Origin of the sequence: Colwellia sp. PAMC 21821 (genome assembly GCF_002077175.1) — a bacterium.
Lineage (GTDB): Bacteria > Pseudomonadota > Gammaproteobacteria > Enterobacterales > Alteromonadaceae > Cognaticolwellia.
Window position 1 is genome coordinate 4,671,390 of sequence record NZ_CP014943.1, and the last position, 57,671, is coordinate 4,729,060.

Below are 57,671 nucleotides of genomic sequence, written 5' to 3' on the forward strand. Positions count from 1 at the left end.
ACTGGACACCAACCGATAATTGGGACTTCCGATTAGCCGGTGCATGGATGGATAGCGAAATAACTGAAGAAATTGAAGAAGGCGATGGCACTTTAGGTAACAAATTACCAATGGCGCCTGACCTGAGTGGATCAATCGTGACTTCTTATTATCATTACCTAGATACCGGCATTGTGACCTTAATGGCTAAATGGGTATACCAAAGTGAAATTTATGGTGGCCCGGGTAACTATGAAACGGCTAAAGTTGATAGTTGGAACGAACTTGGTTTACGTGCAATGTTCGAAAGCAACGACGATTGGTCAGTAAGCCTATATATCGATAACGTTACTGATGCAGAATATTTTGAACGCGGTTGGGAAAATGCTGATGCCAATAATGAAAATGGCTTTGGTTTATTAAATACCTACGTATGGCCAGCAAAACCTCGCACCGTTGGTGTTAGCTTTGATATGACCTTTTAATTCCCTACGTATACTTCCCCTGGCGCTTGCGCTAGGGGCTATTTTTCTAGGTTAAAAAATCCTTTTAACCCTTATTTTACAGAGATAATTATGTCTTTAAGTGATGCTGAAATTCTGAATGAATTTCTCAAAGACCACCCTACTATTGAAATTTTTGAAGTTATTCTTCCCGATATAAACGGTAAATTAAGAGGTAAATGGATCGAAAGAAAAAATATCAAAAAAGTCATTAAAGGTGGCCTTAAATTACCGTTAACGGCCATTGCTTTTGATATCTGGGGCCGTGATCCTAGTAGTTGGGTTTACCAAAGTGGCGACGAAGACGGTGTTTGTATTACAGACATACGTACCCTTTCAACGGTACCTTGGTTAACTAGACCCACCGCACAAATTTTGATGTCGTTGAATAACTTTGATAACACGCCTTGTGCGTACGATGTCCGAAATATTTTAAAAAATATTATGACACGCTTTGACAAACTTGGTTTATCAGCAATGCCCGCTTTTGAAATGGAGTTTAGTCTATTTGAGAATGAGGATGATGAATTAGGGCAACCCGTTCATAGCCAACTAAGTTCTTCAGGTGTTAATGCAGGTCAAACTTATGGTTTAGAGTGTATGCAAGATATGAGTGAGTTTATGCACGGTGTGCGTGACGCTGCTCAAGCGCAAAATTTACCTATTGATACTTTGATTACTGAAGCGGCGCCTTCACAATATGAAATTAATTTATATCATCAACCTGACGCCCTAGTAGCGGCTGATCAGGCCTTAATGCTTCAGCGCGCAATTAAAGGCGTAGCACAGCAATTAGATTTGCGAGCATCATTCATGGCTAAGCCATTTGCAGACTTATCGGGCAACGGCATGCATATGCATTGTAGTTTACTCGATAAAGACGGTAACAACGCATTTGACAACGGTACAGATGAAGGTAATGAATTACTGCAACATGCTATTGCCGGTTGTTTAGCAACGTTAGAAGATTGTATGTTAATTTTTGCACCGCATTTAAATTCATACCGCCGCTTTAAAGAAGGTTCACATGTGCCTATGACGCCAACTTGGGGTTATGAAAACCGTACGGTAGCGCTAAGAGTACCTGCTGGAAGCCATGAAGCTATGCGCATTGAACATAGAGTGGCTGGCGCAGACGCAAATCCATATTTAGTCGCTACAGCGATTATTGCGGGTATGTTATACGGTATTGAAAATAAACTCGCTGCGCCTGAGCCTATTACAGGAAATGCCTATACTCAGATTAAACCAAGCTTACCTAGCACATGGTTAGAATCTATTGAGCATTTTAAACAGTCAACGTTTATTAAAGAATATTTTGGAGCAGAATTCCAGCGTGTGTTCTCGACGACTAAAGAGCAAGAGCTAGAAGAGTTTACGACTAAAATAACAACACTTGAATACGAAACCTACTTGTAAAGTAGTGTTATTCTAAGCTTTATCCGCTGACTAATTACATGTAGTTAGTTAGCGGATCACCGTCTACATATTTTTCCTCACTCATTAATGAGTCAATAAATAAGTAAAACAATTCAGACTGAGAATTAATATCAAGCTTGGCATAAGCATGCTTGCGATGTAATTTTACGGTTTCTACGACAATATTTAATTCTTCTGCGACTGTTTTTGTAGTATGGCCATGAAGAATCAAGTGCACTACTTGCTGTTCTCTTTGCGTTAAAATCGAAGCACCGAAGTGATCTAATGCATGCTGCATTCTCATTCTGATATTGGTCGGATCATCATTAATATGGGTCTGTTGCCAATGACATTGGCAAACTTTTTCTATCAAAGGCAGGATGTCATCGAGCAAAGTTAATTCTTTTTTTGTAAAGTTTTGCAGTCCGCCAGTACGCCCTAAAGAGATATTGATAAAATCGTTATTTGGTAAAGAAATAAGGTAACCAACTTCATCTTTTAATCCAGAGTTACAGTACCAAGTACGGTAATATTCTGTTTGCTTAAAGCCGGAAGGCATTATTTCTTTAAAATGAAAAAATCCGCGTTTATTTTTTTGAGTAGCCATTAAATAAAAAGGATCGATTAAAAATGCACCTTTAACAAACAAGTCTATATTATGACTACCGCCCTTCATGGGGTCATCAAAATATTCTAATGTTGGTAAATCAGAATGCCGAAATAAGATTATTGTTACATCATTACTTTCAACAAGTTGCTTTAATCCTAACGCTAGTTTTTTCGAAAAGTCAGGATCAGATAAATCATCAATCCATCCCGCCGTAATATCAGCTATTTTTGCAATATAAGACATAACATTTAATACTTTTTAATTAGATACCCTATTATAAATAACATTGTCATGTTGATAATACTATAGAGTAATTGAATAAATCAGCAGTAACTCACTAATGAGAAACAACTAATTGCTTTTTTACATAAGAAAAAAGTCAAACTGGTGTAGTTTGACTTTTTTTGATGTTGGTTAGTTATACTAACAAGTCTATGTTTTTATGCCGTAGTGCTTTGCCGTGTAATCTAACGCAATAGTCAAACGCGCAATTAACAGGTCAATTTCTTCTCTATTACAAACCATAGGCGGTGCAGTAACTATTGCGTCGCCTACTGAACGCACCATCAAACCATGATTAATCGCATGAGTTTTCACCATCGCACCACCAGCACAATCAGGTGCTAAACGCTCTTTTGCTGAATTGTTTTTAGCAATTTCTAACGCAGCAACCATACCCATGCCACGTACTTCACCGACAATAGGGTGACTTTCTAAGGTACGAAGTTGTGCTTGAAAGTAAGGCATAATATCTGCGGCAGCATTTTCAATCACTTTATCATTTTTTAGAATATCGATTGTGGCGATACCCGCAGCACAAGCCGCTGGATGGCCTGAATATGTAAAACCGTGAGTAAACTCGCCGCCGTCTGCCGATAATACATCAGCGACTTTGTCGCTAACCATAACACCGCCAAGTGGCTGGTAACCATTAGTAACCGCTTTTGCAAAGGTCATTAGGTCAGGTTCAAAACCAAAAGTTTGTGAGCCGAACCAGTCGCCGGTGCGACCAAAACCACAAATAACCTCATCACTGATTAATAAAATATCACGCTCTTTACAAATACGAGAAATTTCTGGCCAGTACGTTTCAGGTGGCACAATAACACCGCCAGCACCTTGAATAGGTTCAGCGATAAACGCTGCAACATTCTCTTCACCTACTTCATCAATTTTTGCCGCTAATTCTTGAGCAACTTTAATACCGAACTCAGCTTTATCCATATCGCCGCCTTCAGTAAACCAGTTAGGTTGACCAATGTGCTCTACATAGCTTAGACCGGTGTATTGTTTATGCATGCCACTAAAGCCACCTAGCGAACCGGCAGCAATAGTAGAACCATGATAAGCACCATGACGACTAATGAAAATTTTCTTGCTTGGCTTGCCAAGTAAGTCATAGTAACGGTGTACTAAACGTATGTTGGTATCGTTTGCTTCAGAACCTGAGTTAGTGAAAAAAACATGATTAAATTGCGCAGGAGAAATATCAACCAATGCTTTCGCCATTTTTACCGTTACATCGGTCGTACACTGAAAGAAACTATTATAGAATGGTAAGCTATTTAATTGATTACTAATAGCTTCGTTAATTTTGGGTTGACTATAACCTAAGTTACAACACCAAAGTCCAGACATACCATCAATTAACTCTTTACCCGCCTCGTTATAAATATAAATATGTTCAGCTTTAGTATAAATCGCAGTATCTGTTGCTTTATATTCTTTAAAGTCAGTAAAAGGATGTAAAAAATGTGTTTTATCTAAGTTGTTTAATGCTGTATTGTTGGTACTCATTTCGAATCTCACTGTATTATAATCGTTAGAATAGTCTGGCTACACTATTGGGTTATAGCCGCTTTTGCTCCCTTCATGTCTAATAGTTTCACATAAAATCCGCACTATTGGATTACCCCTAAAGAGTTGTATGAGGAGAAAAGTTAAGGTGAACTTTAAAAAACCCGTGATTGGTATAGTCTGTGATGTAATAAAGTATGGCCTTAATGGTTTTCATGGCGTAGGCGAAAAATATATTAATGCCATTGCCCACGGAGCGAATGCAATTCCTATTCTAATTCCTGCGCAACCTGCATCTGAAGATTTAGAGTCTTTAAGTATGTTTTTTGATGCTGACTTTTTCGAACAACTTGACGGCGTATTCTTTCCTGGTAGCCCCTCAAACGTAGAGCCTCATCATTATGGTACGGAAACATCAAAAACCCCCGAAAGCCATGATAAGCAAAGAGATGGTTCTAGCTTGCCTTTAATTAAACTTGCGATTGAAAAAGGTATTCCTTTGCTGGCAGTATGTCGTGGTATGCAAGAGCTAAATGTTGCTATGGGAGGAGAGCTTCATCAGTGCTTGTTCCATCATGAAGAATTTATTGAACATCGAGAAAATAAAAATGGCACACGCGATGAACAATATGCACCAGCACATGACGTGACTTTAGCCCCTGATGGTGTCTTAGCTAATATCTTGGGTGCAACAACCCATAAAGTGAACTCACTGCATGGACAAGGTATAAAAACATTAGGGAATGGTTTAAAGGTTGAGGCTACTGCCCCTGATGGTTTAGTTGAAGCCATCAGCGGTAATGACAAGCGTAATTTTGTTGTAGGTGTGCAATGGCACCCTGAATGGAAATATCAACAAGACAAGCTATCAAACAGTTTATTTTCCGCATTTGGCGAGGCGATAAACCAAAGATTCAAAGAAAAAAATAATACATCAATGTGATAATCACACACACTTATTCGCATAAAAATAAATTTTGGAGATTTACATGAAAGACTGTCGTCAATTTTATATTAATGGTCAATGGGTCAATCCGTTGGCTAACAAAGATTTTGCTGTGATTAACCCAGCAACAGAGCAAGAGATTGCCGTTATTTCTTTAGGTACAAGCCAAGATGTTGACCTAGCCGTAGCTGCAGCGAAAGCCGCCTTTTCTACTTTTGGTTACAGCAGCGTAGAAGAGCGTATTTCACTATTAGAGTCTTTGTTAAAGCAGTACATGGATAACTATGATGCAATGGCACATGCTATTTCATTAGAAATGGGTGCGCCTATCGACTTTGCAACAAACGCACAAGCCGACTGTGGTAAAGGTCACATTGAGTCAACATTAGCAGCGCTAAAAGAATTTGAATTTTCACGTACTTTAGGCAATGCCCAAATTGTTAAAGAACCCATTGGTGTTTGTGGTTTTATTACTCCGTGGAATTGGCCAATCAATCAAATCGCTTGTAAGGTAGCTCCTGCGCTAGCCACTGGTTGTTCAATGATCCTCAAGCCAAGTGAAATTGCACCATTATCAGCGCAATTATTTACCCAAATGATACACGATGCCGGTTATCCAGCAGGTGTATATAACATGGTAAATGGCGATGGCATGGGCGTTGGCTCTGCTATTTCAGCCCATAAAGATATCGACATGGTTTCATTTACTGGTTCTACTCGTGCGGGCATCGCAATTGCAAAATCTGCAGCGGATACCGTTAAACGAGTGACACAAGAGCTTGGTGGCAAGTCACCCAATATTATTTTAGATGATGCAGATATCGATAAAGTCGTAAAAAAAGGTGTTTTGCATTGTATGAGCAACACGGGACAATCATGTAATGCACCAACGCGCATGTTGGTACCGGCGAGTAAATATCAACAAGCTATAGCCGTAGCAAAAGCAACCGTGGCTAAAGTCAAAGTCGGCAACCCTGCTGAGCATGGCAATCATATTGGTCCACTAGTCAGTGAAGGCCATTTTGAAAAAGTTCAAGCTATGATCCAAGCCGGAATTGATGAAGGCGCTACATTACTTGCTGGTGGTGTGGGCAAGCCTGAAGGCTTTGAAACAGGTTACTATACAAAACCTACTATTTTCTCTGATGTAACTAACGATATGTACATCGCGCAAGAGGAAATTTTCGGGCCAGTTTTGGTGATGATCTCTTATGCTGATGAAGCTGAAGCGATTCGTATTGCTAATGATACGCCTTATGGTTTAGCTGCCTTTATTCAATCAGGAAATCCTGAGCGAGCACAACAAGTGGCGAGAAAAATACGCGCCGGCATGATCTGTATCAATGGTGGTTCACATACTTACACGTCTCCGTTTGGAGGTTTTAAGCAGTCAGGTAATGGCCGTGAATGGGGAGAGTTTGGTTTTGATGATTTCTTGGAAATTAAATCTATCAGTAGCTAACTTCATTTAAATTGCATGGATAATATTATGACTAAAGTGGTTGTTATTACTGGCGCAAGTTCAGGTATTGGAGCCGCGGCTGCGCTAAAATTTCATCAGCAAGGTTATCATGTTGTTCTTGCTGGCCGAAATGAAGCGCGTCTTAATGCCTTAGCAAGTACCTTAGCTAACACCATTATTTGGGCCGGTGATTTAACACAAAGCACCGCTTGTGAAACGCTTATTAACTTTACGATTGCAAATTTCGGCCGATTAGACGTGTTAATAAATTGTGCCGGTATTATTCATCGCGCTACTGCAGTTGATACGACTGACACCCAATGGATAGAGACAATGGCGGTTAATTTAAATGCGCCATTTTATTTATCTAGAGCGGCAATCCCTCATATGACAAAAGCGGGTGGAACCATTCTTAATATAGCGTCTGATTGGGGCTTAAAAGGTGGAGCACTTGCTGCCGCGTATTGCGCAAGTAAAGGTGGCTTGGTACTACTGTCTAAAGCCATGGCGATAGATCATGCTAAAGATAAAATTCGCATTAATGCCATTTGCCCTGGTGATGTCGATACGCCCATGCTAAAAATAGAGTCAGCGCAACGTGGCATTGACTATAAAGCCGCGATGATCGATAACAATGCTGATAGTTTAACTGGCCGTATTACTCAGCCTGACGAAGTTGCCGCTTTATGCTTATATCTTGCTTCAGATTGTGCCGCACAAATTACGGGCACTGCCATTTCTATCGACGGGGGCAATACCGCGTAACATTGCTTTGTTGTTACTCGCTCGCCCCAGCATTATTAACACCTATGTAAGTAAACTTACTTACATAGGTGTTATATCATTTCAATAGTGTTCTGCTTGCATCTACTGAAGTGTCGATTACCAAGTGATTATCCAACACCAGCTAAATTGTAATAGTATAAATATAATGCGAACTGAGCTGTTATCGGCAAGCTTTAGGATTTTACGATAACAAATTTATCTGCTCTCTTTACGGTTAAATAAGCATGATTATATTCGCTAAAGATACAAATCGGACGACTATGCAATGAGCAATATACATTACCGTCGGCTTTAAGCTCATCGCGACTGATATCTGCACCCTGATGTGGGCACTTTGCCGATACGGTTCTATATTCTGTTTCGCCATTGGCTAAAGTTTGGCAATATATAACCACGGGCTTTTCTGTACTGGCATAAGGTAGCTTCGCCATTGCAAGTAGAACATCTGCTCGCTCTGTCGGTTTAACATCAATAACGTTAATCTCTTGTTCAGTGCGGCCGCCTGCAGGGTAATATTTATTAAGTGTGATCAAAATTTTTCCATTTAAATATACCTAATATCTATCATCTATCATTTATCATTTAATATCTAAAATCTAATATCTAATTTCTATCATTTATAGTGTTATTAGGCTTCAGGATGGGACATATCTATGTCATATAAGAATTGTGGCTGAGTGACCGTAAAACCTTGCATGTCGAGCCAGATAATCGCTTCGTTTACATTGTTAAACACACAACGTTCGTAACCATTTTCGGTATGCGGGATCATTTTTTCTAGTTGTAAACTCTTTAATGTATTTGAACTATAAACATGACAGTCTTTAATACAGCCATTTTGTTTAAACCATTCGCAGAGCTCTGTTACATGGTGCTCTATTTCTGGAATGCCGAGCTCCCAGTGTTCGAATATGGAAATTATTGCCCATTCACCGTCAATTAAAGGTGCTGCCGCGGCTTTAAATTCTTTTACATAAGCAATTACAGCTTCTTCGTTCCATGAGTCTGCAAACCATTGCATGACTAGTTTATCTGCAACCTTTATTTTCCAACGTCCATGAATGGGTAACATGAAAAATCCGTTTTATGTAAAAAGACCTATTTAATATACATCTTACAATCGCATTAAGCTATTGTCGTATCAAACTTTATAAATAATGCTGATTACTATTATTGATACCAATTGGTATTAGTTGCAAAGTAGGTAACATCTCACGATTTAATATCCAGAGATGTGTATAACATTTTTAAACAGTGTCGCTTTTTAAACAGTGACTATTTTTGGAGAAATAGCTATAGCCACATGATATTAGCTATGTTTACAGCCACTTGTTTCAATTTGCAAAACACTGGTGGTGATAGAAAATTGCTCTTTTAATACCCGTTCAACTTGAAAGCGACAAACTTCATCGTGTTTTTCTAATGTACATTGGTGTTTAAGTACAATATGTGCACCAACCACTACTTCTCCGTTGTCGCTTTTAACAATTAAGTTATGCACATTGTCTATGTGCTCGACACTTTGTAAAGCCGCTTCAATTTTCTTCAACGCTGGTAACCTAACGCCATTGAAGAACAAGCCTTTAATGCATTTATATAGCAGCTTAGAGCCAGTAAATAATACAAAAACAGAAATAAGTACACTCGACAATGAGTCAACAACCGTCCAACCGGTGGCATGAATGACAATACTGGTTACAAAGGTGACTATGGTTGAAAGTAAATCAAAAAAGGTATGTAAAAATACCGCGTAAACGTTAACACTGTCTTTACGCCCTTTGTATAAAACATATGCTGATGCGCCGTGAAATAAGAAGCCTAGCGAGGCAACAGCTGACATAACAAAGGTATTTATTTCATGTTCGTCATGGTGCTCGTGACCAAATAACCGGTCTGCACCTTGCAGTAAAATCCAACAGCTGATTAATATATATAACGTACCGTTAATTAATCCACCTGATAACTCTAGGCGACGATAACCATCACTAAAGGTTTGGCCAAATTTTATCGCTAAAGTGGAAGCAATTAAGGCAATAAATAACGAGCTATTATGAACAAACAAATGCCCTGCATCTGCATATACAGCTAAAGAATTGGCATAAAAGGCACCAACTAGCTGTAACAACATAAACACACTGGTAATAGCAAGTGCAATAAGTAGGCGGCGTTGTGATGATTTATGTGTGGTTAGAGTTGTCATGCAAAAAAGTTATTATTCTCATTAAAGGGATTAATCAAATTGATATAATTGAACGCTCGCTGCGCGTTGTCATCGAAAAAGCGCAGCCATTGTAGTCTTAATTTGACCAATTAAATAGTCACTACAACAACTGCCGTTCAACACTACTGGCTTTTAATTTAAACTAGTTATTGAACTACTGTGCCCAATAGGCTTGGTCTAAGCTATCTTCGCGTTCTGGTAATCCACGAGATAAACGCGGAGAATGTTGTACTAACACTTCATAACTGGCTCGATTGGCATATTTACTCATTTGCGATAACGACGAATACGTTAAAGCCGGTTGCTCATGTTTGCTCGAATTAGCAACCGTGTTTTTGTGATAAACATTGGCACTTAAATCATGCAATATCGCCGCAAGTGCGGCATCGCCAGCACCATTGGTATTTTTAATACTTTCAGGCCCGCCCATGTATGGCGCAGAATGGGTATAAATTCGTGTAGGTTCTTTGCAGTCGTTTAGGAGCATTGGGCGAGAATATTCATAACGATTAAATTCGTGAATTTCGCCAGATAATAATGGGTATTCACTCTCACGTTTGAACGCTTCATCAACATAACCGGCCATGTATAAGCCATCTTTGCCGGCAGTGCATATGACCATATCAACCCAATCAAGGCATTTATTCGCCGCGAGCAGTGGGTCTTCAATACCCGTAATAGCTAAAGCTTCTTCTTCATTCATGGTGAGAATGTTGACATACTTTTGCACGAAATCACGCCAGAATTCAGGTTCTTCTTCTATTAAAAACTTAGTACCTAAAGTTAAAACAACCGGAACACCTGCAGCATTGGCGCATTTTACCGCTTTAACAGCAGCTTCTGTCATGGTATCGCCAGGTTGAGTGCGCATAAGATACGAGCTGATCACAAGCGCCGATGCGCCAGCGATTAATGACTCGTCAATAGAGTCAGGATGTAAACGGTTAATTAAGCCTGCATTTATACCAAAGGTACGTTCGCCCGTATCGTCAATTAAGGTAAAACAACGACCAATGGGACCATCAACCGGTTGTAGATAGTTTAAATCAACGCGTGAAGAGGTATTACTAATGAATCGATACGCGTAGTCTCCTACATGAATATTTTTCGACATAACACCGAGTAAAACTGAACGGTCATCTGCGAGTACTGAGTAATTATGCATGGTATTGCCAATTGTACCGCCGGCAAACTCATAATTAATTAAAGATTCATCTTTCAAGCGCTGATAAAGACGCTGTGTAACTTCGTCTGATATAACTTGTGACATACCTCGGTGTAGATCAAATTCGTCTAAAAACGCTTGATCCACTTTAGCTTCAATATCGACCAGCACCTGATCAATACCCACAATGTAGTTTTGCGTGGCATTAGAGCTAGGATTTACTTGGTTTGTTAACGGGTTTTTATTATCGACAGGAAAATAATGTCTATGTTGACGGCGTCCAGGAAACTTCATGAAGCGATACACGGTTAATGCAAAAAACGGATTATACCGCAATGCTGTTTGGTTTGACCAGAGTACATCAGCTGAAATTGCTGAGAAATGTAGATAAGTTTGGCTTATTGCCATTAAATAAAGTTAAACACACCAACTACGGCAACGTATTACCAGTAATTGGCGCTCTAGAAATTACCTTTAGCTGCACGGCAATTTAAGTTTAGTGCATTACATAACTATCATAAGACGCCATTTCTCGCTGCATTCTTTTTTGTTCCTTAAAGGCTTCTATTTCTCGCCATTTACGCTTAGCTTGTTTGCTGTTTTTTTTCTTCTGATAGTCAAAATACTCTTCAATATCATTTAAGTTTTCTTCTTGCCTATTTTTAGTTTCCATCACAAATACTCCTATTGATAATTTTCTTTAAATTAATCAATTTATATGACAGTAATTGTAATGAAAGATGACAATTTTAATATCTGTAACAGATATTGGTTTCTAACGATGCTTTCTGTTTTAAATACCGCATTGAAAGCAATAACAAAAATATTCAATTAAATTCATTCTATAGGGTATTTAATAGTAAATTTTTGAGTTAGTGATGTTTTTTATACTACTTAACAGCCTATTTAGAAAGATAAACGGCTCTTAGGGAAGTGTTGTTTAAGTATCCCGAAGACTTTGACTTTCAAACGCTACAACATTCTGACAAGGTAAAATTTATTTTGATTTTTATTTTAAGCTCTTTAATTACCGACAAGTTCGCAGTGTTATTAATTAATCCCTTGTAATTATGCTTAAATAAACAATATAGTGATGTATAACAAAAAAATTCTAGCTACTTGGAGATAATAAATGTCGGATAATAAAAAATATCGTTTGGTAACTCGGAGCGATTTCGATGGCTTAGTTTGTGCCATTTTACTCAAGCATATTAACTTAGTTGACGACATACTCTTTGTGCATCCAAAAGATATGCAAGACGGTATTATTGCTGTAGGTCCAGATGACATTTCGACTAACTTACCTTTTGTTGACGGTGTGCATATCGCTTTTGACCATCATCACAGTGAAACAATTCGTAATAAAAAACGCGATAATCATGTAATAGACCCTGATGCTCCTTCAGCTGCACGTGTTGTATATGACTATTACGGCGGCGCTGAAACTTTTCCAGCAAGTTGGAAAGACATGATGGAAGCGGTCGATAAAGGTGACTCTGCGCAATTTAATATGGAAGAAGTGTTACATGCTAAAGGCTGGGAGTTACTAAACTTTATTATGGATTCTCGTACCGGTTTAGGACGTTTTAGAGAGTTTCGTATCTCTAACTATGAGCTCATGATGGATTTAATCGAGTTTGGCAAAGATCATAATATTGATGAGTTACTTGCCCTGCCCGATGTAAAAGAAAGAACTGATCTTTACTTTGAACATGAAGAAAAATTTAAAGAACAAATACAACGTTGCTCAACCGTTCACGGTAACTTAGTTGTGCTGGACTTAAGAGAAGAAGTGATTATTTATTCCGGTAATCGTTTTGTGATTTATGCCTTATTTCCACAATGTAATATTTCTATTCATATTATGTGGGGGCTTAAAAAACAAAATACTGTTTTTGCTACTGGTAAGTCTATTTTCGATCGCAGTTCAAAAACAAATGTTGGCGAATTAATGTTGAAATATAATGGCGGCGGACACAATGCGGCGGGTACATGCCAAGTGCCACATGAGCAAAACGAAGCTTGCCTTGCTGAACTAATTAAAACCATTAATGCTGATGGCTAAAATTTTTTAGCACTCACTCAGCCGCTATCAACTCAGGTATTTGAAACTCTTTAATAGGGAGCTTCAAATACTTTTTTAGGGCTTTGTCGGTTTTAATAAAGTAGGGTCAGGTACACATTAAATTTTAGTTGCCTGATCTCTTCTAAAACCAGCAACATGGTCAAGCTCTGAGCTCAACATCCCCTCTTTTACAATGACCAAAACCACCTGAATAAATTAATGTGTATCTGACCCTACTTTATATGTTTTTGCTTTTTGGTTGTTTTTTTTAGGGATTGTCAGCGAATTACGCTAATCTTCCTAATTAAGGATAAAAGATGTTTAATTCGTTAAATTAGTGAAATTCGTTGATAAGGGGTTTTCTTTGCTCTTTTGCACTTTTATAGCTGCTATCACTCTGTGTAGCCCCGTAGTAAGAGATTAAAGACTCAGAGACTCTACCACCGAGGCGCTGTGCGCTACACGGAGAAGAGATTAGTGATAGGTGATAAGGGGTTTTATTGTAAGACTTTACCCTAATGTTTTTTGCTCTTCTCGGTGTAGGACGAAGTCCCTCGGTGCCTCGGTGGTGAAATACCTTTGTTCTGTTTTAATAAAGTAGGGTCAGATACACATTAAATTTTAGTTACCTGGTATCCTCTAAAACGAGCAAGATGGTCAAGCTCTGAGCTCAACATTCCCTCTTTTAAAATTACCAAAGCCACCAAAATCAATTAACGTGTATCTGACCCCACTTTATATGCCTCCACTTTGATAACATTTTTGATTAGATCATAGCTTTGTGCAGATTTGCATTATACCTATTACGAGAAAGTAAAAAGCCTTTCAAATGAAAGGCTTTTTTGATCTTAGTAAGCTGTAATTAATTTATGAAGATAAATTTAGCAACAAATAATGCCGTTAACGCCCAAACACCATTCGATATATCTTTATATTTACCTGAGCCTAATTTAAGCACTGTATAGGTGATAAAACCAAAAGCGATACCGTTAGCAATTGAAAATGTAAACGCCATCATAACGGTGGTACTTACTGCTGGTGCATACTCGGTTAAGTCGTCCCAATCTAAGCCTCTTAAAGAGCTCATCATCAACATAGCAACGTAAATAAGGGCACCATCAACCGCGAAGCCAGGTAGCATTTGCGCTAGCGGTAAAAAGAACATGCCGACAGCAAATAACAAACCAATAGTAACGGCGGTTAAGCCTGTTCGGCCGCCAACAGCAACACCAGCGGCAGACTCTACGTAAGATGTAACCGGCGGGCAACCAAAAGCGGTACCGATAACAGAAGAAATTGAATCTGCTTTTAGCGATTTACTTAAACCAACAATTTTGCCGTTTTTATCTTGCAAATTAGCCCGTTCAGCAACCCCCATTAAGGTCCCCGCGGTATCAAAAATGTTAACAAATAAGAAAGTAACAATGACGGGGATTAACGCAACTTGAAAAGCGCCGGCAATATCCGCTTTCCAAAGTATCGGCTCAAGGGCAGAAAAGTCCGGCACGGCTAACATGCCATTATAACTTACAAAACCAGTAGCGGGTGCAAATGACTTAGCCGCTTCTGCTACAACAAAGAAGTCTGTTGGTAGTACCCAGGTCATCATAAAGGCAATTAATGTTGTTACTGCTATGCCAATTAGCACCGCGCCAAATACTTTTCGGTAACTCAAAACGGCAATCAGTAAAAAGCTTAAAAAGCCAAGTGCTGGTGCTTCTGGACCGAACTCACCAAAGCCAAAATGTGTTAGGTCAGCAAGTGCAACAATATTATCTGGATCGGCTACAACGATACCGGTGAAACGTAAGCCAATAAAACCGAGGAATAAACCAACCCCTGCCGTCATCGCAAGTCGAAGACTGAGGGGAATACTGTCAAGCATCCATTCTCGCAGTCGAGTGACACTCATAAAGACGAAAATAACCCCTGAAAGAAATACTGCGCCTAAAGCAATTTCCCAGCTATACCCCATAGAGCCAACCACAGAAAAGGTGAAGAAGGCGTTTAGCCCCATGCCAGGTGCAAGTCCTACTGGCCAGTTTGCATATAGGCCCATCATGATGGTGGCAATAGCCGCGCCTAAACAAGTCGCAAGAAATAAACCATCGAACGGCATGCCGGTTTTCGACATAATAATCGGGTTTAAAAACATAATATATGACATGGTTACAAAGGTTGTAAGACCTGCCATAAGCTCTGTTTTTACGTTGGTATTATGCGAATTTAATTTAAAGAAACGTTCTAAAAAAGTTAATTCGCTGGTATTTTTTTGGTCAGTATTACTAGTTTGATCCATAACTAGAACTCTCTTGTTGTTTTTAAATTAGGGCATTTTTTATAATGCTAAAGTTTGACCCATATGTTGTTGCAACATATTGATGAATCTTCACTCCTTTTGCTAAAAAATACATCAGAACTTTTTACGTTTTTCTGCCTTTTTTACAACGCTGGCAGTGTATAAATATTTTTTAAATTTAACTTTAGTGAGCTATTTTTTCTCTCCGCCCTGTTATATTTTTAAGGTCTACTTGTTACAGAGCAACACATCAATCCTATCCTTAAACCTAAAAACCTGTCAATAGTGTCAAGAAATTAGTTTTGCTGCAGAGTTCCCTTTACGACTAATTTAGTAAGTTTTCAGCATGAAAAAACCCATGAATGAAAAGTCACTCATGGGTTATTAGTGTTAAGTTTCGCTAAAACTTAAGCAATAGTCACGAGCATTTCTGCTGACTAATTGTTCTGTAAGCTTATTTTACGAAGATATACGGCTAAAGGTATCAACCCCTGCTTGCGCACAACCTAAGTCTTGCTCTGGGGAGCCTGAACTAACCCCAATACCACCAACAACTTCGTCTTTGTAGAAAATGGGTAGGCCACCTCCAACGATACACATACGCCCACCTAACGCGGTATGAATACCAAATAAATTGTTTTCATGTCCAGGAATACAAGCCTGATTAAATATATGTGTGCCCTTTCGGGCTGATGCGGCGGTAAACGCTTTATCTTGGGAAAGTGTAATACTGTGAATTTTCCCTCCGTCCATACGTTCAAAAGCAATTAAATTGCCTGACTCATCTACCACCGAAATACACATAGGTATGCCGAATTCCTTAGCCTTAGTTACTGCTCCATCAATAATTAATTTAGCTTCTGATTGATTTAATCTATTTATTGTTAACATAGTATTCACTCTTTAGTTTTTAAAATTTGCTCTAAATAGGAAGCACAAATACCCTATGTTATGTATTTGTTCGCCCTATTTAACGTTAATTTTTATGCGATTACATTGCAGTCAGTTATGTCAGGTTAATTCAATAATGCTAGCGCCTTTTATACCTTAGTCGCGACATAACCAAGCTCGATAGAAATTGACTTACCGGCTTTAACTAAATGTTTTACCCATTCATCTTTTCGTCTTTGAATAGGTGCAGATACAGATAAACCGGCAACAACTTCACCGTATTTGTCGTATAAAAGTACGCCAATACAGCCTACGCCTATTTCAGCTTCTTCATTGTCAAAGGCGTAACCTTTTTCAACACACGCGTGACATTCATCTACCAGTGCCTCTAACTTTGAAAAGGTTTTACGCGTATAAGTGGGTAAGTTTGTCCGTTGAGCGTAACCGCGTATGCCTTCTACGCCTTCTCTTCCTAACATCATTTTACCAACACCTGTCACGTGCAAGGGTGCTCGACTACCAATAATTTGCTGTACATGCATCATTCTGTTCGGAATTGATTTTTCAACATAAATAATCACGTCACCTTCTCGGGTGGTTAGGTTAATTGTTTCACCAAATTTATCGCGTAATTTTTCCATATAAGGAATGGCAACTTGACGAAAATCTATATCTTTACTTTGGTTACTGCTCAAACGTATTAGCCGACCACTTAACTGATACCTGCCGACGGTATCTCGATCAACAAAATGGTTATCGATTAAGGAATGTAAAATTCTAAAAGCGGTTGAGGGGGCTAAGTTAGTGTCAGCACTAAGCGCCTTAAGTGTTACGGGTAAAGAGTAGCGTGAGATGGCGTCTAATAGCATCGCAGCTCTGTCGATAACTTGAATTCGAGATTCCGGTTTATGCTTTTTCATGATTTTATTATCCATTGTATTCACTACGCTACTCGTTCAAGTTCTATATTAAATATAAAACTAAAACTACCTAAATAAATAGTCTAACAGAGTTATGTTGATTTCACATTATGAAAAATCAGAATTTCAAATAACAAACATAAACTCAAACCCTTGAATTAAAACAAATATAACTTGAATTACTCATGATAAAAAAACAATATTCCACATTGTGAAATCTATCTTGTTTGCTTGAAGTCTATATTTTCCATAAGGTGGAATTAATTAGAAATTAAACCTACCTTTATGGTTAATAGCAAAACACATAGCAAACTGTGCCAACAATTAAACACAAACTAGGTAAACACTAAACATTATTCAAACATAGTCATCGTTTAATAAATAGCGATTACCCGGTAGAAGAGGAGTTAAATTTGAACAGTTCAACACAAGATAAAATGTACATTCCAACCTATGATGATGTACTCGAAGCACATGAACGTATTAAGCCATATATTCATGAAACGCCTGTTTTAACTTCGCGGTTTTTAAATGAACTAACGGGTGCCGAGCTGTATTTCAAATGTGAAAACTTACAAAAGGCCGCCGCATTTAAAGTGCGTGGTGCATGTAACGCGGTATTTGGTTTATCAGAAGAGGCAGCAAAAATTGGTGTGGCTACGCATTCATCAGGTAACCATGCGTTATCGCTTTCTTATGCGGCCGGTCGACGCGGTATTCCCGTGACGGTTGTTATGCCAAGAACGGCCCCACAAGCGAAAAAAGACGCTGTCATTGGTTATGGTGGCACTATTATCGAGTGTGAACCTTCGACGACTTCGCGTGAAGCGGTGTTTGCCGATGTTGTGGCTAAATCGGGGGCTGATTTTGTGCATCCTTACAATGACCCGCGGGTCATTGCAGGCCAAGCAACTTGTTCAAAAGAGTTAGCCAGCCAAGTTGAAAACTTAGACATGGTGGTCGCGCCAATTGGAGGCGGCGGTATGATATCAGGCACTTGTTTAACTTTGTCGACTATTGCGCCTACGATTAAAATTTATGCAGCAGAGCCACTTAATGCTGATGATGCAGCGCGCTCATTTAAAGCCGGCCATATTATTGCTGACGATGCTCCTGATACCGTTGCTGATGGTCTTAAGGTGCCTTTAAAAGATTTAACCTGGCATTTTGTGAAAAATCACGTAACCGATATTTTAACGGCGACTGAAGATGAAATTATCGCGGCAATGAAAATTATTTGGAGCCGAATGAAGATAGTAGTAGAGCCAAGTAGTGCTGTGACTTTAGCCATTATTATTAAGCACCCAGAAGTATTCAAAGGTAAACGTATTGGGGTAATTCTTACCGGTGGTAATGTCGATTTAGACAAACTGCCATGGATGAATAAATAGATTCAGTTCGAAGACATAAAATAAATAACAACAGAAATTTGGAGATAAAAATGACAACAAGCAATTTAGAAGTAGGTTACGACGTTCCCGCAGCAATTGGTATGGCAGAAGCTGATATTCAAACCCCTTGTTTAGTGGTTGATTTAGACGCCTTAGAGCGCAACATTGTAACCATGGGTAACTATGCAAAAGAAATGGGTGTGCGTCATCGCGTACACGGTAAAATGCATAAATCTGTTGATATTGCTCTATTACAAGAAAAGCTTGGTGATAGTTGTGGTGTATGTTGCCAAAAAGTGTCTGAAGCTGAAGTGTTCGCTCGCGGCGGCATTAAAGATGTACTGGTATCAAACCAAGTGCGTGATCCAGCGAAAATTGACCGATTAGCCCGCATGCCTAAATTAGGTGCTCGTACGCTTTGTTGTGTAGATGATATTGACAATGTGGCAGAACTTGCCCTAGCCGTTAAAAAACACGGTACTGAAATTGAATGTTTAGTTGAAATTGACTGTGGTGCTGGTCGTTGTGGTGTTAGCGAAGGCCAACCGGTTGTAGATATTGCTAAAGCGATACATGCAACACCCGGTTTAAAATTTGCTGGTATTCAAGCTTACCAAGGTGCAATGCAGCACATGGAAAGCTACGAAGGACGTAAAGAGAAACTTGATATTGCTATTGGCATGGTATCGCGCACCATTGAAATGCTGAAAGCTGAAGGCCTTGAGTGTGACATTGTCGGCGGTGGCGGTACGGGGTCTTACTATTTTGAAGGTAACTCTGGCGTATTCAATGAATTACAATGTGGTTCTTATGCGTTTATGGATGCTGATTACCAACGCATTCATGATAAAGATGGCAAAAATATATCTGAATTTGAAAACGCTTTATTTATCTTAACGTCAGTCATGAGTCACACAAAAGCAGACAAAGCGATTTGTGATGCGGGTCTTAAAGCACAGTCTGTAGACAGTGGTTTACCTTACATATTTGGCCGCGATGATGTTGAATACATCAAATGTTCAGATGAACATGGCGTTATTTCAGATCCTAATGGCGCATTAAAAATTAATGAAAAATTAAAACTAGTACCGGGTCATTGTGATCCTACTTGTAACGTTCATGACTACTATGTTGGTGTACGTAACGGTAAAGTAGAAGTTTTATGGCCAGTGTCTGCACGTGGTAAAGCTTTCTAAGTTAAGCGTTAATTTTATAAAAATTTTTATATTTCTCCCTTAGCGCAAATGTTAAAAGTGTCGTTTATAGTAAGCCACCCAACCGGCGATAACGAACTCCCCCTTTTAACATTAGCCTTTGGGCGTTTTTTAAATGTTCAGTGATATAGCAACAATTTATATCATTGCCCTCTTTAGCCTTTATTCAGAGGGCCCATTATTTAAGGAAACAAACATGAGTCATTCAACCAGCAATCAAAGCAAAGGCGTTTCAGTAATATCTGAAGCGGTATGCCAAAAAATTGTGGGACGTGATAACGCTTTTACTGCTGTCGAAAGTGTTTTTGCTGCTATGGCAAAAAATACTGCCTATAATTTCCCTGTGATCCGCGAAGCCATAGGGCATGAAAATGCATTATATGGTTTTAAATCAGGCTTTGATCGCGATGGTATGGTGCTAGGTTTAAAATCTGGTGGATACTGGCCTGGTAATACAGAAAAAGGTTTAACGAATCATCAGTCAACGGTTATTTTATTTGATCCTGATACGGGGAAATTAAAATCTCTGGTTGGTGGTAACTACTTAACGGCCGTTCGTACTGCTGCATCTTCTGCAGTGTCGATCGCCCATTTAGCACGTAAAAACGCTAAAGTATTGGGTATGGTCGGTGCCGGTCACCAATCTACTTTTCAATTACGTGCAGCGCTAGAGCAACGTAATTTTGAAAAAGTTGTTGGGTGGAATTTACATGCTGACAAGCTGAGTAATCTTGCTGACGTTTGTAAAGAGCTGAACATCCCATTTGAAGCACTAAGCCGTGAAGAGCTTTGCGCGCAAGCTGACGTTATTATTACGATTACTTCAGCATTTGAGTCTTTAATCGATAAAGATTGGGTTAAACCTGGTACGCACATAGCGTGTATGGGAACCGATACTAAAGGTAAGCAAGAAGTAGATGCTGCACTTTTAGCCACTGCAACCGTATTTACGGATGAATTGGCACAATCAATTACCATAGGTGAAGCACAACATGCTATTGCTGCTGGTTTAATTAAAGAAGCCGATATTGTGCCCATTGGTGATGTTATCAATGGTGTTAAGCCCGGTAGAACAAGTGATGATGAAATTACTTTATTCGACGGTACAGGGGTTGGCTTACAAGATTTAGCCGTAGCCTCGGTTGCTGCTGAATTGGCTGAAGAGCAAGGTTTAGCAACCTATTTCTCTCTATAAGTTAAAGTTAAAGTTAAAGTTAAGGTTAAAATTAGCTTTAATTTATAGTGCAAATAGCGTCGGCGGTGATATTATCCACGCCGACAAAATTCACTAACAAACACGCTTAAGCGCTACGCAATAATATTCATACCCATTGGCAATTCTCACCAAGAAAATTTATATCGCAACTCTTTAAAGCGCTAATAAAACTAGGCCTAAACCTGCATGAAGCTCAAAATTAATCGTATCAGTAAGACTATTTTTCGTAGTTTCTCTCAAGTAATGCTGCAAAAAAACACCATAACTGGCTTATTGTTCTGTCTTGGTATTGCGATTAATTCATTGACCATGTTGTTGGGTGCATTAATTGCTGTTTTGATCAGTATTATCACCGCTAAGCTATGCCGATATAATTCAGCACTACTTAAACAAGGTGTTTATGGTTTTAATGCCGCACTAGTTGGTACGGCGGTGTGGTTCTTTTTACCGGTGAGTTTACTGTCGTTTTTGATCATTGTAATTGGCGCATGGTTAGCCACTGTGATTAGCCATATCATGCTAATTTATAGTGCAAAATTCCCTATTTTTACCGCGCCTTTTATTATCTCAACATGGTGTATTTTACTCGTGCTTGAGGTTTTAGATATAGAACCCGTGATTGAGCAGTTTTCAACGCATGACATTGCTGATTTTTATACGGTATTTCGCGGTTTAGGCCAAGTGATGTTTCAAAGTTATTGGCTTTCAGGGCTGATATTCTTTGCTGCCCTGCTGGTCAGTTCAACTAGGTTGGCCATTTGGGGAGTAATAGGCTCAGGAGTGGGCCTGCTGATTGCTCGTGCTTTAGGTTATTCTGAAGGTACTTTATTAATCGGCGGTTATGGCTTTAATGCGGCGCTTGTTGCTATTACCTTGGCACAACGATACCAGACCAAACATTACCTGATTTTTCTTGGCATACTGCTCAGTGTTTTATTTTCTCAAGCGCTAACACTACTCGCAATACCTGCATTAACAGCACCATTTGTACTTGTTAGTTGGATAATTGTCGCAATACGGTCGAAAATGACCGGCGTGTATAAACTCCCTTAGCCAATGCCACAGCCTTTAAGTATGATTTGTGTTAACGACGTAACCACAGCCTCAAAGTCATCGTCACTCATAGCTTCTTTATCAAGAGCAGCAACAACTTGCACGTTAAAGTCGGCGTAATGTTGCGTTGAACTCCATATTAAGAATAATAAATGGTGCGGATTTACAGGGTCAATTAAACCTTGTTTTACCCAGGACTCGATAACCATAACTTTACTGTTTAACCAAACTTTAAAATCATTATTTAAGTATTCGTTTAGCACAGGTGCACCATGAATTAATTCGCTAGCAAATATTCTTGAGGCGTCAGGATCATTTTTAGAGTGCATGACTTTCGCGCGTATGTAGGCGCTAAGTACTTCTTTAGGATCATTATCAATATTGAGTGTGTCGTAATCTCTATTCCACACGGCAATAATATTACTGAGTAATTGCTGATATAAGTCGGTTTTATCTTTAAAGTAGTAATGAATATTAGCTCGCGCTATATTCGCCCGCTCGGCTATACGTTTAATCGACGCGCCTTTGAAACCATAGGTTACAAACTCTTTCTTCGCAGCGTCGAAAATAATAGCTTTGTTCTTTTGTCGAATACTACCTTCTGATACTTTGTCTTTACTCACAAAAATTCCTATTAAAATAAGACCTTTAACCGCTAAATATAGTCGAAAGCCCTACTGATATTTTTCATTTTTAACGCGTGGCACCAATTAAAACAAAGCGTTTTTTAATCTGCTGGTCGCTCATTAGTTAGCATAAAATATGTTTTAAAGTATGCTGTGTATTTTTCTGCAGCCGCTTTGACGGGCTAAAGTCGGGCCTACAGGTAGCAATTTATAAAATCTTCGTTGACCATTATCTAGATTGCTTGACGGGCTGAAGCCCGACCTACATGTTTCATGGTTCTATAGAATATAAATAACGAAAAGCGAAAGATAAAAAGGCAGTTTATATAACTGCCTTTTGTGTAAACTACATTTTAAAACTGTGCCTTAAAACTGTGCCTTAAAACGGTGCCTTAAACTCGGTAGCGAAATACTATTTTAATTTCGCTAACCAAATCGCTAAGGTGGTGCGCTCTTCGTCTGTCATTTCAGTTTTATTCATAAATGGCATATCTTTAGCGTCTATTACCCGCGCTTGAATGCGAGGAGCCCACTGCTTAACTGTGTCGATATCAGAAAATACGATACCAGCCGGTGCTATGGTAAAAATATCATCTGTAGGCTTTTCTGAATGACATGAGCCGCAACGTTGCTCTATTATTTGTGTGACTTGTGCGTTGGTCACAACCTGTTGCTGTTGCGCTTCGCTGATTTCGACTGAGCGAGGTGCTATAGCAACCGCTAGTACAACCGTAGCAACTACAGAGGCGACTAATATTAGTGGTTTTTGTTTACCAAAATGGCGTAAAACAAAATACTGGCGAACGGCGGCAGTGATCAAAATAATCGCAATTAATATTAACCAATTAGCACTATGATTAAAGGTCATTGGGTAATGATTTGAAATCATAATAAAGATAATTGGCAAGGTAGTATAAGTATTATGAGTCGAGCGCACTTTCGCGTTTAAGCCATAAGCTGGATCGGGCGCTTTACCTTCTTCAACCGCTTTAACTAAGGCACGTTGTGACGGCATAATACCGAAAAATACGTTACCCGCCATAATAGTACCTATGATAGCGCCCATGTGCATGTAAGCACCACGCGCACTAAATATTTGGGTTAAACCATAAGACAAGGCTGTAGCAACAACGATTAAGATTAACCCTAAAATAATGCCATGGTTTCTTAGCTTAGTACGGACTAAAAATTCATAAATACCGACGCCTACAACAATAGAGCCAAGGCCTAATAAAATGGCTTGCATCTGCGATAAATCCGCAACGCGTTTATCAATTAAATAAGATTCGGCACCGACGTAAAACATCAATGACAGTAATAAAAACCCGGTGATCCAAGTAGTATACGCTTCCCATTTAAACCAGTGTAATGTCGCTGGCATTTTTGGTGGTGCAAGTTTATATTTGGCCACTTCGTAGAAGCCACCACCGTGAATTGCCCAAAGATCGCCGCCAATGCCTTTATCGGCTTTTTCTTGTGGTGGTGTTTCTAAATGGTTGTCTAACCAAACAAAGTAAAAAGAAGCACCTATCCAGGCAATGCCGGTAATAAGGTGAGCAAAGCGAATGACTAAATTTAGCCATTCATTAATATACGGATCCATAATATTCCTTAGTGTCCAAAGTCTTTAATTTTTAACTTTTAATTATTGTTGTTGTGACTATTTTTTAAGTCTAAGCGAGTAATTTTATACTCGCTCACCCATAATATGAGTCGCTTTAATATGGCGTTCGTCGCCTAACATGCTTAAAATAAATAGTTTTTCTGATAGTGTTTTACAATGTTGCATGCGTCTATCCATTAACGGCGTCGCATGATAATCGAGTACGATAAAGTCTGCTTCAGCGCCTTTAACAAAATTACCAATCGTGCCTTCAAGATCTAAGGCAATTGCACCACCTAAAGTGGCTAGATAAAGCGATTTAAATGGGTTGAGTTTATCGCCACGCAGTTGCTGAGTTTTATAACCTTCATTTATGGTGCTCAACATAGAGAATGTCGTGCCTGCGCCAATATCACTCCCTAAGCCAACATTGACATCAAACGATTCTGCTTGTTTAAGGTTAAATAAGCCGCTGCCTAAAAACAGGTTTGAACTAGGACAAAAAGCAATTGCCGAGCCAGTTTCTCCTAAGCGTTTACATTCACTGTCATGTAAATGAACACCATGAGCAAAGACGCTACGACGACCCAGTAATTTACTTTTATCATAAACATCTAAATAACCGTCACTGTCAGGGAAAAGTTCTTCTACCCAAGCAATTTCTGCTTTGTTTTCACTTAGATGGGTATGTAAATAAACACTTGGATTTTCGGCTAACAACTGACCTGCTTTATTAAGTTGCTCTGTTGAACAAGTAGGGGCGAATCTAGGGGTAATGGCATATTGTAAACGGTCAGTGTTATGCCATTTTTCGATTAATGCTTTACTGTCTTCATAGCCACTTTCGGCGGTGTCAGTTAAGTAGTCTGGGCAATTTTGATCCATTAACACTTTGCCACAAATCATGCGTAATTTTTTCTGCTGAGCTACGGTAAAAAATGCGTCTACTGACTCTTTATGCACCGTACCAAAGACTAAGGCTGTGGTAGTACCCGCTTCAAGTAATTGACTTAAAAAGAACTCTGCTACTTTCTTACCGTGTTCTAGATCTGAAAATTGACGTTCAAATGGAAAAGTATAGTTTTCTAACCATTCCAATAATTGTTCACCATATGACGCAATCATTTCTGTTTGCGGATAATGCACGTGGGTATCAATAAAGCCAGGCATGATTAAGCCATTTTCATAGTGAATGACTTCAACGTCTTTATCTAATGTCGCAAGCAGCGCTTGCGCTTCACCCATTTGTTCAATGAGTCCATCTTTAATAATGAGTAGGCCATCTTCGATGTACTGATAACTTTCTTGTAGAGAAACTTTGGCGGGATCAGCCAAAAAATGCAGTAACTCTCCACGATATACTTTCAACATTCTGTTTACCTATTTTATAAATATTGACGAAATATTATTGGTTAATGCCAATATTATTTTCAAATAGTGAGTAAAAAGCCAAAATGGATCTTTAATGGTAATTTTTACTCTACACTATTAAAATTTTTCTTTAAAAACTTATGTATTAACAAATACTATGGTTAATTTAGCATTCGGCTATGACTAACGAACCATCCAATTCAAGCACGTCACAGTTATCACCATCGCCGCCTCTGTCAATCACTAAGAAGTCACTTTCACTGCCTAAGGCTAAACAGAAATGATGCCAAGTACCTTTATGATAGTTAACACCTTGGTTTGAATTCGCCAAAAATATTTCTATTTTATTAACGTCAAACTCACCTGCAGGTGCCACCACAACTATATATGGGTTTTGGCCCATCGGAATAAAGGCTTGGCTACCGTGCGGGTGACGTTCCATCATTTTAATCGCGATGGGTTGAGCGAGGGGTGTCGAACGAAATATATTTACAATTGGGTGACCGGTTTTATCAGTCACATCAATTTTAGCTAAGTCATGGTAGCGCTGGGTAAAACCATCATTTATTTCTATTATTTTAGCGTCAGCATTGGCTTCAATAACATCACCAAAAGCACTGAATGCCGCACTTGTTAATGGTTTTGGCGTAATTGTTTGTCTGTTTTTAGTCATAATGAATTCCTGCTTAATTTGTTGTTAGCTACCACGGTATGTTGAATAACCAAACGCAGTTAATAACAATGGAATATGGTAATGGCTTGGGCTGCCATCTAGCTCGAACACGATATCAACATAAGGGTAAAAACCTGGTTCTTTATTTGCTAAAAAATAAGGTTTAGTGGCAAAGTGCATACGATAAACACCCGCTGCTAGTACCACCTTATCCGCTAATAAACCGGCAATGCGACCATCGGCGTTAGTCACACCTGTTGCTAATTCATTCCAACCATCACTGGTTTGAGCAAACAAGGTAATAGGTAAATTTTGTGCCGGTAAACCGCGTGTGGTATCAAGCACATGAGTCGTTATTTGGCTCATATTAGTTTTTCTAAACGTAAGTGAAATATTTTTCGTTGCTCTTCTGCCGCATTAGCCAGTTCAGTCGCTTTATCGTTAGGTAAACGTGCTTGCAATAATGCCACCATTTGCGCAGCACTTTTGCCGGTTGCACAGACGATAAAAATAAAACCAAATTTTTCGAGATAATCGGCGTTCCCTTGCGCTAATGATTCAATCACTTGTTCTGTTGCTTCACTGACTGAACTTTGTTCACCACTTGCAAGCTCTTTAGTATTGGCATATTTCGCTCTAAGGGTGTCAACGTTACCAATTTGTGGATGACCTTCAAACGCTTCTAAATAGTCTGCTTCGGCTAGACCTTGCCACGCTGTATCAGCTTTCGTTTCTAAATCTTTTTTATCAGCAAAAGGGCGAGCCTTAACCATGCCAGATACCCACGCTGCTGAGGTACAGCACTGCATAAAAGTGTGTGTGGCTTCGTCGACGGTTAAGTCATTTAATTGTGCTAAATTCATAATATTTCCTATTAATTATTTTGTTGCTTAAATATTCAAGTGCAATAATTGACTACGTCACTATCCACCCGTTTTACTGTTCTCATTAGCAGTGCTTTCAATACCCTGCTTTACAGTGATAATTTGTTGAGGATAACTATAATACTCTCTTTATTTGGAGATTCTAACGTAAAGATATTTCACATTGTAAAACGTAATTAATAACATTTTCTAAAATAACAAGGTGTTGATACGTTGTCATAAAATGAAATAAAACTTACAAACGTTAGTCGGCGCTAAGTAATTGCTTTAATTCTTGCCAATGAATGCCCTGTTGCGACTTAGGGCGAGCTTTACTAACAGAATTTGCATCGACACTTTGCTGATTTTCTTGTGCTAATTGATCATTTATTGCCGCTAATTTTACTTGCTGAGCTTGGTAAATATTAATAATTTCGGCTGACACTGAAACCGCAACTTCCATCGGTAATTTACCGCCAACGTCTGCTAAGCCAATGGGACAATTCATTCGAGCCACTTGTTTTTGATCAATATCTCGGTGTTTATAGCGTTGTTGAAAGCGACGCCATTTGGTGTTTGACGCAATTAAGCCTAAATAATGAAAGTCTGCCCGCTTTAATATGGCTTGTGATATTTCAAAATCCATTTGATGATTATGTGTCATAACAATGAAGTAGCTATTAGCTGGCATGCTAGCCACTTCAAGTTCAGGTGATTCACTGACCACTTTAACGACATTATCATAAGATGAAAGGTTCGATGGAAACTGCGCTTCTCGGCTATCGACCCACGTAACTTTGCAGGGTAATTGCGCTAAAATAGGCACCAATGCCTTACCAACATGCCCGGCACCGAACAACATAATATTAACGCCTGTAGCGGCAAAACATTCAAATAACACCGACGTGTTGCCTCCACAACATTGACCTAAATTACTGCCCAGTTGAAAGTGCTCAATATGTTGGCAACTTTCACCTGAATTTAGCATTTTTTTAGCGTATTTAATCGCTTTGTGTTCAAGGTGACCACCGCCAATAGTGTCAAAAATATCATCATGACTGATCACCATTTTTGTACCACTATTTCTAGGCGTAGAGCCAGAAACACCAACCAAGGTCACTAATACATAGGCTTGACCTTGTTTGCTTAACTTATAGCTAGCACTACTCCAGTTAGTTGTCATAATTTGCTCGCAATGCTCACGCGTTATCTTTCATGGCTTCTACAGCCCAAAGTACGCGTTCAGGTGTAGCCGGTGTGTCCAAAACAGGACTTAATTTGTAGTCGGATACACTTGAAATGGCATCTTTAAGTGCCGACCAAACCGATATACCTAACATAAATGGCGGTTCACCAACGGCTTTTGAGTTATAAATAGTTTGCTCACGGTTAGGATCGTCAGGGACTAAATCAACTCTAAAATCGCTGGGCGTATCGCTAATGGCTGGAATTTTATAGGTCGCAGGGTTATTCGATAATAATCGCCCTTGCTCGTTCCAAACCAACTCTTCGGTAGTTAGCCACCCCATTCCTTGAATAAATGCGCCTTCAATTTGGCCGATATCAATGGCCGGATTCAATGAATGCCCCACGTCATGCAATATATCGGCACGTAATAATTTATATTCACCGGTTAAGGTATCAATTAATACTTCTGATACTGCAGCACCGGTTGAGTAATAGAAAAACGGTCGACCTTTACCTGTAGCGCGATCAAAATGTATTTTCGGTGTTTTATAAAAACCGGTCGAAGAAAGTGACACGCGTCCCATGTAGGCTTGTTGAACAAACTCGGCGAATGAAAACTTCTCTTTTCCTACAATTACTTGGCTTTCTTTAAAGCTAACTTCAGCTTGGTTAACGTTATATTTTTCACAGGCAAACTCAATCAACCGCGCTTTAATGGTTTTAGCCGCCGCTTGTGCCGCTTTACCGTTTAAGTCTGTGCCCGAAGACGCTGCTGTTGGCGACGTATTCGGTACTTTATCGGTTCGAGTAGCAGAAACGCCAACGGTATCAACATCGACTTGAAATTCTTCAGCAACAATTTGCGCCACTTTGGTATATAAACCTTGGCCCATTTCAGTGCCGCCATGGTTTAAATGAATAGTACCATCGGTATAAATGTGCACTAAGGCACCCGCTTGGTTTAAATGCTGAACAGTAAACGAAATACCAAATTTTACTGGCGTTAAAGCAATGCCCTTTTTCAGTAAGGTATTTTCAATATTAAACTGGCTAATGCTTGCTCTGCGCGCTTGATAGTCTGAGCTTTGCTCTAATGACGTGATCAATTCCGCCATTTTATTATGTTCAACCGTTTGATGATAATGGGTGACGTTGCGATCATCTTTACCGTATAAATTGATTTTACGAATTTCTAACGGGTCTTTACCTAGGTAGCGAGCAATATCGTCCATCACCATTTCGATGGTCATCATACCTTGTGGGCCGCCAAAACCACGATAAGCGGTGTGGGAAACAGTATTTAATTTGCAGCGATTACCCGTGACTGTTGCTTGATCTAAAAAGTAAGCGTTGTCAGAATGAAACATGGCTCTATCGACAATGGCATCTGATAAATCGGGTGAATAGCCACAATTACCGTTAACCTCGATATTTATGCCTTTAATTTGCCCGTCACTATCAAAGCCAACGTGGTAATTATTTTCAAATGGATGGCGTTTACCTGTCATGCACATATCGTCTGAACGGCTAAGTTTAAACTTAACAGGACGTTTTGTTACATTAGATAAAAGCGCTGCAAGACAAGCCCATGGTGCCGCTTGGGTTTCTTTACCACCAAAACCACCGCCCATTCGACGCGTATCCACAATCACTTTATTAAGCGGAATATCGAGTACTTCAGCCACTAACTTTTGTACTTCACTCGGGTGCTGTGACGATGAAAATACGGTCATAACACCATCTTCGGTTGGCTCAGCGGTTGAAACTTGTCCTTCAAGATAAAAATGCTCTTGACCACCGACTGAAATTTCACCTGATAACTGGTGAGTCGCTTGCTCAATAGCTGTCGCAGAGTCACCACGTTTCATGGTAAAAGGCGGTCGAACAAAGCTTTGCTTTGCTAAAGCCTCTTTAACGGTTAATACCGCAGGAAGCGCTTCATATTCAATTTTGGCTAACTTAACCGCACGTCTAGCCAAGTCATGACTCGTGGCCGCAACCGCAAATATTGGCTGACCGATATAGTCAACTTTACCAATGGCTAATACCGGATCGCCAGGGAATACGGGGCCAATGTCAGTATGTCCAGGCACATCTTCTACTGTGATCACAGCCACAACGCCTTCAGCTGCTTTGACGGCCGATAAGTCGATACTTTTAATCAGTCCATGCGCAATAGTACTTTGTCCTGCTGCAGCATGTAGTTGGCCACGAAGGCTGGGTCTATCATCAATATATAGCGCTTCACCACTGACATGTTTGTCAGCACTTTCGTGCTTTTTCGAGCGACCTACTCCGCCTTGACCGACTGAGGCTAATTCATGACTAATATTGTCATTAGAATGTTTGGTATTTATAAGACTACGCATAATTAACTACCCGAGTTTCAATATTTTTACTTTGTAATTCCAAGTAACATTTTTGGATTAAGTTTTGTGCGACTTTCATGCGATATTTATCAGAAGCGCGAACATCAGACATCGGCTGAAAGTCTTGCGTTAATGCCTGTTGCGCCGCTGTGACACTTTCGCTATCAAAGGCTTTATTTAATAAGGCGGCTTCACATTGCTTAGCACGCATAGGAATACCGGCCATGCCTCCGAAGGCGATACGAACATGTGTGACAATATTGTCTTTAAGTTCAATATTAAAGGCAGCTAAAACCGCTGAAATGTCATCGTCAATGCGCTTAGATATTTTATAAACTTTCAATACTTGATCGGGCTTTGACTTAGGTATGTAGATATTTTTAATAAATTCAGACGCTTTTAATACCGTTTTTTTGTAATCAACAAAATAGTCTTCTACGGCTATTTTGCGCTCTTCATCACCACGTTGTAAGGTCATTTGAGCGTCTAAAGCGATTAGCGCTGGTGGCATATCACCAATAGGCGAAGCATTACCAATATTGCCACCTAAAGTGCCATTATTACGAATTTGTCGTGAACCAATACGTTCAATCATTTCGCCAAGCTCATGATATTCCTCATGTAACATCGGGGTAAAATCACTGTAAGGTACTGCTGAGCCAATAATGAATTCTTCAGTGTTATTTTCTAAGGTTTGTAATTCAGTGACATCACCCAAATAAACCAGATCTTCAATGGTGGCTAAGTTTTGTGTCACTGACAGCGCGAGATCTGTCGCCCCCGCAACGAGGGTTGCTTGCGGATTTGATAATAATTTTTCGGCCAATTCAGCTGTACTTTTTGGTGCAAAGTAACCATGACGCGAATTAGAAAGCTTAGCTGATGGTAGCCCTTTAAAGTCATTTAGCTGTTGCACGGTTTCGTTATAATGCTGTGCAAATGAGTCAGCTTCACAATGTTCACTCGATGCTAAGGCCGCATCGATAATAGAGCGATATCCGGTGCAACGGCATAAATTGCCTGCAAGTGCTTCTAGCACTTCTTCACGATTAGGTTTGTTATTATGTTTATGTAAAGCAAATGAGGACATAACAAAGCCAGGTGTACAAAAGCCACATTGTGAACCATGATTATCTACCATAGATTGCTGTACATGATGAAGTTTAGCGCCTTGCTTAAGGTGCTCTACGGTAATTAACTGTTTACCGTGTAAACTGCCAACAAAACTAATACAGGCATTTATTGATTTATAATTAAGTGCTTGGCTATCTTTGGCTAATTCAGCAATAACCACGGTACAAGCACCACAGTCGCCAGAAGAACACCCTTCTTTCGTACCGCTGTTAAAGCGCTCTTCACGTAAATACTGCAAAACAGTTAAATTGGGATCTATGTTCTCTATCGTCACAACGTCGTTGTTTAATAAGAAACGAACTGCACTTGTAGCCATAATTAGTTCCGTGGTTAATTTTGTAAATGTTTCATAGTTTAAATATATCAGAATAAAAACCTGACACAAGTGTCAATTTATTATTTTACCTGTAAACTTTCGCTAAAATTCAATTTTAAGAAAGCACAGCGCTAAATAAAGAAAATAAACACTTTAAAATCAACTTATTCCCTCAAAACTTTAAAATAAGGCTAACCAAAAGTTAAATTTATAACGTTAACTTTTCTTTAACTTTGCGCTAGCTCAATTATAACTGGGGGATAAATTAGATAACCCGCCTAATAACCTTGATCTCAATAGCTTTCAAACGAATAATTTGCTAGCCTTAGCTTCATTATAATAGTTTAAAATCCCAAAATTCTCGCGGGACTCTCTCGGATAAATAATGGACGAAGTCGATAAAAAAATTGAGCAATGGGCAATTCAAATGCCAGAACTCGATACCAAGCCTATGGCAATTACCAGCCGAGTGTTACGAATATCAAAACACATGAGTGATGAATTAACTAAGTCATTTCGTGATTATGAGCTTACCGATGCTGGTTTTGATGTTTTAGCGACGTTACTGCGTATAGGGCCGCCACATGCACTTTCACCTAATCAATTGCTTGAACAAATGCTGATCACTTCTGGCACAATGACCAGCCGTATAGATTTACTTGAACGTAAACAATTGGTTAAGCGCACAGTGAATAAAAAAGATAAAAGAAGTGTCACTGTCTCACTTACACCGAAAGGCTTAAGTCTTATTGAGAAGGTGATAGTTGAACATACTCAGAGCCAGAAAAGCTTAGTTTCATGTTTTTCCCCAGCAGAACAAACGCAGTTTGAAACTTTGCTTAAGCGATATTTGACGCAAGTCGGTTATTAATAAGTGGTATAGGTAAACTAGATTAAACAAGCATCTAATTTCGTTAGATAAAAAAAACGCGTATAGCGTCATTGGATAATGACAGCTATACGCGCTTATTAGTTAATTTAGCAGTTAATTTAGCAGTTTATTAGTTTTTAGGACGAATAAACGGCATTTGTCTATTTACGTCTTTGTATAATAAATATCTGAATGGACCAGGTCCGCCGGTGTAACATGACTGTGGACAGAAAGCTCGTAACCACATAAAGTCACCAGCTTCTACTTCTACCCATTCTCCATTTAAATGATAAACCGCTTTACCTTCTAAAACGTATAAACCATGTTCCATTACATGAGTTTCATCAAAAGGAATAACGCCGCCTGGCTGGAAAGTGACCACATTCACATGCATGTCAAAACGCATGTCGGTTGGGTCCATAAATCTTGTTGTACCCCAAACACCACCAGTATTTGGCATGTCGGTACGGTCTAAGTCTTGATCACTTGTGACAAAAGCTTCAGGTACGTCAATGCCCTCAACATATTGATATGCTTTGCGGATCCAATGGAATTTTACGTTGGCATCGCTATTGTTTTTTATCGTCCAGTTACATGTTGGTGGTAAATATGCATAACCACCCGTGCCCATGTGATGAGCGACACCTTCAATCGTAATGTCCATTTCACCTTCAACGACAAAAAGCACGCCTTGAGCACTTTCATCAAGTTCAGGTTTATTTGAACCGCCACCAGGCGCTACTTCAACAATATATTGCGAGAATGTCTCGGCAAAACCACTAAGTGGGCGAGCAATAACCCACATACGCATCTGATCCCAAAAAGGCAGATAGCTAGTAACGATATCAGTCAATACGCGTTTAGGAATAACCGCGTAAGCTTCTGTAAAAATAGCGCGGTCTGATATTAATTGTGTTTGTGGCGGCAAGCCGCCCGTTGGTGCGTAATATGTATGTTTGTGTGACATGCTTAGTTCCTTAATGACTGGGCTTCAATGAATTGTTTTCTATATTCATGAAGCAAAGGTTCGGTATACCCGTTTGGTTGAGTTTTACCTTTAAATATTAAATCTAATGCTGCTTGAAAAGATAAGCTCTTTTCAAAATCTGCAGACATAGCTTGATAATTGTTATCGTGCGCATTTTGTTGGTCAACGATGACCGCCATTTTTTCTAAAGCGGTTCTAACTTGCGATTCGGTTAAGATACCATGTTCAAGCCAATTACAAATATGCTGGCTAGAAATTCGTAAGGTTGCTCTATCTTCCATTAAACCAATGTTATTAATATCAGGTACTTTCGATGCGCCCATACCTAAATCAACCCATCGAACTACATAACCTAATAGGCCTTGTGCGTTATTGTTTAGTTCTTTATCGATGGCTTCTTCACTAAGATTTTTTACGTCAGTCAGCAATGGTACCGTGAGTATATCGTCGATACTTGCACGTACTCTTTTGGCAAGTGCCTTTTGTATCTCAAACACTTTAACTTGATGATAATGCATAGCATGAAGTGTTGCACCTGTTGGCGAAGGTACCCAAGCCGTATTAGCACCGGCTAATGGGTGAGAAATTTTCACTTTCATCATTTCAGCCATCTCGTCTGGGATGGCCCACATGCCCTTACCAATTTGCGCTTTTCCTGAAAACCCGCAAGCTAAGCCTATATCAACATTCCAGTCTTCGTAAGCTTTAATCCATGGTTGTGCTTTCATATTACCCTTTGGCACCATAGGGCCGAGTAACATGCTGGTGTGTATTTCGTCCCCTGTTCGGTCCAAGAATCCAGTATTAATAAATACAACCCGGCTTTTAACAGCCCGAATACATTCTTTTAAGTTAACGGTAGTGCGTCGCTCTTCATCCATAACACCAATTTTAATGGTGTCTCTAGCAAGGCCTAGTGCGTCTTCAACTGCGTTAAATAGTTTATTAGCGAATGCCACTTCTTCAGGGCCATGCATTTTTGGCTTAACGATATAAACATTGCCATTTCGAGAGTTACGATGAAGGTTAGTTTTATGTATGTCATGTAAGGCTATCAAGGTACTTATCATGGCGTCCATGATACCTTCTTGAATTTCAAAGCCGTCTTTATCGACTATAGCTGGGTTGGTCATTAAATGGCCAACATTTCGACAAAATAACAAACTACGTCCATGCACAGCAAAACTGTTATCTGACAGATCTTGATACGCTTTATCAGCTAAAAGTACACGTTTAGTTACTTTACCAGACTTTTCAATCGTCTCGCTTAAATCACCTTTCATTAAGCCGAGCCAATTACGATATACGTGGATTTTTTCTTCGGCATTAACCGCAACCACTGAATCTTCAAAGTCTTGAATGGTGGTAAGAGCTGATTCTAAGGTAATATCTTTTATACCTGCAGCATCTGTTTTTCCAATAGCCGACATGGCGTCTATTTCAATCGCTACACGTAAATCGTTATGAGTTAGTAGTATTGAACTAGGGCTCTCTTTTTGCCCTTGATAACCGATGAGTAACTGTGCATTCTGTAATTGAGTTGTTGTTCCATCAACCAATTTTACATGTAGCTGTTTGTTGTCAATATAATAACAACAAGCGTGTTTATGTAAGCCTGATAGTAGCGGAAAATGCGAGTCTAGAAAGTCCCGTCCGTAGGCTATGACTTTATTGGCTCGAATAGCATTGTGCGCACGACCTTTCTCAGCGCCACCTTCGTCACTAATAACATCAGTGCCATAAAGTGCGTCATACAAACTGCCCCAACGAGCGTTCGCAGCATTTAAAGCAAAACGAGCATTGGCTGTTGGTACGACTAACTGTGGCCCAGCTTGTGTGCTTATTTCAGTATCGACATTCGAAGTGCTTATTTGAAAGTCTTCGCCTTCAGGCACCAAATAGCCGATTTCAGTTAGAAATGCTTTGTAGGCTAAGACATCAAAACTACCTTGATGCTTTAAATTCCATTGATCTATTTGTTCCTGCAAAGCAATACGCTTGGCTAATAAAGCTCTATTTTCTGGCCCTAAATCATGGGTTATTTTTGATAAAACCGACCAAAAATGTTGCTCAGTAATGTCCAAGCCGGGTAATACTTCTGCTTTTATAAAGTTTACTAATTCGTTATTAACCTTTAGTAAGTCTTTTTGTTGATAATTTGTCATGTTGTTATTTACTCACTGCTTTTGGATATTTAAAGCTTCAATACTGTTAAATGTAAACAAATACCCAGCACCTGTCAACTAAGTCAGTTAATTGTAAACATAATTGTTGACAATTTAAATGGAAGTAACCTATAGTAGCCTGAAGCATAGTACTTTTTTTAATCATGTGTATAGAAAGATAATCAGTTTACGTAAATTAAGGCACTTAGTATTAGCTGCATCTATACTAAGGTTTTATTTAAAATATTTATGTCCTTTTTTCAGACACGATTAAAATAAACAAACTAATTAAACCTTAGTAGATATGACCAACGAACAAAAAGGAATATTAAATGGCGAAGTTATCAACGCACGTTCTAGACACTGCAAACGGTGTTCCGGCACAAGGCATTACACTAGAATTTTATCGCTTGGAAGGTTCGAACCAACGACTCATCAAAACATTATCAACAAATAGTGATGGTCGAACAGACGAACTGTTATTAGATGACAGCAATATCGAAGTTGGTGAGTATTCGATTGTTTTTTATGTTGGTGATTACTTCTCCAAACTCACCGGTGATAAAACCGAACCGGCATTTTTAAATCGTATACCCATTAATTTTGGTATTTTTGACGCCAAGGCTAATTATCATGTGCCATTATTAGTGTCGCCATGGAGCTATTCTACCTATCGTGGCAGTTAATTAATTACCTCAGTTTTCCTACTGAAGACAGCCATTGGTAGGCAAACAAGGTTGTAGCTTAAAATCGGCAATAATAGTACGTTAACAATAAGAACTGATTAAGGAAACAAACATGAAGCAATGGAATATTTATCTTTCAGGTGAAATTCATACTGATTGGCGTCAACAAATAGAACAAGGCTGCAAAGCGCTACCTGTTGTATTTACTTCACCGGTAACGGTGCATGAACTTAGTGATGCCGCAGGTGACCATTTAGGTCATGCAGAAGATCCTTTTTGGCGCGACCATCAGTCTTCAAAAGTTAACGCGATAAGAACCCAAACGCTGATACAAAACTGTGACCTGGCTATTGTGAGGTTTGGTGATAAATATAAACAATGGAATGCCGCTTTTGACGCTGGACAATGTGCCGCTTTAGGTAAACCTTACGTCACACTCCATGACGACAGTATTATCCACCCATTAAAAGAAGTCGATGCTATGGCTTTCGCATGGGCAAAAACGACCACCGATATTATCAAAATTATTGACTATGTTGTAAAACAATAATAACTATAAATCAACCACTAAAACATCAAACAAAGGAAAACACAATGGCAGATTATAAACGTATATTCGTCGCTATAACCCCTCACAGGGAAGAACAACCAGCCCTTGCTCGTGCTGTTTTTTTAGCAAATAAGTATCAGGCCGAATTAATATTGGGCAGTTCGATGTATAACAGAAGTATTGAAAAAGCTTCTGGTGTTGCAGGAGAAAGCTGCAAAGATCTTAAACGAGAGTTGATGGAAGATCAGAAAAAAGTGATGCTAGAGTTAGCTGCATCGCTTGGAGTTGAAACAAAAACTACTTGCGTAGTGACTTGGCATAAAAAATGGTATGAAGGTGTAATAAACCTAGCAACTGAGAACAATTGCGATCTTATTATTAAAGAAACTAAGCATTACAAAAAATCAGTACGCAACCTATTCACACCGGATCACTGGAATTTACTGCGTTGTAGCCCAATTAATGTGCTGATGGTTAAAAACCATAAATGGACCTGTAACGGCGATATAGTTACCGCCATAAGTTTAGATGACGGCGATAGCGAGCATCAATGCTTAAGTGAAAAGGTCGCGAAAGAAGCGGCTTCTATGTCAAAACTATTTGGTGCAAACTTACATTTTATCAATACGGTAAGTAAGGCCCCTATGCATATAGCGGTAGATAAATCTGCTTTTGATCCAGTGAAAGTCAATGCACGAGTGAAGCTCAAACATAAAGAACGTTTACAAACACTCGCCGATAATTTAAACATTTCTAATGTAAATATTAGAGTTGAAGAAGGATTACCAGGTCACGTTGTTCCAAAGTTATGTGACGATTTAAATGCTGAATGTTTAATACTCGGCTCTGTTGGTCGTAAAGGTGTAACTGCCGCATTATTAGGTAATACTGCAGAATATATTATCGACAAATTAGACTGCGATACTCTTGTTGTTAAAGGCTAACACCTTAAGGGCTATTACATTATTAATAGCCCTTATTCTTATTTCTCTCAATTTACGACCTGCACTTACTTCAATTGCCCCCGTTATGGAGCGTATTGTTGAAGATCTCTCACTCAGCCGTGCAAGTGCTGGGTTAATAACGACCATACCCGTACTATTAATGGGTTTTCTCGCCCCCATTGCGCCTATTTTAGCGCGACGATGGAGTCAAGAGCGCGTGTTAACAAGTGCTATGGCCCTTCTCGTTGCTGCCTTATCCATTCGTTATTTTAGCCAATACAGCTTCACACTATTATTAATTTCAGCCTTCATTGCTGGCGTTGCGATTGCTATCGCCGGTCCCTTAATGTCTGGCTTTATAAAACAGTATTTTTCTCGTCATATTACGATCGCTATCACTATTTATTCGGTCAGCATTGCTGTTGGAGCATCTCTGGCCGTAGCACTGACCATTCCGATTATACAACTCAATAACGACCATTGGGAGCGCGGGCTAGCTGCATGGGGATTATTGGCGTTAGTCGCTTTTCTTATGTTGCTTATTTTTATGCCTAAATCATCCAGTAAAAAGCAACCGGTTTATAGCCATCAAAAACTGCCGTTAGACTCTTTTAGAGCTTGGTTATTAACCGGGTTTTTCGCCGCACAATCTGGTGTTTTTTATGCCTTGTCAACATGGTTAGTAGCACACTTTCAGCATGCAGGCTTTGATACTATTAAGGCAAGTATGCTAGCAAGCTCTTTTATGGCTTCAGGCATTATAGGGGCATTTACTTTACCCTTATTAGCAGCACGCGTAGCCAATCGCAATATACTTATTGCCGGTGTAACGCTGTCTTCGACCTTACTGATCCTATGCATTGCTTGGCAGCCTCAATGGCACCCAATAGCCGTTGTATCCTTATTGGGTATCACAACATCAGGCACTTTTGCACTGGCGCTTGCATTACCCGTTATGGAGTCAAATTCGCCGCAATCAGCGTCACAGCTATCATCGATGATGTCATCTTTTGGCTATATCGTTGGAGGTATAACACCTTCACTGGTGGGTATTGGACGTGACATAACCGATAGTTTTCAATGGCCAATGACATTTTTGTCTGCGTTAAGCTTTTCTATGGTCATTATCGCGCTATTCCTTCGTAATAAACCTAACGATTAAAGGCATTAATAAACATAAAAAAGCCCAGTAAAATAATTTCATTATTTTACTGGGCTTTATGCTGCTTTATGTTGCTTTATTAAATTAACCTAGCGATTGTAAGCTAACGGTTAAGTACCTTATTTAGCACCATGATGCTTTATCCAATGCTCAGCTATATCTTGTCTGCGACATAACCATACATCATTAAACTGTTCAACATAGTCAAGGAACCTGACTAAACTTGCAAACCTTCCCGGTCGACCTATGATGCGACAATGCAGGCCAATTGACATCATTTTCGGCGCATCTTCACCTTCTGCATATAGAGTATCAAAGGTGTCTTTTAAATAGTTAAAGAATTGATCGCCTGCATTAAAACCTTGTGGGCTGGCAAATCGCATATCGTTGACATCAAGCGTATAAGGCACGATTAAATGCGGCTTGTTTATACCTTCAACGAAATAGGGTAAATCATCTGCATAACTATCTGAATCATACAAAAATGAACCCTCTTCGAGCACCAATTGACGCGTATTCTCACTCATTCGGCCTAAATACCAACCCTTAGGCTTTTCACCGGTCATTTCTTGATGAATGGCGATGGCTTTTTGTAGGTGCTCACGCTCTGTATCAATAGAGACTTTTTGATAATCTATCCAACGGTAGCCATGGCTGGCAATTTCCCAATCAGCTTTTAACATGGCTTCTACGGCTTCTGGATTTCTCTGCATCGCCATGGCGACACCAAAAACGGTAACCGGTACTTTACGCTCGGTAAATAAACGATGTAAACGCCAAAAGCCAGCTCTGCTGCCAAATTCATAAAATGACTCCATATTCATATGGCGTTCATTTTCAAACGGCAGTGCACCAATTATTTCAGACAAGAAGGTTTCTGATGCCTTATCGCCATGTAAGATACAATTTTCTGCACCTTCTTCGTAATTAATAACAAATTGAACCGCTACTTTTGCCTTGTTAGGCCAATTAGCATGCGGAACCTTCTGGCCATAGCCTTTCATGTCTCTAGGATAATTATTCATATTTACTGATGTCATATCAATGTCAACTCAATAGTTTGATTTCTAATTTTTCATTGTTGTATATAGGTCTAGTCCATTCAACAACATAAATACGGTCTTTATAAAGAAGGTCTTTAAACGTTTAAAAATAAGTTAAAGAACCTGAAAATTAAAGCTTGTCGACCGTTAATCACAAAAGCTTGAAAATGGGTATACGAGTAAGAAGGCTGTTAACACACAAGTTAACTATCTTTTCTAAAGGAAAGCGATATTAGCGTGCTAAATTATCCTTTAAGACAATACACTGCTGAAAAATTAGCTGAGTTAACGTGTGAAGACATCTTATCGTTACGTAATTTACTAAATAATCACGTTAGGGTGTTAATAAAAAATAATATTATCGAACAATAATGTTAAGTTATTGTTCGATAATGTTTAATCAGGCTAGTTGCAACTGCTAACTAGCCTAGTTCAACTTAATCAGGCTCGTCTGGAACGATAAGATTAAGAAATATAGCAAGAAATGCTGCAGGGAGTAATCCGGTTGCCAATAACGCTTTAGCTGTGCTTGGCATATGCTGTAAAGCACCTGGTTCAAGCATCAAACCAAAACCTAAAGATAATGATATAGCAAATATCACCATGTTACGGCTTGTCCAGTCAACATCAGCCAGCATTTTCATACCTGACGATGCCACCATACCAAACATTAATATAACACCACCACCTAATACTTCGATTGGAATGGTCGAAATAATGGCGCCTACTTTAGGAATGAATCCACAAATAATCAGGAATATTGCACCAATAGTAGCAACATGACGACTCATGACTCGTGTCATGGCGATTAAGCCAACGTTTTGCGAAAACGAAGTGTTAGGTAAGCCACCGAAGATAGATGAGAAAGCTGAACCCAAACCATCGGCATAAGTCGCACCTTTGATTTCTGTATCAGTCGCTTCACGATCAGCACCACCTTTAGTAATACCTGATACGTCACCAACCGTTTCAATAGCTGAAATGAATGACATCAAAATAATACCGAGTACTGCGGCAACCGTAAATTCAATGCCGAATGGTAATATTTTTGGCATTGCAAAGGTAGCTGCACGACCAACGTTATCAAAATTCACCATACCCATTGAGTACGCAACAACATAGCCAGAGATAAGCCCTAGTAATATAGCGGAAACGGATAAGAAGCCTTTAGTGAAAAACTTAAGTCCTAGCGTTACCACAATAACAACTGAAGCAACGCCCCAGTTTTGTAATGTTCCGTATTCAGGTGTACCAATGGCAGGAACGCCACCAGCTGCATACTGAATACCAACCTTTAATAAAGAAAGGCCGATCATCGTTACAATTAAACCTGTTACTAAAGGTGGTAAAGCGAAACGTAAACGGCCAACTAAAGGTCCTAGAGCGGCTTGGAATAAACCACCAATTAAAATACCACCTGTTACAGCAGCCATGGCATCTACGCCCTTACCTGCTACTAACGGGATTAAAATTGGAATAAAGGCAAAACTCGTCCCTTGTACTATGGGTAGTCTCGCGCCAATAGGTCCTGCACCAATGGTTTGTAACAGCGTTGTTGCACCCGCTAATAACATACACATTTGCATCATGTATAGCATCATAGGGAAGTCAGGTGAATTTGAGCCAAAACCAAAGCCAGCGGCACCTGCGATAATAATTGCCGGGGTAATATTTGCCACAAACATAGCAAGTACATGTTGAATACCGAGAGGTATAGCTACTTTTAACGGCGGCATATACTCAGGATCACGACACTGTTCTGGTGTTCCTACAGATAAATTAGACATAGTATTTTCCTCGTTTAGACAGTCAGACTAAAAAGTCCAACGTACCATAATTTGTGGAACTGATTCGTTACGACCTTTAATACCTAAACGGTTTTTCCAGTATTGATATTCTACGCCGACCGCAAAGCTTTTATTCGCATGCCATAAAACTTGTGGCTGCATAAGCAAGTTTGCATGGCTAGTAAAACCTTCACCTTCACCTGAAGTCCAATCTAAAAAGCCTTCGAATGAAAAGTTCTCGTCGCTAATGGTAAAATCCTTGCTCCAAACTAAGTTAAACTGAACAGAACTGCCATCTTTTGTCGGATCATCACGGTACTGTAAATGCGTTTTAACAAATTTAAACCCTGAAACATTCCAGTCTAAACTACCACCAGCCATTTTAACTATTTTGGTCGTGAACTTATTAGAGGTCATATCTGCTTGAACGATACCGTATACACCTTTAATAACACTGTTATTTTCAGGCTTGAAAAAGCGATAACGAGGACCAAACTCTAAATGTGTACCACTGGTATCGTCAGCATGATTTATGTTTGTCACATCAGCGAAAAAGTAAGTATCACCCCAAGTAAAGCCTGTTGCATTTGCAATAGTAAAAATAGCTTCGTCTTTATCAGCACCATTAAAACCGCGTGCGTAATCTTGACCATATAAACCTTCTACTTTTGTAGAGCTCCAAACTGAGGCTTGTGCAGTTGTTGCTGCGCCAGCTAAACCAACTAACAGGGTCGAGGCAGCAATAGCTGTAGTTATTTTATTCATGTTTTATTCTCGCTTTTGTTGTGTTGTTGTTGTTTTGATACTTTATTTTTTTACTGTTTTACTTTTTATTATTTACACCACTTTTCATTTTAGTAAAAAGTGGCTTGTTCATTATTTCGCTTGTTCTTGTTGGTACCATGTAGCTATCAAGGTACGCTCTTCATCTGTCATGCCCGTTAAGTTACCAATTGGCATAGCTTTAAGCACAACAGCTTGTTGATAAATTTGCGCAGCTTGTGCTTTTATTTGTTTAGGTGTGTCGTACATATAACCTTTAGGGGCTGCTGCAAAACCTGGCTGTGTAGGTTTTTGAGCGTGGCATGAAGCGCAGCGTTGCTCAATGACTGACTCTACTTGAGAAAACGCTACAAGCTTGGCTGATGAGTCTACTACTGTGGCTGTTGGTTTAGGTGCCATCGCCCAGATAACCGCTATCATAATTGCAATGGCTGCGATTAAGGCGCCAGTTAATGGCTTGCCTTCGCCGTGACGTGATACAAAGAAGATACGAATCAAGGCGCCAGCCATTGATATACCCATTAATATTAACCAGTTATACTCATGACTATAAGTCATGGCGTAGTGATTACTGATCATCACGAAGATCACAGGTAAGGTAAAGTAAGTGTTATGAACTGAGCGCTGCTTACCGGCTATACCCGGGGCAGCATCGACTTCTTGTCCTGCTCTTAGTCTTTCAACCATTTGCTTTTGACCAGGAATAATAACAAAAAATACACTCGCTGCCATGATAGTACCTAGCATAGCGCCGAAGGTCATGAAAGCGCCGCGACCACTGAAAATTTGTGTCAAACTGTAAGCTGCAACTGATACCAGAGCAAAAATCACTAGACCTAAAACTAAATCGTTTTTCGCTAAAGCTGATTTACATAGTATGTCATAAATAATGTAACCACCGAACATGTACCCTAAGCTAATCGCAATTGCTGTGCCTTGAGACATGTCAACTTTACTAGCGTCGATAAGGTAAATGTCAGCGCCATACCAATAAACAATTGCCATTAAGAAGAAGCCACTGATCCAAGTCGTATATGCTTCCCACTTTGACCAATGTAGGTTGTCATCTAACTTGTCATTTTTTGGCCCTAACATATATTTTTGTGAGTGATAAAAACCACCACCATGTACGGCCCAAAGTTCACCAAACATGCCATTTTCTTTATCAGCAGATTTTTTGGGTGTGCTTAATGAGTTATCTAGCATGACAAAGTAAAATGATGCTCCAATCCACGCAATACCAGTAATGATATGAAGACTGCGCACTAAAAAATTTAACACGTCAAAAAAATACGCTTCCACTTGTCTGCTCCTTTTAAGTAATTATTATTGTCTTAGTGGCTTATCCAAGCCGACTAACACTTGTCAATGTAACTAACCTTCAGTTAATTATATTATTTAACTTTGGTTTATATTTGCATCCTATGCCAGTATCAAATTAAAAATAATTTCATTGACTACTTAGTATCGGATAATATTTTTTTGCTAATGCAAGTATTTAACAACTTGGGTATTTAGGTATTCGGTATTCGGTATTCGGTATTCGGTATTCGGTATTCGGTATTATAAAAATATGAAAAATGTTTTTACTGCGCTTAGTCAATAGTTTTTTTAATTTTCACAGCGCAGATTATGGTTAACAAGACAGCTAGTTATTTGCTCGTTTAGTAAACCAGCACACCTTTTTGAACTTGTTGCGTATTCATTAATCAATACAACCTAGCATATTGAACAAAAAACCAATTGTCAACAATCGTGCATACAATAAACTGACAACATAGGCAGCTCATATTTTTTGCATGCTAAAAAACCCTGTAAAAACTAAGTGTTGTAGGATTTTTACAGGGGTTTTTCAGGGAAAATAAAGTTTAAAAAACTATTTTAAAGGCTACAAATACGCTTAAAAAGACAGGCCACAGCCTTTTAATATGATATGTTTTATGGTTTTTTTGGCTTCATCAAAGTCTTCTACCGCGAGCGGTCGCTCAAGGGCAGCTTCAATTTCAACGGCAAAATTAGCATAATGCTGGGTTGCACCCCAAATGGTAAACAGCAAATGATATGCTGACACTTTATCTATTTTGCCTTGTGCTTGCCATGCTTCAATAACTTTGGCCTTTTCAGCAATCCAGAACTTAAAGTCAGTTTGTAAATATTGGCTTAAATATGGCGCACCATGCAATATTTCGCTGGCAAATATAATCGATGCAGTTGGATTAATACGTGAATATTCTATTTTCGCATCAATATAACTTGCTATTGCTTGGGAGGGATCATCATTTTCGTCTATGTTAGAAAAAGCTTGGTTCCATAAATCTATAATATTTGTCAGTACTGCACCATACAAGGCTAACTTATTTTTGAAATAATAATGAATGTTAGTTCTTGGCAGATTAGCCGTTTCAGCAATACGTGATATTGACGCACCATTAAAGCCATACTGCTTAAACTCTTGAGCAGCAGCCGCTAATATTTTATGCTTATTATGCAAGCGCGTTTTCTGGTGTGAACTACCAAACGTGTTATCGCTAATTTTTATTTTAGTCATATCTTGATCAATTTACTTTGATTAAACATACCCATGCTCTAACGCTTTTTAAAAATATCAATTAAATCACCGCTAGGTTCTTTATCTTCTAATTTTAAGCGCGATTCAATGCCTTGCACATGCCTATACATAAGCTCAGTGGCTTTGTCGACTTGACCTTTTTGCATCACGTCAATTAATTCGAAATGCTCAAAATGGGAGCATTTTGGAGCATCTGGTTGTTCGTAGAGCACAATAACTAAAGATGTTTGCGGTATTAACGTTGTGATAATACGCTCAAGCGTAGCGTTTTTTGATATTTTCGCCAGCATTAAATGAAAATCACCACCTAACTGAATACCTTCAACGATATGTTCATGATCGATATTATCTTGTTCGGCTTTTACGATTCTTCTGAGTAAATCAAAATCACTCGCGGTTGCATATTTAATAACATCTTTAACAATCGCCACTTCGATCATTTTTCGAGCGTCAAGAATGTCTTTAGCTTGTTTAACCGTTGGGCTGGCGATGAAAGCGCCCTTATTGGGCTGTATTTCGATAATATGATCTTGCGAAAGTCGTAACAACGCACTACGAATGGTGGTACGCCCTACATTAAATATTTTTGATAAATTATCTTCTGTAAGTCTAGTACCTGGGCGCAAACGAAACGACAAAATAGCATCAAATATCTCTTGATATATTTCTTTATCACTTATTTTTTTCTGCTTTTTGTCTGCTTCTAACTTCTCTTTCATCACATTCCTAAATACAAACGAACCAATTCATGCCAAACATTTAAGCGCGTAGTATATACCCAAACTATATTAAGATGCTCGTTTCGTGATAATTAAAAACGATTTTTCGAATGGGTATAGATACCTTAACGTTTACACGGCAGTCATTATTATCGCAATTAATGCCGGTTATTAGGCATGTTAGCGCGATAAAACTGATTCTATATTTATATCACTGTAATAACTCTACATATAAAAACCTAAATTGAAACTCGCTTATATGATCTGTATTCAGCCTGCCAAAAGTTACTTTCTATTTTTTCCATTAAGACTTCATCCGTTAATGGTAAAGCCAACTGCTGTTCCATGGCAACTTTTGCAACCGTGAATGCGATATTGCGGCTCAGCTCACCAATATCGGTCATTGGAGGCAATAATGCCGCATTAATATCTTTAGCTTGTGGTGAAGCATCAGCAAGTGCATTACTCGCCGCCATTAGCATTTCGTCACTAATAATACGAGCACTACAAGCAATTACGCCTAAGCCTATGCCTGGGAAGATATAACTGTTGTTACATTGAGCAACATGTATGTGTTTACCATTATGTGTAATTGGCTCAAATGGACTGCCCGTTGCAACCACAACTTCACCATCGGTCCATTCAATTATTTGTGCTGGTGTCGCTTCAACTTGTCTTGAAGGATTACTCAACGGGAATATGATAGGACGCTCGCAATGCAGTTTCATGCTGCGTACTACGTGTTCGGTAAACAAGCCTGGCTGGCCTGATACACCAATTAAAATATCAGGTTTAGCGCAATTAATAACATCAATTAATGCTGGATATTCTGAACTATAATTCCAATCTTCAAGCGAAGATAACGGCTGTTGCAAGGCACTTTGGAAATCACGTAAGTCAGCCATCCCCTCAGTTAACAAGCCATATCTGTCAACCATAAATATTTGTTTACGTGCTTCTAGGTCGCTTAGTCCTTCAAAACACATTTGCTGAATAAGCATTTCTGCAATACCACAACCGGCTGAACCACCGCCAACAAAGGCCACTTTCATTTCAGAAAGCTTAGTATTACGCGTTCGACAAGCGGCTAATATTGTGCCTAAAGTAACCGCAGCTGTGCCCTGTATGTCATCATTAAAACAACACACGCTATCTCGATATCGCTTAAGTAATGGCATGGCATTAGGCTGAGCAAAATCTTCAAATTGGATCATCACTTCTGGCCAACGGCGCTGAGTAGCTTGAATAAATAGATCCAAAAATTCATCATATTCTGGTTGGCCGATGCGCTCATGTTTAGCGCCCATATACATAGGGTCGTTTAATAGTTTTTTATTATTTGTGCCTACATCTAGCATCACAGGTAAAGTGTAAGCAGGACTAATACCACCACAGGCGGTATATAATGAAAGCTTACCAATCGGAATTCCCATGCCACCAATACCTTGATCGCCCAGTCCTAAAATTCGTTCGCCATCGGTTACCACAATAACCTTAACCTTGCCCTTGGTCGCATTTCTAAGAATGTCATCAATCATATGACGGTCTTGATAGCTAATAAATAGCCCACGGGATGAGCGATAAATATCGGAGAACTTTTCACATGCATCACCCACCGTTGGTGTGTAAATGATCGGTAACATCTCTTCTATATGAGCTTGAACTAAGCGAAAAAACAAGGTTTCGTTGGTATCTTGAATCGCGCGTAAATAAATATGCTTATTTAATGGCTCATCAAAACTTTTGTATTGCATGTAAGCTCTTTCAACTTGTTCTTCTATCGACTCGTAACGCGGTGGTAATAAGCCCAGTAAGTTAAAGTTCTTTCGCTCTACCTCAGTAAATGCGCTGCCTTTATTCAACAATGGAGCTTCAAGTAAAGCAGGGCCTGAATGTGGAATATATAAATAATTTGAAGCTGGGTTATCACTCATTGTTGTTATAACTCTTGTTGGAAGGTTGAAGGGAGAATAGCTACATTCATAGTATCTTGATATCAAGATAGCAAACGATTATCTTGATATCAAGATAACTATCATGTTTTATACTTACTATGACCTTAATACGTCCTCCAACCTTAGTTTTAAACTTATAAAAACAAATATTTTCAGTAAGTTATAACATAATAAATTAAAGTTTAAATATGTTAACAGTGTTGGTAGCACAATGCTTAGAAAGTGCTAATCTATAATGAAGAGATAAAATTAAGAGATGAAATATGGCTTATGTAGACGGTTTTGTATTAGCTGTACCCACTAAAAATAAAAGCAGCTACCTAAAACTCGCTGAAGAAATGGCGATTATTTTTAAAGAACATGGCGCCTTAACCGTAGTAGAAAATTGGGGCGACGACGTCCCTGATGGCGAAACCACCTCTTTCCCAATGGCGGTTAAATGTAAACCTGATGAGACCGTGGTATTTTCGTGGGTCACTTGGGCGTCAAAAGAAGCAAGAGAAACAGGTATGAAAAAAGTCATGGCAGATACCCGCATGGATTGGGAAAATATGACGATGCCTTTTGATGGCAAACGCATGATTTTTGGCAGTTTTGAAACAATATTAGAAAAATAACAAGTTTAATCTATCAGGCATTACCTGTTATCAGCTTAAGTCTCGCTGACATATCGATAGTCCTTTACTCTAGGCTTAAATGTATTTGATAACAATTCTAAGAACGTGTTGAACCTGCCCTAGATAATAATTCTTTAACTAAAAAAATAGCCCACTAACTAAATTAGTGGGCTATTACTGTTTTACTTATAACTTAAGACTGAAAGCTGATAGCTTAAAGCTTAATAATAGTACCATTCACTGGATTCACCATAAACTCAACCAGCTCAACCCCACTGTCTTCAAGCGCACTCTCTGAACTTGATTCGTTACCGGCATCAGCAGCATCAGTTACCATTTGGTCTAGCACAATAGTAAATTGTGTTGGTCCATTTGCATAACCTTTGACACGTAATGTGTAAGTTTCGCCACCAACAACCGTGCTGCCTACTTGCTCTGACGCGCCTAAGTTGCCAGAGGTCGCTAAGACATTACCTTCGCTGTCCAACATAGAGAAGTCAAGGTCTGGATAAGCACCACCTACATCAGTATCTGCACTTAAGGTTGCTACTGCACTTGTTGCACTATTTAATGCGGTAAAGTTAACATCAACATAGTCAACGCCATCAGCAACTAATACATCAGTTGTACCGATTGCGACTAAACCTTTATGCTCAGAAATAGCATGGTAAACCACCTCACGTTCTGCAGCTTCAGAGGTATCATTTGACACTTGGCTACCATTGGCGGCACGTGATTGCCCTTCTATTTTCGCGAATACTTTTGCTTTGAAGGTAAATAATTCAGCTAATGGATTAGCAAAGCTCAAATTACGAGCGCTTGAGTCCATACCTGGTTCTACCGCATCATTGTAAATGAAACGTGCTCTATCACCACGTTGACCACTGCCACCGTTATCAGCATTATTTACTGACACGTTAGGGCTGCTAATCGAAACAATATCAAAGTTGATAGGTCCAAATATCACTTTTGAGCCATTGTTAGTTAAGGTATTGTCAAAAGCAAATTCGCTAAGCGAGAACGTGACATTACTGATGCGTGCTTGTACATCCTTAGTGACATTTCTATTTTTAAGTTTAGTTTTTGCTGTACCTGATAAGTCAGAAAAACCAACTTGGCCAGAAGCATTGGCTTTAATTGCACGTACAACATATTGAAAATCAAATGATTCGATACCTTGACCTGCGCCACGACCAAAACCTTGGCCTTTATCTAAGTAGCTCGGCTCTGTAACAAACTCAACATGGGTATAACCATTTGAAGTTAAATCACCGTCTATATATTCACGGCCAGGAACACCAGCAAATAGACGCGCTGGGCTGCCTCCTTTACGTTTCAATACTTGATAACCAATGACATTATCAACACTATCCCACGTCAAATTAATGCTGTCTTGATTAACAATATCAGCAACAATATTTTGTGGTGTTGCAGGGGCTGCTTGATTAGCAGTAAAATCACTGACTGCGGTTGAAATCATTTGCACGCCGCCAAGTGGAGCTTGGGCATTTTTACCTAATTCACGAGCAGCAAATACGCGTTCAATTATCGCATGGTGCTTACCTAGAGAATTCGCATCAACGGAATTTGCCGGGTATAACATAGCGTCAGCAATTAACATTGCATCACGGGCTTTAACAAAAGTATCTGGCGCACTAACACCTAATACATACATAGAGCCTAAAAAGATACGCTCCCACGTTTCTTTACCTAAGCTAGCCACTTGTGTTGCTTCACCTGTGACAGGATCAGGGCGCACAAAGTCGTTTGCTGGATACATCTCTACCATTAACTCACGTAAATCCCACATTGCACCAGCATAAATCTCACCGTCTCTGTGTACTTCAAAGGTGTTACCACGCGTGCCTAATTGAGAATAACGCAATTGACTTTGGCCACTGCGAATATACTCAAAAGAGTCTGGGTCAACATTACTTGCACGTAAAACATCTCTTAACTTACAAGCATTAACGGGGTAAGTACCTAAATCTGGCGTTTCACCGATAGTATAAGCCCATAAATCCGCTTGACCTTCGTTTAACCCGCCACCTTCTGGACTACCTTCAAAACCAGCAATTGGCGTAATAGTCGCATGTGTACCTTCATGAATTGGCACACTAAAGTCTATTGCTAAGTTATTAAAAAGATTACCGTGACCATAAAACGTTGGGTTAACTACCACTTCTTGACCAGCAACATCTTGTGAAAGTGGAATAGCGAAAGCATTATCTAAGTTTAACAAGTCGTTTAGAAACTCAGGGTCGCTAGGGTCTTGTGGTGCGTCTAAAACATTAGGAATATGCACAACGCCCACCAATGGTGTTGACTCATTTGGATACTGATCCGGGAAGCTACCACTACCAAAACCGCGCGCATGAACCGCATCACCATCTTTGTGTAAGTAATCCAAATATTCTAATAAGTTAGTAATATAAATAAACTGGCTGATGCCATCAAAATGTACTTTTGAGCCGGTGGTATGATCTTTTTCATCTACGCGGCCATAGACTGACGCTTCATCACGATCAAAATAATACGTACCTAAAGCAGCTTGAGCAAACGGTGAGCTTGTTGGTAAGGCACTGCCGATAAGCGCATGTTTACCTGTCAACACACCTTCAACACCAGTAATACGGTTAGTATCATCAAATTTTCTTAATTTAATGCGCAATAAGTCTTGAGGTTTACCGGTTAAGCCGCCGTCTTCATCGATGATTTCACAATTGTCTTGTAATTCTTTCGTAATGGGTGGAAAGGTTGGGAAATAATCAGCATATTGATCGGTAGGTTCATCACCTTCTGCAGTGCGGACCTGATCTTCACGGTAAAGTACGTCGCCAGATTGTGCGTCAATCATGTACTTGAAAACACCAAATGGATTGGTTGAATAGTAATAAAACTGCCAAACCAAACTATGGCCTTCGCCTGTTTGTACAAAACGTAACTCAGGCATTGGGGTTTTAAATACGCCTAATTTCGTGGCAATAGTTTCAAATGCTGGTGTTAATACATCTAATGCCGCCGCAGGAATATCTTTTTGAAATTGTAGTAAATTTTGACTGGCTGCTAAAACTGCAGCGTCGGCAGAAAGTTCAGGTTGGCTAGCAACGTTAAAAGCTTTTTGATACGGGCCCATAACGCCACGAACATTATTGTCTGCATCGATTACAACGCCGACACCATTACCTTCAACTTTAATGCCATTGATCATTTGGTCGAAACGAACAACTTGGCCACCTAAAGCAGATTTTGAACGGTTAGCATTAAATTGTAATTGGTCATTGCCCAAGCCTTCAAAAATATCTTGATGGTCAGCAATAAAATTACGCGCCATATTTTCTGCCGAGTTACCTGAAGTTTTAATGGCCATGCCCGTCATAGCATCAATGGTTCCAGTCATATTGTTCACTGAAACCTGCGCGTTAGGGTTTGACGCTTTAAACTGGTTAATGGCTTGAGCTTGTGTTGTGCTCAATGCCATTAAATTAGTAAACGCGGTATCTTGTAGCTGATTAAGTGTTGGCACGCCAACCATATCAAAATTTAAGATTTTATTTGCTTTTGCACTGTCTGTAATTTCAGCAGCATAAGCGTCGGTGGGTAAAACTGTGAAAGGTGTAGCAAGGGCAAACGCTATAGCGCTAGAGAGTAGTGTAGTTTTCATCTTAATAACCTTTATGTTTTTTGTATCCTTGAACGTGAAGCTAGATATTAATCAACAATATTCACGTTCATGGACACTTTATGGGTAAGAAAGTAGTTCACTCAACCACAGTGCCCATTTTTTCAACAAAGGTTAATCGGGTGTTCCCCTCAGACTAGCTAGGTAAAAACCCCTAGTGTTATTTATTCAAGTTTTCAACATGCTGATATCTTACTATTAACATCTTCCTATATAGTTTCAGGAAAAGTAATCGACTTCTAAAATAAAGTTCAGATAGATGGTTGTAACCTAGTTAATTATTGGTAACTTGACCAAATAGTATTGTTATAGTGACTAAATAAACTCTCAGTATCCGTCATTAAAACGAATAAAACTGGCGCGAATAACGCAGATATAATGGCGATTGCGCTCATCAATCGACAGACACGATATGTTGCTTTCATTTTAAATTCCTTAAATAGTTATTTATCAGTTAAACAATCACTTAAATAAGTCGGTGCTTTATCGGTTGAATAGGTGCTGGTAACTCTGTTACCCCTAAAATCTCTAACAAATTAATTTCAATACCTCGGGATATCGAACTTAACGGTAAGTCGTTAGCGGAAAGACCAAAGGGTTCTTCTAACTCTTCACTTAACGCATCTAAACCAAAAAATGTATAGGCGATTATGGCGCAAAACAACGGGGTGATCAGCCCTATTGAGCCAACAATGCCAAACGGCAATATTAAACAATAGAGGTAGGCGGTACGTTGCACCAGTAGCATATAAGCAAACGGTAGCGGCGTACTTTGAATGCGCTCACAACCCGCTTGCACGGTAGCCATTGAAGTAATATTATCGTCGATAGTTTGGATTAAAAAGTCAGATAATAGGTTTTTATGACGACAAGTACCGAGTTTTTTCCCCATTAAGCGCAGCAGTGCGTCAGGTAAATTCTGTGATTTACGCAGCGCGGCTATATCCTCTGGATTAAGATATTTTTCAATATCACTCCACGGATCAGATTGTCGTAAGTGATGTCTTAAGGCATGGCTAAACGCGATCGTCAGATAAATCATCCGTTGCTGTAATTCAGCACCACCTTTGGCACTTTCATCTACATATGACGTCACCTGGCGGGATAAGCTGCGCGCGTCGATAACCAATTGGCCCCATTGCTTGCGTGCTTCCCACCAACGCTCATAGCTAGCATTGTTTCTAAAACCCAGAAATAACGATAAGGCCACACCTAATAGCGCTAATGGCGATAAGGTAAAAGTCGGAAATATAACCGGATAGTAGTATTGCGCAGCAGCAACCACAGCACCTAACAGGGTAAAAAAGGCGATTTGCCCAAATATAAGCGGCACAACGGAGCCACGTAAAATAAACAACAGTTTAAACGCATTAGGTTTATCTCGAACAATCATGACTGCCTCCGGTTTAACATTAGATTTAGCTTTATTAGGGAGAGATCAAACGTCTGTGCGCTTACTAAGCGAACACCCCCATTAGTAGAACAGTATTTTTAACGAACACGGCATACCAATCTTAGTTATCAGTTTAAGCATTTATCGAGCATTTTGCTGAGCAAGAAATTTCTCGAATGAAATAACATCACTCGCTTCAAGTAATTTCTGCTGTTGTATGGACTCAATCGTCTCTCGCTGCAACTGTGCTTCCATTGCGCTAGATAAACCACGTTCACTGAAATAAGTTTGATGTAGCTTGGCTTGTGCTAGCATTAAGTCGATAAATTCATCACCATTTTCACCCGCGGCCATCATCATAGCTGACGGTGTTAATTCGCTATTTCCGACCTTAGCTATTTGCTCAATTAGGGCTTGGCTGTGCGTTTGGCTTTTATCGTTTATCGCATCAGTAGATTGCCCCTCATGGGCTTTATCGAGTAAATCCGCTATTGGCTGCAACTGTGTCAATAACCCGTTCGCGGCCTTTGTAAATGCAACAGGTTGGCCGTTTTGCGTCAGCATTAATTTAGGATTTCGCCCTTCACGAACAACACGCTGCTGGTTCGCTTTAATTTCATCCGATTCCGTAACGCTCAATGCTGCACTTTCAGACAAAAGGCAATACAACAAAAACACATCGAGAAAGCGGATCTGTTGCGCATCAATACCCACTGGCAAAAATGGATTAGTATCAAGAATACGGACTTCAATGTATTCAACGCCCCGTTCTTTAAGTGCCACTATCGGTTGTTCGCCTGACTGTGTTACGCGCTTAGGGCGAATTTCGCTGTAATATTCATTTTCAATTTGCAGCACATTGCTATTAAGCTGACGATAGCTGCCGTCAACATTAATGCCAATTTTTTCATAAGCAGGGTAACCCTGAGCAATTGCTTTGGTAACATCGTCGACATAATTATCTAAATTGTTATAGCTAACATTTAAATTTGCTTGCGCTTCGCTTTGGTAGCCTAAGTCACTCATTCGAAGCGAAGTGGCAAACGGTAAGCCAAGGGTGTTGTTGCTGAATGTGTCTAACTTATCGGTCTTTTTATCCCCCATAAAGCTATTGTCCAAAGTCGGCGAGGCGCCAAATAAATAGACTAATAACCACGAATGACGACGAAAATTACGGATCAAGTCAAAATAGCGCTGCGATTTAAACGCTTGTACATCGCCTTGTTCACCCCAAACTTGCTGGCAATAAGGCCAAAAGTTATCAGGCATTGAAAAATTATAATGTATGCCCGCTATCGCTTGCATTGTCCGGCCATAACGATACGATAAGCCTAGGCGGTAAACATGCTTCATTTGACCGATATTAGCGCTGCCATATTGGGCAATGGGTATGCTCGCTTCTCCCTCTAGGCGACAGGGCATACTGGCAGGCCAAAGGTATTCATCCGGCATGTGGCGCAAGGTAAAATGATGCAAATCACTCAAGTAGTCGATAGTGTCATCAACTTGCTGACACACAGGCGTGATAAATTCCAGCAACGCTTCCGAGTAATCTGTCGTAATACTCTTGTGCGTTAATGTGGACCCAAGAGCCTCCGGGTGGCCGGTTTGTGCTATCAAAGCTTTTGGTGTAACTCTTAGGCCTTCTTTTTCAATTCCCCGTTGGACCTGGCTTAAAAGTGCTAAGCCATTAGGTGATTTGAGGTGTTGCAAACGAGTTTGTAATAAATCGGACAAGCAGGCTTTCCTTTAAAATAAATCAATCTAGACAGTTGAATCTAATACAGTTGGTTCTAATACAGTTGGTTCTAATACAGTTGGATCTAGCGCTATTTACTTAAGTGCTGCGCATGAAACCGCAAATGTTCTTCAATAAATGATGAGATAAAATAGTAACTGTGATCATAACCTTCGTGAACAGCCAACGCTAACGGGTAATCATTAACTTTTGCTGCGGCTTCTAATGCTTCAGGCTTTAGCTGCTCGCTAAGGAAGTCATCCGCGCCGCCTTGGTCAACTTTAGCGGGAATAAAATGCGTTGCTTTGCGCATTAATTCGCTAGCATCATGATTACGCCACGTTGCTTTGTCTTTGCCCAAATAAGCGGTAAAAGCTTTTTTGCCCCAAGGCGCTTTTACGGGATTACAAATCGGGCTAAACGCCGACATTGAGCTATAACGTTCTGGGTTTAACATGGCAATAGTTAATGCGCCGTGTCCGCCCATTGAATGGCCACTAATAGCACGTTTATTTGATACCGGAAATGAGGCTTCAATAATGGCCGGTAATTCATTCACTACGTAGTCGTACATCTGGTAATGACGATTCCAAGGTGCTTGAGTGGCATTAACATAAAAGCCCGCGCCCATGCCCAAATCATAACCTTCATCATTAGCAACCCCTTCACCACGAGGGCTAGTATCGGGTGCAACAATAGCAATACCTAATTCGGCAGCCATGCGCTGTGCACCGGCTTTTTGCATAAAGTTTTCATCAGTACATGTTAAGCCCGAAAGCCAATACAATACCGGTACTTTTTCGCCATTTGAGGCTTGCGGTGGCAAGTAAATAGCAAAGCGCATCGCGCAATTTAATGTTTTCGATTGATGGCTATATTGCTTGTGCCAACCACCAAAGCTTTTGTTTACACTGATATTCTCTATTGTCATGGTAAAGCCTCAAAAGGATAGAAAAAGCTCTCTTAAGAGAGCTTTTGATTAGTTAACTAAATGCATCTTACTGATCAAAAAGACGCTTATTTATCAAAATGAATAACAGTGCGAATACTTTCGCCTTTGTGCATCAAATCAAACGCTTCATTAATGTCTTCAAGGCCCATGGTATGAGTAATAAAGTCACTTAATTTAAATTCACCGGCTAAATAACGTTCTACGTAATCAGGTAACTCAGTACGCCCTTTAACACCGCCAAATGCTGAGCCTCTCCATACACGACCAGTCACTAATTGGAACGGACGGGTTGAAATTTCTTGGCCTGCACCAGCCACGCCAATCACTACTGATTCACCCCAACCTTTATGACAACACTCTAACGCCGAGCGCATCAAGTTCACGTTACCGACACACTCAAACGAGTAATCAACGCCGCCATCGGTTAATTCAACAATCACGTCTTGAATAGGCTTGTCATAATCTTTCGGATTAATACAATCCGTAGCGCCTAATTTTCTCGCTAACTCAAATTTACTTTCGTTAATATCAATGGCAATAATACGACCTGCTTTTGCCATCGTTGCGCCAATCACCGCTGATAAACCAATACCGCCAAGACCAAAGATAGCAACCGTTGCGCCCTCTTCAACTTTCGCGGTATTCATTACCGCGCCCATACCGGTAGTAACACCACAACCAAGTAAACAAACTTCTTCTAATGGCGCTTCTTTATTGACTTTTGCTAACGAAATTTCTGGTAATACTGTGTATTCAGAAAACGTTGAACAGCCCATATAATGGAAAATTGGCTGACCGTCTTTATAAAAACGTGTAGTGCCATCAGGCATTAAGCCTTTACCTTGGGTTTCACGAATTTTTTGACATAGGTTAGTTTTACCCGATAAACAGAATTTACATTCGCCACACTCTGGTGTGTATAACGGAATAACATGGTCGCCGACTTGCACACTGGTAACACCTTCACCAATTTGCTCAACAATACCA

At 39.5% G+C, this 57,671-nt stretch carries 51 protein-coding genes and 1 pseudogene (2 of these 52 cut by a window edge); 18 read left to right on the forward strand and 34 right to left on the reverse strand.

From position 1 onward, the window contains the following. Both A3Q33_RS19515 and A3Q33_RS19520 read left to right on the forward strand, forming a co-directional pair. A protein-coding gene (locus A3Q33_RS19515; protein ID WP_081181605.1) for a TonB-dependent receptor crosses the window boundary here: on the forward strand, nucleotides 1-464 show its final stretch. 1,825 nt of this gene lie to the left of the window's left edge; only the last 464 of its 2,289 coding nucleotides appear in the window; its start codon lies beyond the left edge, outside the window; the stop codon is at nucleotides 462-464. A gap of 90 nt (nucleotides 465-554) precedes the next feature. Then, entirely contained in the window at nucleotides 555-1,901 is a 1,347-nt protein-coding gene (locus tag A3Q33_RS19520) for a glutamine synthetase family protein (RefSeq protein ID WP_081181608.1), read from the forward strand. Between the two features lie 34 nt (nucleotides 1,902-1,935). Here the strand turns inward: A3Q33_RS19520 and A3Q33_RS19525 are convergent, their stop codons facing one another. Next, nucleotides 1,936-2,754, reverse strand: a complete 819-nt coding sequence (locus tag A3Q33_RS19525; protein ID WP_081181610.1) for a response regulator transcription factor — start codon at nucleotides 2,752-2,754, stop codon at nucleotides 1,936-1,938. 189 nt (nucleotides 2,755-2,943) lie between these two features. Beyond that, nucleotides 2,944-4,308 carry an aminotransferase gene (locus tag A3Q33_RS19530; RefSeq protein WP_081181613.1) on the reverse strand — a complete coding sequence of 455 codons (1,365 nt, stop codon included), beginning with the start codon at nucleotides 4,306-4,308 and terminating at the stop codon, nucleotides 2,944-2,946. Between the two features lie 148 nt (nucleotides 4,309-4,456). Between A3Q33_RS19530 and A3Q33_RS19535 the strand changes: the two genes are divergently transcribed. The 3 genes from A3Q33_RS19535 to A3Q33_RS19545 are packed head-to-tail and all read left to right on the forward strand — an operon-like array spanning nucleotide 4,457 to nucleotide 7,481. Then, complete coding sequence (locus tag A3Q33_RS19535; RefSeq protein WP_231295733.1) at nucleotides 4,457-5,251, forward strand: gamma-glutamyl-gamma-aminobutyrate hydrolase family protein; 795 nt, start codon at nucleotides 4,457-4,459, stop codon at nucleotides 5,249-5,251. 46 nt (nucleotides 5,252-5,297) lie between these two features. Then, nucleotides 5,298-6,716 carry an aldehyde dehydrogenase family protein gene (locus A3Q33_RS19540; RefSeq protein ID WP_081181618.1) on the forward strand — a complete coding sequence of 473 codons (1,419 nt, stop codon included), beginning with the start codon at nucleotides 5,298-5,300 and terminating at the stop codon, nucleotides 6,714-6,716. A 27-nt stretch (nucleotides 6,717-6,743) separates the two neighbouring features. Then, nucleotides 6,744-7,481: an SDR family NAD(P)-dependent oxidoreductase gene (locus A3Q33_RS19545; protein ID WP_196798011.1), complete on the forward strand. Its 738-nt coding sequence runs from the start codon at nucleotides 6,744-6,746 to the stop codon at nucleotides 7,479-7,481. A gap of 194 nt (nucleotides 7,482-7,675) precedes the next feature. On the opposite strand, the gene A3Q33_RS19550 is transcribed toward A3Q33_RS19545, so the two are convergent. The 4 genes from A3Q33_RS19550 to A3Q33_RS19565 form a co-directional block, all read right to left on the reverse strand. After that, nucleotides 7,676-8,035: a Rieske 2Fe-2S domain-containing protein gene (locus A3Q33_RS19550; protein WP_081181623.1), complete on the reverse strand. Its 360-nt coding sequence runs from the start codon at nucleotides 8,033-8,035 to the stop codon at nucleotides 7,676-7,678. A 95-nt stretch (nucleotides 8,036-8,130) separates the two neighbouring features. Beyond that, nucleotides 8,131-8,574: a hypothetical protein gene (locus A3Q33_RS19555; RefSeq protein ID WP_081181626.1), complete on the reverse strand. Its 444-nt coding sequence runs from the start codon at nucleotides 8,572-8,574 to the stop codon at nucleotides 8,131-8,133. A gap of 237 nt (nucleotides 8,575-8,811) precedes the next feature. Beyond that, on the reverse strand, nucleotides 8,812-9,702 hold the full coding sequence (locus A3Q33_RS19560; RefSeq protein ID WP_081181629.1) for a cation diffusion facilitator family transporter: 891 nt from the start codon (nucleotides 9,700-9,702) through the stop codon (nucleotides 8,812-8,814). A 175-nt stretch (nucleotides 9,703-9,877) separates the two neighbouring features. Then, on the reverse strand, nucleotides 9,878-11,182 hold the full coding sequence (locus tag A3Q33_RS19565) for an inosine/guanosine kinase (RefSeq protein WP_081181632.1): 1,305 nt from the start codon (nucleotides 11,180-11,182) through the stop codon (nucleotides 9,878-9,880). Nucleotides 11,183-11,199: 17 nt separating this feature from the next. Here A3Q33_RS19565 and A3Q33_RS19570 point away from each other — a divergent pair, with 17 nt between their 5' ends. After that, nucleotides 11,200-11,382 (forward strand): hypothetical protein, encoded by a 183-nt coding sequence (locus A3Q33_RS19570; protein WP_081181635.1) that lies wholly within the window; start codon nucleotides 11,200-11,202, stop codon nucleotides 11,380-11,382. Nucleotides 11,383-11,384: 2 nt separating this feature from the next. Here A3Q33_RS19570 and A3Q33_RS20670 read toward each other — a convergent pair whose 3' ends face one another. Beyond that, nucleotides 11,385-11,561: a DUF3545 family protein gene (locus A3Q33_RS20670; protein WP_155866813.1), complete on the reverse strand. Its 177-nt coding sequence runs from the start codon at nucleotides 11,559-11,561 to the stop codon at nucleotides 11,385-11,387. 459 nt (nucleotides 11,562-12,020) lie between these two features. On the opposite strand from A3Q33_RS20670, the gene A3Q33_RS19575 reads away from it, so the two are divergent. Continuing rightward, nucleotides 12,021-12,953 carry a DHH family phosphoesterase gene (locus A3Q33_RS19575; RefSeq protein WP_081181638.1) on the forward strand — a complete coding sequence of 311 codons (933 nt, stop codon included), beginning with the start codon at nucleotides 12,021-12,023 and terminating at the stop codon, nucleotides 12,951-12,953. An 862-nt stretch (nucleotides 12,954-13,815) separates the two neighbouring features. Here A3Q33_RS19575 and A3Q33_RS19580 read toward each other — a convergent pair. From A3Q33_RS19580 to A3Q33_RS19590, 3 genes are all read right to left on the reverse strand, one after another. Further along, nucleotides 13,816-15,252 carry an NCS2 family permease gene (locus tag A3Q33_RS19580; RefSeq protein ID WP_081181640.1) on the reverse strand — a complete coding sequence of 479 codons (1,437 nt, stop codon included), beginning with the start codon at nucleotides 15,250-15,252 and terminating at the stop codon, nucleotides 13,816-13,818. A 459-nt stretch (nucleotides 15,253-15,711) separates the two neighbouring features. Next, a complete protein-coding gene (locus A3Q33_RS19585) occupies nucleotides 15,712-16,143 on the reverse strand; it encodes a GlcG/HbpS family heme-binding protein (protein ID WP_081181644.1) in 432 nt (143 codons plus the stop codon). Nucleotides 16,144-16,292: 149 nt separating this feature from the next. Beyond that, nucleotides 16,293-17,063, reverse strand: a complete 771-nt coding sequence (locus A3Q33_RS19590) for an IclR family transcriptional regulator (RefSeq protein ID WP_081182814.1) — start codon at nucleotides 17,061-17,063, stop codon at nucleotides 16,293-16,295. 413 nt (nucleotides 17,064-17,476) lie between these two features. Here A3Q33_RS19590 and bhcB point away from each other — a divergent pair, with 413 nt between their 5' ends. The 4 genes from bhcB (at nucleotide 17,477) to A3Q33_RS19610 (ending at nucleotide 21,937) form a co-directional block, all read left to right on the forward strand. Continuing rightward, nucleotides 17,477-18,454, forward strand: coding sequence for a beta-hydroxyaspartate dehydratase BhcB (gene bhcB, locus A3Q33_RS19595; RefSeq protein ID WP_081181648.1), 978 nt, complete (start codon nucleotides 17,477-17,479; stop codon nucleotides 18,452-18,454). A gap of 50 nt (nucleotides 18,455-18,504) precedes the next feature. Next, a complete protein-coding gene (gene bhcC / locus A3Q33_RS19600; protein WP_081181651.1) occupies nucleotides 18,505-19,650 on the forward strand; it encodes a 3-hydroxy-D-aspartate aldolase BhcC in 1,146 nt (381 codons plus the stop codon). A gap of 214 nt (nucleotides 19,651-19,864) precedes the next feature. Then, on the forward strand, nucleotides 19,865-20,863 hold the full coding sequence (gene bhcD / locus A3Q33_RS19605; protein WP_081181653.1) for an iminosuccinate reductase BhcD: 999 nt from the start codon (nucleotides 19,865-19,867) through the stop codon (nucleotides 20,861-20,863). 207 nt (nucleotides 20,864-21,070) lie between these two features. Continuing rightward, complete coding sequence (locus tag A3Q33_RS19610) at nucleotides 21,071-21,937, forward strand: urea transporter (RefSeq protein WP_081181656.1); 867 nt, start codon at nucleotides 21,071-21,073, stop codon at nucleotides 21,935-21,937. On the opposite strand, the gene A3Q33_RS19615 is transcribed toward A3Q33_RS19610, so the two are convergent. From A3Q33_RS19615 to xdhA, 9 genes are all read right to left on the reverse strand, one after another. Then, nucleotides 21,934-22,560 (reverse strand): TetR/AcrR family transcriptional regulator, encoded by a 627-nt coding sequence (locus A3Q33_RS19615; protein WP_081181658.1) that lies wholly within the window; start codon nucleotides 22,558-22,560, stop codon nucleotides 21,934-21,936. The two genes, A3Q33_RS19610 and A3Q33_RS19615, sit on opposite strands and share 4 nt — an antisense overlap. Before the next feature lie 415 nt (nucleotides 22,561-22,975). After that, nucleotides 22,976-24,166: a urate hydroxylase PuuD gene (locus tag A3Q33_RS19620; protein WP_081181661.1), complete on the reverse strand. Its 1,191-nt coding sequence runs from the start codon at nucleotides 24,164-24,166 to the stop codon at nucleotides 22,976-22,978. A gap of 84 nt (nucleotides 24,167-24,250) precedes the next feature. Next, entirely contained in the window at nucleotides 24,251-25,537 is a 1,287-nt protein-coding gene (guaD, locus tag A3Q33_RS19625) for a guanine deaminase (protein WP_081181664.1), read from the reverse strand. Nucleotides 25,538-25,703: 166 nt separating this feature from the next. Next, complete coding sequence (locus A3Q33_RS19630) at nucleotides 25,704-26,210, reverse strand: ureidoglycolate lyase (protein WP_081181666.1); 507 nt, start codon at nucleotides 26,208-26,210, stop codon at nucleotides 25,704-25,706. Nucleotides 26,211-26,234: 24 nt separating this feature from the next. Next, nucleotides 26,235-26,576 carry a hydroxyisourate hydrolase gene (gene uraH, locus A3Q33_RS19635; protein ID WP_081181670.1) on the reverse strand — a complete coding sequence of 114 codons (342 nt, stop codon included), beginning with the start codon at nucleotides 26,574-26,576 and terminating at the stop codon, nucleotides 26,235-26,237. Next, complete coding sequence (gene uraD, locus A3Q33_RS19640) at nucleotides 26,573-27,073, reverse strand: 2-oxo-4-hydroxy-4-carboxy-5-ureidoimidazoline decarboxylase (protein WP_081181673.1); 501 nt, start codon at nucleotides 27,071-27,073, stop codon at nucleotides 26,573-26,575. Before uraD ends, uraH (A3Q33_RS19635) begins: the two co-directional genes overlap by 4 nt. 265 nt (nucleotides 27,074-27,338) lie before the next feature. Beyond that, complete coding sequence (gene xdhC, locus A3Q33_RS19645; protein ID WP_081181675.1) at nucleotides 27,339-28,256, reverse strand: xanthine dehydrogenase accessory protein XdhC; 918 nt, start codon at nucleotides 28,254-28,256, stop codon at nucleotides 27,339-27,341. Nucleotides 28,257-28,272: 16 nt separating this feature from the next. Beyond that, a complete protein-coding gene (xdhB, locus tag A3Q33_RS19650; RefSeq protein ID WP_081181678.1) occupies nucleotides 28,273-30,630 on the reverse strand; it encodes a xanthine dehydrogenase molybdopterin binding subunit in 2,358 nt (785 codons plus the stop codon). Then, a complete protein-coding gene (gene xdhA / locus A3Q33_RS19655) occupies nucleotides 30,623-32,080 on the reverse strand; it encodes a xanthine dehydrogenase small subunit (RefSeq protein ID WP_081181682.1) in 1,458 nt (485 codons plus the stop codon). Before xdhA ends, xdhB begins: the two co-directional genes overlap by 8 nt. 385 nt (nucleotides 32,081-32,465) lie before the next feature. On the opposite strand from xdhA, the gene A3Q33_RS19660 reads away from it, so the two are divergent. After that, on the forward strand, nucleotides 32,466-32,951 hold the full coding sequence (locus A3Q33_RS19660; protein WP_081181685.1) for a MarR family winged helix-turn-helix transcriptional regulator: 486 nt from the start codon (nucleotides 32,466-32,468) through the stop codon (nucleotides 32,949-32,951). A gap of 130 nt (nucleotides 32,952-33,081) precedes the next feature. On the opposite strand, the gene A3Q33_RS19665 is transcribed toward A3Q33_RS19660, so the two are convergent. Beyond that, nucleotides 33,082-33,918, reverse strand: coding sequence for a bifunctional allantoicase/(S)-ureidoglycine aminohydrolase (locus A3Q33_RS19665; protein ID WP_081153902.1), 837 nt, complete (start codon nucleotides 33,916-33,918; stop codon nucleotides 33,082-33,084). 2 nt (nucleotides 33,919-33,920) lie between these two features. Next, nucleotides 33,921-36,104, reverse strand: a complete 2,184-nt coding sequence (locus A3Q33_RS19670; protein WP_081181688.1) for a malate synthase G — start codon at nucleotides 36,102-36,104, stop codon at nucleotides 33,921-33,923. 332 nt (nucleotides 36,105-36,436) lie between these two features. Here A3Q33_RS19670 and uraH (A3Q33_RS19675) point away from each other — a divergent pair, with 332 nt between their 5' ends. From uraH (A3Q33_RS19675) to A3Q33_RS19690, 4 genes are all read left to right on the forward strand, one after another. Next, nucleotides 36,437-36,790 carry a hydroxyisourate hydrolase gene (uraH, locus tag A3Q33_RS19675; RefSeq protein ID WP_081181691.1) on the forward strand — a complete coding sequence of 118 codons (354 nt, stop codon included), beginning with the start codon at nucleotides 36,437-36,439 and terminating at the stop codon, nucleotides 36,788-36,790. Between the two features lie 112 nt (nucleotides 36,791-36,902). After that, on the forward strand, nucleotides 36,903-37,340 hold the full coding sequence (locus A3Q33_RS19680; RefSeq protein ID WP_081181694.1) for a YtoQ family protein: 438 nt from the start codon (nucleotides 36,903-36,905) through the stop codon (nucleotides 37,338-37,340). Nucleotides 37,341-37,384: 44 nt separating this feature from the next. Continuing rightward, complete coding sequence (uspE, locus tag A3Q33_RS19685) at nucleotides 37,385-38,284, forward strand: universal stress protein UspE (RefSeq protein WP_081181696.1); 900 nt, start codon at nucleotides 37,385-37,387, stop codon at nucleotides 38,282-38,284. After that, a complete protein-coding gene (locus tag A3Q33_RS19690; protein ID WP_155866814.1) occupies nucleotides 38,268-39,446 on the forward strand; it encodes an MFS transporter in 1,179 nt (392 codons plus the stop codon). Before uspE ends, A3Q33_RS19690 begins: the two co-directional genes overlap by 17 nt. Nucleotides 39,447-39,565: 119 nt before the next feature. Here A3Q33_RS19690 and puuE read toward each other — a convergent pair whose 3' ends face one another. The 3 genes from puuE to A3Q33_RS19705 form a co-directional block, all read right to left on the reverse strand. Continuing rightward, the gene (puuE, locus tag A3Q33_RS19695; protein WP_231295734.1) at nucleotides 39,566-40,486 is read right to left on the reverse strand and encodes an allantoinase PuuE; all 921 of its coding nucleotides are present in this window, start codon (nucleotides 40,484-40,486) and stop codon (nucleotides 39,566-39,568) included. Between the two features lie 440 nt (nucleotides 40,487-40,926). Continuing rightward, nucleotides 40,927-42,276 (reverse strand): uracil-xanthine permease family protein, encoded by a 1,350-nt coding sequence (locus A3Q33_RS19700; RefSeq protein WP_081181717.1) that lies wholly within the window; start codon nucleotides 42,274-42,276, stop codon nucleotides 40,927-40,929. A gap of 27 nt (nucleotides 42,277-42,303) precedes the next feature. Beyond that, the gene (locus A3Q33_RS19705; protein ID WP_081181720.1) at nucleotides 42,304-43,041 is read right to left on the reverse strand and encodes an outer membrane protein OmpK; all 738 of its coding nucleotides are present in this window, start codon (nucleotides 43,039-43,041) and stop codon (nucleotides 42,304-42,306) included. Here A3Q33_RS19705 and A3Q33_RS21125 point away from each other — a divergent pair. Then, nucleotides 43,040-43,129 (forward strand): annotated as a pseudogene (locus A3Q33_RS21125) (hypothetical protein); the annotation flags it as partial. The gene A3Q33_RS19705 and the pseudogene A3Q33_RS21125 overlap by 2 nt on opposite strands. A 23-nt stretch (nucleotides 43,130-43,152) precedes the next feature. On the opposite strand, the gene A3Q33_RS19710 reads toward A3Q33_RS21125, so the two are convergent. The 4 genes from A3Q33_RS19710 to A3Q33_RS19725 form a co-directional block, all read right to left on the reverse strand. Beyond that, the gene (locus A3Q33_RS19710; protein WP_081181724.1) at nucleotides 43,153-44,361 is read right to left on the reverse strand and encodes a urate hydroxylase PuuD; all 1,209 of its coding nucleotides are present in this window, start codon (nucleotides 44,359-44,361) and stop codon (nucleotides 43,153-43,155) included. Between the two features lie 598 nt (nucleotides 44,362-44,959). After that, entirely contained in the window at nucleotides 44,960-45,607 is a 648-nt protein-coding gene (locus tag A3Q33_RS19715; protein ID WP_081181726.1) for a TetR family transcriptional regulator C-terminal domain-containing protein, read from the reverse strand. A 38-nt stretch (nucleotides 45,608-45,645) separates the two neighbouring features. Continuing rightward, nucleotides 45,646-46,347 (reverse strand): GntR family transcriptional regulator, encoded by a 702-nt coding sequence (locus A3Q33_RS19720; protein WP_081181729.1) that lies wholly within the window; start codon nucleotides 46,345-46,347, stop codon nucleotides 45,646-45,648. A gap of 239 nt (nucleotides 46,348-46,586) precedes the next feature. Then, nucleotides 46,587-48,281, reverse strand: a complete 1,695-nt coding sequence (locus tag A3Q33_RS19725; protein ID WP_081181732.1) for an NAD-dependent malic enzyme — start codon at nucleotides 48,279-48,281, stop codon at nucleotides 46,587-46,589. A gap of 284 nt (nucleotides 48,282-48,565) precedes the next feature. On the opposite strand from A3Q33_RS19725, the gene A3Q33_RS19730 reads away from it, so the two are divergent. Continuing rightward, nucleotides 48,566-48,919 carry a DUF1428 domain-containing protein gene (locus A3Q33_RS19730; protein WP_081181735.1) on the forward strand — a complete coding sequence of 118 codons (354 nt, stop codon included), beginning with the start codon at nucleotides 48,566-48,568 and terminating at the stop codon, nucleotides 48,917-48,919. Nucleotides 48,920-49,133: 214 nt separating this feature from the next. Here the strand turns inward: A3Q33_RS19730 and A3Q33_RS19735 are convergent, their stop codons facing one another. The 6 genes from A3Q33_RS19735 to A3Q33_RS19755 all read right to left on the reverse strand — a co-directional run. Beyond that, nucleotides 49,134-52,583, reverse strand: coding sequence for a M36 family metallopeptidase (locus A3Q33_RS19735; protein ID WP_081181739.1), 3,450 nt, complete (start codon nucleotides 52,581-52,583; stop codon nucleotides 49,134-49,136). A 296-nt stretch (nucleotides 52,584-52,879) separates the two neighbouring features. Continuing rightward, complete coding sequence (locus A3Q33_RS20675; RefSeq protein ID WP_155866815.1) at nucleotides 52,880-53,026, reverse strand: hypothetical protein; 147 nt, start codon at nucleotides 53,024-53,026, stop codon at nucleotides 52,880-52,882. Between the two features lie 41 nt (nucleotides 53,027-53,067). Continuing rightward, nucleotides 53,068-53,994 (reverse strand): bestrophin family protein, encoded by a 927-nt coding sequence (locus A3Q33_RS19740; protein ID WP_081181741.1) that lies wholly within the window; start codon nucleotides 53,992-53,994, stop codon nucleotides 53,068-53,070. Between the two features lie 141 nt (nucleotides 53,995-54,135). Further along, complete coding sequence (gene gshA, locus A3Q33_RS19745; RefSeq protein ID WP_081181744.1) at nucleotides 54,136-55,731, reverse strand: glutamate--cysteine ligase; 1,596 nt, start codon at nucleotides 55,729-55,731, stop codon at nucleotides 54,136-54,138. 92 nt (nucleotides 55,732-55,823) lie between these two features. Further along, nucleotides 55,824-56,663, reverse strand: a complete 840-nt coding sequence (gene fghA, locus A3Q33_RS19750; protein WP_081181747.1) for an S-formylglutathione hydrolase — start codon at nucleotides 56,661-56,663, stop codon at nucleotides 55,824-55,826. 86 nt (nucleotides 56,664-56,749) lie between these two features. After that, nucleotides 56,750-57,671, reverse strand: partial view of an S-(hydroxymethyl)glutathione dehydrogenase/class III alcohol dehydrogenase gene (locus A3Q33_RS19755; protein WP_081181749.1) — the 3' portion only. Its footprint extends 209 nt past the window's final position; only the last 922 of its 1,131 coding nucleotides appear in the window; its start codon lies off the right edge, out of view; it ends in the stop codon at nucleotides 56,750-56,752.

What these genes read in the sequence shown, in the direction of transcription:
- A3Q33_RS19730 (WP_081181735.1), top strand. Translation starts at nt 48,566, where the DNA reads ATGGCTTATGTAGACGGTTTTGTATTAGCTGTACCCACTAAAAATAAA.
- uspE (WP_081181696.1), top strand. Translation starts at nt 37,385, where the DNA reads ATGGCAGATTATAAACGTATATTCGTCGCTATAACCCCTCACAGGGAA.
- A3Q33_RS19620 (WP_081181661.1), bottom strand. Translation starts at nt 24,166, where the DNA reads ATGGATCCGTATATTAATGAATGGCTAAATTTAGTCATTCGCTTTGCT.
- A3Q33_RS19590 (WP_081182814.1), bottom strand. Translation starts at nt 17,063, where the DNA reads ATGAAAAAGCATAAACCGGAATCTCGAATTCAAGTTATCGACAGAGCT.
- xdhA (WP_081181682.1), bottom strand. Translation starts at nt 32,080, where the DNA reads ATGGCTACAAGTGCAGTTCGTTTCTTATTAAACAACGACGTTGTGACG.
- A3Q33_RS19530 (WP_081181613.1), bottom strand. Translation starts at nt 4,308, where the DNA reads ATGAGTACCAACAATACAGCATTAAACAACTTAGATAAAACACATTTT.
- A3Q33_RS19525 (WP_081181610.1), bottom strand. Translation starts at nt 2,754, where the DNA reads ATGTCTTATATTGCAAAAATAGCTGATATTACGGCGGGATGGATTGAT.
- A3Q33_RS19575 (WP_081181638.1), top strand. Translation starts at nt 12,021, where the DNA reads ATGTCGGATAATAAAAAATATCGTTTGGTAACTCGGAGCGATTTCGAT.
- uraH (WP_081181670.1), bottom strand. Translation starts at nt 26,576, where the DNA reads ATGAGCCAAATAACGACTCATGTGCTTGATACCACACGCGGTTTACCG.
- A3Q33_RS19630 (WP_081181666.1), bottom strand. Translation starts at nt 26,210, where the DNA reads ATGACTAAAAACAGACAAACAATTACGCCAAAACCATTAACAAGTGCG.
- A3Q33_RS19700 (WP_081181717.1), bottom strand. Translation starts at nt 42,276, where the DNA reads ATGTCTAATTTATCTGTAGGAACACCAGAACAGTGTCGTGATCCTGAG.
- A3Q33_RS19715 (WP_081181726.1), bottom strand. Translation starts at nt 45,607, where the DNA reads ATGACTAAAATAAAAATTAGCGATAACACGTTTGGTAGTTCACACCAG.
- A3Q33_RS19570 (WP_081181635.1), top strand. Translation starts at nt 11,200, where the DNA reads ATGCAAAAAACGGATTATACCGCAATGCTGTTTGGTTTGACCAGAGTA.
- A3Q33_RS19560 (WP_081181629.1), bottom strand. Translation starts at nt 9,702, where the DNA reads ATGACAACTCTAACCACACATAAATCATCACAACGCCGCCTACTTATT.
- A3Q33_RS19540 (WP_081181618.1), top strand. Translation starts at nt 5,298, where the DNA reads ATGAAAGACTGTCGTCAATTTTATATTAATGGTCAATGGGTCAATCCG.
- A3Q33_RS19720 (WP_081181729.1), bottom strand. Translation starts at nt 46,347, where the DNA reads ATGAAAGAGAAGTTAGAAGCAGACAAAAAGCAGAAAAAAATAAGTGAT.
- uraH (WP_081181691.1), top strand. Translation starts at nt 36,437, where the DNA reads ATGGCGAAGTTATCAACGCACGTTCTAGACACTGCAAACGGTGTTCCG.
- A3Q33_RS19740 (WP_081181741.1), bottom strand. Translation starts at nt 53,994, where the DNA reads ATGATTGTTCGAGATAAACCTAATGCGTTTAAACTGTTGTTTATTTTA.
- A3Q33_RS19725 (WP_081181732.1), bottom strand. Translation starts at nt 48,281, where the DNA reads ATGAGTGATAACCCAGCTTCAAATTATTTATATATTCCACATTCAGGC.
- xdhB (WP_081181678.1), bottom strand. Translation starts at nt 30,630, where the DNA reads ATGCGTAGTCTTATAAATACCAAACATTCTAATGACAATATTAGTCAT.
- A3Q33_RS19610 (WP_081181656.1), top strand. Translation starts at nt 21,071, where the DNA reads ATGAAGCTCAAAATTAATCGTATCAGTAAGACTATTTTTCGTAGTTTC.
- A3Q33_RS19665 (WP_081153902.1), bottom strand. Translation starts at nt 33,918, where the DNA reads ATGTCACACAAACATACATATTACGCACCAACGGGCGGCTTGCCGCCA.
- guaD (WP_081181664.1), bottom strand. Translation starts at nt 25,537, where the DNA reads ATGTTGAAAGTATATCGTGGAGAGTTACTGCATTTTTTGGCTGATCCC.
- A3Q33_RS19555 (WP_081181626.1), bottom strand. Translation starts at nt 8,574, where the DNA reads ATGTTACCCATTCATGGACGTTGGAAAATAAAGGTTGCAGATAAACTA.
- bhcC (WP_081181651.1), top strand. Translation starts at nt 18,505, where the DNA reads ATGACAACAAGCAATTTAGAAGTAGGTTACGACGTTCCCGCAGCAATT.
- fghA (WP_081181747.1), bottom strand. Translation starts at nt 56,663, where the DNA reads ATGACAATAGAGAATATCAGTGTAAACAAAAGCTTTGGTGGTTGGCAC.
- A3Q33_RS19735 (WP_081181739.1), bottom strand. Translation starts at nt 52,583, where the DNA reads ATGAAAACTACACTACTCTCTAGCGCTATAGCGTTTGCCCTTGCTACA.
- A3Q33_RS19670 (WP_081181688.1), bottom strand. Translation starts at nt 36,104, where the DNA reads ATGACAAATTATCAACAAAAAGACTTACTAAAGGTTAATAACGAATTA.
- A3Q33_RS19580 (WP_081181640.1), bottom strand. Translation starts at nt 15,252, where the DNA reads ATGGATCAAACTAGTAATACTGACCAAAAAAATACCAGCGAATTAACT.
- puuE (WP_231295734.1), bottom strand. Translation starts at nt 40,486, where the DNA reads ATGACATCAGTAAATATGAATAATTATCCTAGAGACATGAAAGGCTAT.
- A3Q33_RS19545 (WP_196798011.1), top strand. Translation starts at nt 6,744, where the DNA reads ATGACTAAAGTGGTTGTTATTACTGGCGCAAGTTCAGGTATTGGAGCC.
- bhcD (WP_081181653.1), top strand. Translation starts at nt 19,865, where the DNA reads ATGAGTCATTCAACCAGCAATCAAAGCAAAGGCGTTTCAGTAATATCT.
- A3Q33_RS20670 (WP_155866813.1), bottom strand. Translation starts at nt 11,561, where the DNA reads ATGGAAACTAAAAATAGGCAAGAAGAAAACTTAAATGATATTGAAGAG.
- A3Q33_RS19565 (WP_081181632.1), bottom strand. Translation starts at nt 11,182, where the DNA reads ATGAAGTTTCCTGGACGCCGTCAACATAGACATTATTTTCCTGTCGAT.
- xdhC (WP_081181675.1), bottom strand. Translation starts at nt 28,256, where the DNA reads ATGACAACTAACTGGAGTAGTGCTAGCTATAAGTTAAGCAAACAAGGT.
- A3Q33_RS19660 (WP_081181685.1), top strand. Translation starts at nt 32,466, where the DNA reads ATGGACGAAGTCGATAAAAAAATTGAGCAATGGGCAATTCAAATGCCA.
- A3Q33_RS19705 (WP_081181720.1), bottom strand. Translation starts at nt 43,041, where the DNA reads ATGAATAAAATAACTACAGCTATTGCTGCCTCGACCCTGTTAGTTGGT.
- uraD (WP_081181673.1), bottom strand. Translation starts at nt 27,073, where the DNA reads ATGAATTTAGCACAATTAAATGACTTAACCGTCGACGAAGCCACACAC.
- A3Q33_RS19520 (WP_081181608.1), top strand. Translation starts at nt 555, where the DNA reads ATGTCTTTAAGTGATGCTGAAATTCTGAATGAATTTCTCAAAGACCAC.
- A3Q33_RS20675 (WP_155866815.1), bottom strand. Translation starts at nt 53,026, where the DNA reads ATGAAAGCAACATATCGTGTCTGTCGATTGATGAGCGCAATCGCCATT.
- A3Q33_RS19680 (WP_081181694.1), top strand. Translation starts at nt 36,903, where the DNA reads ATGAAGCAATGGAATATTTATCTTTCAGGTGAAATTCATACTGATTGG.
- A3Q33_RS19585 (WP_081181644.1), bottom strand. Translation starts at nt 16,143, where the DNA reads ATGTTAACAATAAATAGATTAAATCAATCAGAAGCTAAATTAATTATT.